This window comes from Rhodocaloribacter litoris (assembly GCF_011682235.2).
Lineage (GTDB): Bacteria > Bacteroidota > Rhodothermia > Rhodothermales > ISCAR-4553 > Rhodocaloribacter > Rhodocaloribacter litoris.
The window spans coordinates 2,724,622-2,782,292 of sequence record NZ_CP076718.1; the positions used below are offsets into that span (position 1 = coordinate 2,724,622).

The window sequence follows — 57,671 nt, forward strand, 5'->3', positions numbered from 1 at the left end:
CGCTCGACCGGCGGCTGCGGGCGCTGGTGGCGGCCGCCGGCGGGCTGGCGCTGGCCGCCGCCCCGGATGCATTCCTCGTCCTCTGGGCCAGCGCGCGCGGGGTGGAGCTGGCCTGGATGCCGCTGCTGTGGGCGGTGGCGCACGGGGTGCGGAGCATCCTGGCCGGGGTGGGCGGCGAGCTGTCCGACCGCCTGGGGCGGATGCCGGTGGTGTTCACCGGCTGGGGCGCCCGGGTGGCGATGCTGGTGGCGCTGGCGCTGGCGCCGGTGTCGCCGGCCGGGGCCTGGACGCTGTTCCTGGCCTATGCCGCCACGACGGCCTTCACCGAAGGCGCCGAACGGGCCCTCATCGGCGACGCCGCCGCCGAAGGGGAGAAGGCGACGGCCTTCGGCCTCTACCACATGCTGGCGGGCCTGCTGGCCCTGCCCGGCGCCCTCCTCTTCGGGGTGCTCTGGGAACGCCTGGGGATGGCCGTGGCGTTCCTCGTCTCCGCCGCCCTCACCACCCTCGCCGCCGGCACACTCCTGGCCCTCAGCCGCCGGTGATGCGGCAACCGTTCAACCGTTCCACGTTTCAACGTTCCACGTTCCAACGTTCAACCGTTCAATAACACCCACACACCCACACACCCACACACCCACACACCCATACACCCACACACGGAAATGATCACCTACGTCTCCGGCAAGCTCGTCGAGAAGAAACCCACCGGGGCCGTCGTGGACGTGCACGGGCTGGGGTACCACGTGATGATCCCGACCTCGACGTACGAGGTGCTGCCCGCCCCGGGGGAGGCGGTGAAGCTGCACACGCACCACTACGTCCGCGAGGACGCGGTGCAGCTCTACGGGTTTGCCACGAAGGCCGAGCGGGCCGTCTTCGAGGTGATGCTCGGCGTCTCGGGTGTGGGGCCGAAGCTGGCGCTGGCGGCGCTCTCGGCCATGTCGCCGGTGGAGCTACGGGACCGGGTCGTCGAGGGCGACGCGAGCATGCTCACGCGCATCCCCGGCGTGGGCCGCAAGACGGCCGAGCGCCTGGTGGTGGAGCTGCGCGACCGCCTGGCCCGGCTCGACCTCGAAGGCGTGGGCGTCTCGCCGCTGGGGGGCGACTCGGAGGTGCTGGCCGCCGCCCGCGCCGACGCGCTGGCCGCCCTGGAGACGCTCGGCCTGAGTCGCGCCGCCGCCGAGAAGGCGCTGCGCAAGGTTCTCCGCCAGCACCCCGGCCTGCAATCGCCCGACGAGCTGGTACGCCTGGCCCTGCGCGAAAGCTGAGGGGTTCGGGGTTGCAGATTGCGGATTGCAAATTGAAAATTGGGGTGGGCCGACGCCCTCCTCGACGTAATCTGCCATCCGAAACCTGCCATCGGCACGACACAGAATCTGCAACCTGCAATTTGCAATTTTCCAACCCCATCCACATCGCCCCAACCTTCAACCTTCAACCTTTCTCCCTACCCTGACCGCGCCCACATCCACATATCGCTTACGGGAGGGGTGCGTGGCGGCGTGCCCGGGGTGTGCCCACCGGTCGATGACGGCGGCGGAGAGCGCGGCGCAGAAGACCGGCTGGCTCCGCGAGCGCCTGGCGCCGTGGGCGGATCGGCTCGCCCCGCTGGAGGCCGTGCCGGAGCCACAGCGGTGGGGCTACCGCGAGAACGTGTGCCTGTCCACCGCCTGGGTGGATGGCGTGTGGCACTTCGGCCTCCGGCGCCGGGATGAGCTGATCCCCATCCCGGACTGCCCCGTGCACGCGCCGCGCGTCCGGGCGGTGGTGCGGAGCCTGGCGCGCGTCCTGCCGCCGGGGCCGTCCTTCCCCATGGTGTACCTGGTGCAGTCGCGAGCGCAGGTGGTGCTGGTGGTCAAGGCGCGTGCGGTGGAGGCGGCGGACGCGCTGGGGTCGGTGCTGGGGGAGGCGCTGGCGGGCGCGGGCGTCGAGGGGGTGTGGCTGCACCTGAACCCCTCGGCGGGGCGGCGCGTCTTCGCCAGGCGGGCATGGCGGCTGCTCTGGGGCGTCCCCCGCTCGCGCGACGCCGACGGGCTCCTCTACGGCCCGGCGGCCTTCAGCCAGCTCCTGCCCGTGCTGCACCGCCGCGCCCTCGACGCCGCCGAGGCGTTCCTCGCGCCGGCCCCCGGCACGGCGGTCGTAGACCTCTACTGCGGCACGGGCGCCAGCCTGGTGCGGTGGCTGCGGGCCGGGGCCGCCGCGGCCGGCGTCGAGCTGGGTGGTGAGGCGGTGGCCTGTGCCCGCGAGAACGCCCCGGACGCCCTGATCCTGCGCGGGGCCTGCGCCCAGCGCCTGCCGCAGCTCACCGCCTGGGCCGAGGGCCACACCGGCCCCCGGCGGCTCTACGCCAACCCGCCCCGCACGGGCCTCGAGCCCGAGGTGCTCCGGTGGATCGCCGGCGTCTACCGGCCCGGCCGCCTGGCCTACCTCTCGTGCAGCGCCGGCACCCTCCGCCGCGACCTCGACGCCCTCACCGGCGCCGGCTACCGCGTCGCCCGCCTCGTCCCCTACGACTTCTTCCCGCAGACCTACCACGTAGAGGTGCTGGCGCTGCTCGAAGATGTGTCTCCTTCTCGCTCACCCACTTACTCCGCGTAACCATGCGACGCATCGTCTACAGCGTGGCGGCCAGCCTGGATGGCTACATCGCCGGCCCCGGCGGCGAATTCGACTGGATCCCCGACGAGCCGGCCATCGACTGGCAGGCGTTCATGGGCCGTTTCGATGCGGTCTTGATGGGGCGCCGGACCTACGAGGTGGTGCGGGCGCAGGGGCCGCCGGGAGGGCTGCCGGCGGTAGTTTTCAGCCGTACGCTGGACCCGGAGGAGAACCCGGGCGTCACGGTGGTGGAGGCGGACGCGGCCGGCTATGTCCGTACCCTGCGCACGGAGCCGGGCAAGGACCTCTGGCTGATGGGCGGCGGCCTGTTGTTTCGCAGCCTGCTGGAGGCCGGGCTGGTCGACGCCGTGGAGGTGGGCCTGGTGCCCGTCTTGCTGGGCCGGGGGCTGCCGCTCCTGCCGGAGACCGCCACGCGCACGCGCCTGCGTCTGGCCGGCGTGCAACGGTATCCGAGCGGGCTCCTGCTGCTGGGCTACGACGTTCGGCACGAGGGCGGCTGAAAAAGCGGCCTGTGCCCGGCACGGGGCACAGGCCGCGAGAGGAAAGGGGTGCTCCCGAAGGCCTTCAGGCGTGGACGGCCTCGCCGCGCTCGATGGGGGCGCCGACCAGGTTGCCCCACTCCGTCCACGAGCCGTCGTAGTTTTTCACGTCGTCGTAGCCGAGCAGGTACTTGAGCACGAACCACGAGTGGCTGCTGCGCTCGCCGATGCGGCAGTAAGTGATGATCGGCCGGTGGCCGGTGATGCCCGCGTCGGCGTAGATGCGCCGGAGGGTGTCGGCGTCCTTGAACGTGCCGTCCTCCTCGTTGACGGCCATCGACCACGGGATGTTCGAAGCGCCGGGGATGTGGCCGCCGCGCTGGCAGGTTTCGGGCAGGCCCGGCGGTGCCAGGATCTCGCCCGTGAACTCGGCCGGGCTGCGCACGTCCACCAGCTCGGCCGCGTGTGCGGCCACCTGTTGCTGCACCTCCGGCAGGAAGGCGCGGAGCGAGAGGTCCGGCTCGCGGGCCGTGTAGTTCGTCGGCTCGATGTCGGGTACCTCGGTCGTCATCGGCCGGCCTTCCTTGAGCCACTTCTTACGGCCGCCGTCCATGAGGCGCACGTCCCGGTGGCCGTAGATCTTCAACTGCCAGAAGGCCCAGGCGGCGAACCAGTTGTTGGCGTCGCCGTAGAGGACGATCGTCGAATCCGGGGTGGCGCCGGAGGCGCTGAGGAGCTTCTCCATCTCCTCCTTCGAAACGATGTCCCGCCGCACGGTGTCGCAGAGCTGCGTCTTCCAGCTCCAGCCGACCGCGCCGGGGATGTGTCCCTGTTCGTAGAGGGACGTGTCGACGTTGACCTCGGCCAGCACCACGCCGGGGTCGTCCTTGTGCTCGGCGACCCAGTCGGTGGAGACGAGGACTTCGGGGTGTGCATACTGTGCCATCGCGTTGCCTCCTTGGATATGTGGGGTGATGAGCAAAACACGCCGGAAACTGCGGGGATCTCCGCGTAAGACGGGCTCCGGCGGGAAAACGTCGGGGCGACCCGGAGGAACGGCAGGCCGCACAAGCTTTCCTCTTTTTCACGAGAGAGGGGTTTTGAAGATCCGGCGTGCTCACGCTTTTTCCGGAACGACGTCGGACGGGACGTGGCGGAGCTTCTCGGGGTTGCGGACGACGTAGATCTGCCGGATGCGCCCGTCTTCCACATGGAAGGTGAGGACGTTCTCCACGGCGCCCCTGCGCGTCACGAGGAACCCCGGCTGTCCGTTGACCCGGATCGGGTGGACCCGGACGTCGGGGCCGGCTTTGCGGGCGAGGTTCAGGAAGAAGCGGGCGATGCGGAGTGCGGAGCGGACGGGTTTCAGGGCGGCCGTCACCTTCCCGCCGCCGTCGGTGTAGAGCACGGCATCCTCGGCCAGCAGATCGAGCAGGCCGTCGAGGTCGCCGTCCTGCACGGCCCGGGCGAAGCGGTCGGCCAGGCGGGCCTGGTCCGGGGGTGCGGTGTCGAAGCGGGGACGCCCGGCGCGCACGCGGCGCCGCGCCCGGTGGGCGATCTGCCGGCAGTTCACGGCCGTCTTGCCGACCAGCTCCGCCACCTCGGCGAAATCGTAGCCGAAGACGTCGTGCAGCAGAAAGACGGCCCGCTCGACGGGCGTGAGGCGCTCGAGCAGCAGCAGGAAGGCCATCGAGAGGGTGTCGGCCCGTTCGACCCCGGCGTCGGGCGGGGGGTGGTCCGAGGCAAGCAGCGGTTCGGGCAGCCAGGGGCCCACGTAGGTCTCGCGCTGCACCCGCGCCGAGCGCAGCTGGTCGATGCACAGGCGGGTGACGACGGTGGTGAGGAAGGCCCGGGGGATCGTCACCTCACCCGCCCGTTGCCATCGGAGAAAAGCCTCCTGCACGACGTCTTCGGCGTCGGCCACGCTGCCGAGCATCCGGTAGGCGAGGCCGAAGAGGTAGGGGCGGTGTTGTTCGAACGTTTCGTGGGTCATGGAGCGTTCCGGGAAGCGGGTCAGGCGGTCGGTACGGCCGGCCGGACCTGCCCGTTCCGGGCCGGCGCCGTTCCTTCCAGGTTGAGGTCGGGGAGGCGGCAGGCGGTGTCGTAGCCCAGGGCGCGTTTGATCACGGGATAGACGCCCCCGGCCGCCAGCGCGTAGCCGAGCTCGATGAGCCCCTCATTGCCGTAGCGGCTCCTGAGGCGCTCCCGGTGCGGGTCGGGGGCGTCGTCCCGGTGGATGACGGCGCGGGCGAAGGCGAAGGGTTCGGCGAGCACGGTGGGCAGCGCCTCGGGGCGGTTTTCGAGGATCGACCGAACGTGCTCCGGTGCGATGCCGGCCTGCCGGGCCTGGTTCACGGCGATCTGCACGCAGTCGCCGCAGTCCGCCGCATGGGCGGAGACCAGGTGCGCCACGGCGTACACGTTCGGCGGCAGCACGCGCCGGCGCCGGGCCATGGGCATGAAGGCCGCGAAAGCCAGGAAGGCCGGCAGCGACGTGTCCGCAATGAACTTCAGATAATCCATCGAGGCGCCGAGCCTTTCGGCTTCGGCCTCGAGACGGCGATGAATCCAGCGACGAAGCATGTTCTCCTCGGACGTCTGGTTGTCTGAAAACGCAAGGCCCGGGTGAGCCTGCCCCGAAAAGACGGGCGAACCCCCGCCGGTGTGACAGGCGTCTCCCGGTTTCGACCGATCACGCTCGCGCTGCGCGCACGCCCGTCCCATGATGCCGGGGTCGCCGGGCCTCCGGCCGGAAAAAACGCACCCGGGGTTGCGCCCGACCGGCCTGTGTCGTTGATTGCCGTGGATGGGATGAGCCTGGCCGGATGCGGGCATCTTTCTTGTGGCAAAAGAAGGCAGGCCGGCCGGACCGCGAAACATCGCGTTTTGACCGACGAAGACACCAGGGAATGTGGGGAGCGGGCGGGCGGGTGCCCCGACCTGTACACGGTGCTGTACACTGGCCTGAGCAGCGATGGCAGAAACGATACGGACACCGGTCTTCCAGCGGTACGACGTTCTGGAGAAGATCGGCAGCGGGAGTATGGGGGCCGTCTACAAGGCCCGCGACGTCCGGCTGGACCGGTACGTGGCGCTGAAGGTGCTGCCGCCGGGGCTGCGGGATCATCCCGAGTCGCTGGAGCGCTTCAAGCGGGAGGCACGGGTGCTGGCCCGGATGAAGCACCCGGGCGTGGCCTCGGTCTACGACGCCGACGTGGAGAGCGATTTCCCCTTCATGGTGATGGAGCTGGTCGAAGGGGAGAACCTGGAGCAGGTGTTGCGTGCCCGGGGACCGTTGCCGGTCGATGAGGTGATCCGGCTGGGCGGGGAGATCGCGGAGGCGCTCGAGCACATCCATTGCCATCGCATCGTGCACCGGGACATCAAGACGGCCAACATCGTCATCGGGCCGGAGGGGCGGGCCGTCATCACCGACTTCGGCATTGCCTTCGTGGCGTCGTTGCCCCGGCTTTCGCACGGCACGCTCGGCACGCCCGAGTACATGAGCCCCGAGCAGGCCGACGGCCGGCCGATGGACGGGCGGTCGGACCTCTACAGTGTGGGGGTGGTGCTCTATGAGTGTCTCACGGGGAAGGTCCCGTTCGAGCGGGGCGGGGAGAGCCTCACGGCGCTGACCGATCTGTTGCGCCGGATTCTGGAGGAGCCGCCGCCGTCGCTCCGTAGCCGCCGGCCCGAGGTGCCGGCCTGGCTGGCCGAGGTCGTCGAGCGGTGCCTGGCCAAGAACCCGAACGACCGCTTTGCCCGGGCGGCCGAGCTGGCGGCGGCCCTCCAGCCGCCCCCGGTGATCGAGGTGCCGGCCACGGCGCCCGCTTCGCCGGTGCCGGCCACGTGGCAGCCCGAGAGCACCGCCTCGGTCCGATCCTCGACGATTCTCATCAGCCACGCCGAGGCCGTGGAGGCCGTGCGGTTCAGCCCGGACGGGCGCCGCCTGGCCACGGCGTGCAAGGACCGGGCGATCCGTGTCTGGGAGGTGCGGTCGGGCCGGCTGCTGCGCCTGTTGAAGGGTCCTTCGGCGCTGTCGGTCTCGTTTCGTCCCGGCGGGGTCTACCTGGCCGCCGGCTGCGTCGACGGCGTCGTCCGCATCTGGGACGTGGAAGGGGAGCGGCTGGTGCAGGCGATCCATGCCCACACGGGGTACGTTCTCTCGGTGGCCTACAGCCCGGCCGGCGACCACCTGGCCTCGGGGGCCATGGACGGAGCCGTTCACATCTGGCAGGCCCGCACGGGCCGGCTCGTGCGCACGCTCGGCCAGCACACGGGCTACGTGCTTTCGGTTTCCTTCAGCCCGGACGGCGCCAAGCTGGCCTCGGGCAGCGCCGACGGGGCTGTCCGCCTCTGGGACGTCAAGACGGGCCGGCTGCTGCGCCGCCTCAAGGGACACGCCGGCTACATTCCCTCGGTTGCCTTCAGCCCGGACGGGGTGCGGCTGGCCTCCGGGGGTGTCGACGGGGCCGTCCGCCTCTGGGACGTCCGGAGCGGCCAGCTGTTGCACAAGCTCCAGGGACACAGCGACTGGGTGATGTCGGTTGCCTTCAGCCCGGACGGGGCGCAGCTGGCCAGCGCCGGGCGGGATCAGAGCATTCGCCTCTGGGATGCCCGGCGAGGTCGCCCGCTGGAGCGGCTCAAAGGGCACACGGGCGCCGTCATGTCGGTTGCCTTCAGCCCGGACGGCACCCGGCTGGTCTCCGGCAGCACCGACCACACGGCCCGGCTCTGGCATCTGGGGCGGCGCACGTTCCGGCCGGGACGCTGGCTCCGGTGGCTTGCCGTGGTGCTCCTCCTGGCGGCCCTGGTCGGCCTGGCCCTCTTTTTCGACCGTCTCCCGCTCGACCGGCTGTCCTTCAACCGGGCGGATCTGACCGGCCTCTTCGGCACCCCGACGGAAAACAACTCGGCTGTTTCTCGGCGGGGTGCCGGCTCCGGGTCGGTGAGGCCGGTCTCCCCCGCGCCGGTTCAGCCGCTGGCGCCCCCCGGCACGCACACGCCGGGGGGGCAACGGCCGGCATCTTCGTCCGGCCCGGAAACTTCATCCGAGGGGCGGGCTGGTTCCTCCGTGCTTCGCCCGGCCGCGCCACGGGATGAGCTGTACGGGCCCGGTGGTCTCGTGCTGGGGCACGGGGGCTACACCCTCGTCGTGGCCGTCGAGACGAACCGGCACCGCGCGCAGGCGCTGGCTGCCCGCTACCGGGACGACGGCTTCCGCGTGGCCGTCCTGGGGGTGCTTTTCCAGGGCCGTCTTACGTACCGCGTCGTCGTCGGCCAGTTTGCAGGCTGGGACGAAGCCGGCGCGGCCCGCCGCCGCCTCGTCCGGGGCGGGACCGTACCCTTCGACACCTGGATCATGCGCCTTCAACCTGCGGAACGCTGGCGCGTAGAGCGTTGAACGGGGTGCCGGCCGGTACACCCGCCGCATAGCGTAGAAGGCCATCTCCGAAACTGGACTATGCCCGACGGTATCTCTCCCCCGCTCGACACGGCCGGTGGCGGTCACGACCGCGGTGTGCTTCTTTCCTGGGTGGACCTGCGCACCGACCCCTATTCGACCGGGCGTGACGGCGAACGCGAGGTCGGTCCCACGCTGACCCTGCTCTTTGATCCCGAGTCGCCGTACCGGGATCGCATCGGCCATGTCGTCCTGTTCTATCGCAAGCCGACCCACGATCCGAAGCGCCACGAGGACTTTGCGGCCGCCGACGCCACGCGGAAGGAGATCGAGCGCCTGGGCGCCCGCCGCCGCATCAAGGTGGAACTCGTTCCCTGGCACGGCGAGGACCCGACCGACCATCGCAGCCTGTTCGAGTTCCTGAACCCGCAGGTGACCGAGCTCGGCGAGCGGTTTGCCCGGCAACTGCTGGTGGTCCACATCAGCCCCGGAACCCCGGCCATGCAGACGGTGTGGGTCCTCATGGCCGAGATGGGGCTGATCCGCCGGCCGTTCGTGGCGGTGAAGAGCCTGCGCCGGGCCCACCGGGCGGGCCGTCCCGCCGTCGTACCCGTCAGCCTGGACATCCCCACCTTCTACAAAGCGTTCCACCGGGCCCGCCCCATGCACACCGCCCCGACCGAGGTCGGGGAGCGCGTCCTGTTCGATCCGCACCACTTCGTCTCCGACAAGCTCAAGCGCCTCTACGCCGATGCCCGCCGCTTCGCCCGGTTGAACGTGCCCATCCTCATCCTGGGCGAGCGCGGCACCGGCAAGACGACCCTGGCCTCGTGGATCCGGAGCAACAGCCCGTTCCGCCAGCCCCAGAAAGACGCTTCGTGGCCGTCGGTGCCGTGCAGCCAGTACAGCCCCGAGACGATGCGGGCCGAGCTCTTCGGCTACGTCAAGGGTGCCTTCACCGACGCCCGGCAGGATACCGAGGGCCTCCTCCATGCCGCCGACGGCGACACCCTCTTCCTCGATGAGATCGGCGACATCTCGCGCGACCTCCAGCGCCTGCTCATCCGCGCCCTCGAAGAGAAACGCTTTACCCGCGTCGGCGCCACCGTGCCCGAAGAGAGTCACTTCCGCCTCATCACGGCCACCAACCTGCCGTGGGACGAACTCCGAAAACGCCTCGACCCCGACTTCCTCGATCGCATCAGCGTGCTCGTGCTGGAGGTGCCGCCCCTGCGCCAGGTGCGTGAAGACCTGCCCTGGCTCTGGCGCCGGCTCTTCCAGGAGGCGCTCGCACGCGCACAGGTGCCCGCCGGGCGGGTCCACCTCGACGCCGCCGGCCACGAGCGCGTCGTCCGCCACCTGTGCCGCCACCCGCTGCCGGGCAACCTGCGTGACCTCTTCCGCGTGGCCTATCACCTCATTGCCACCTGTACCGACGAGCCTGATCCTGACCTTGCCGGAGACGACTGCATCGGCTACGCGCTCGAACAGGCCCTGGGCGGGCACGCCCGTCCCGTCGAACGGGAACGGCTGCCCCGTGCCGTCGCCGCCGCCTTCGCCCAGGACGAACCGCTCGACCCGCTCCTGCCCGACGGGCAGATCATCCCCACCCGCACCGTCGAGCGTGCCTTCCGCCGCTACCTGGCTGCCGAACTGCGCCGCATCGCCCGCCAGCGCGGCCTCCAGCCGCAGGACCTGTGCGACATGACCGACCGCACCCTGCAGAAGTGGGTCAAGGAAGAGGGAGGTTGAGCCGGCATCGGCGGGAAGGGTCATGGGTGGCCCGCCCGGGGGAACCTGGGCCGGTCCGTCGCAGGCATCCGGGTGCCCTGTGCCCGCTCCCGCCGGGGGGGCCCGCGGGTCCGAACGATCCTTCTTGCCGGGGCGACGAGGGATTCGCCCCTCCGGCCCTGAAGAGCGGAAAGAACCAGCACGACACGTCTTTTGAGTCCCCCGGGCGGATCCGGTACGCCCTTTGGTGCCTGCCGGGATGAGCGACACAGGGCTGCCCTGGCCGCGTCATGCGGCCTGCGCGGCCCGGAAACCGGACCTGCCGACGACATGACGATTGCGACCACGTTACCTCGCCCCTTGCTTTGTCCCTTTGCCCTGCTGGGCAGCCTGCTTTTCCTCGCCGCCTGCGCCAGCACGGGGCCGGGAGGAACCCCCTCGTGGACCGGTGTCACCGAGCGCCCGGCCACGAAGCACGAGCCGCGTGGCGAGCCACGCGCCGGCGAGCCCGCGGCGCAGAGCCGGGACGACGCGCCGTTGCCGCCTCCGGACGCCACGATGCTCCGCGCCCGCATCTACGAAGCCATGGCGCGGGTGAGCTATGCCCGGGCCGGCGGCGACCTCGAGGCCGTCGAGGCCGCGCTCGACGAGGCGATGGAGGGCATCCGGCAGCTGGCCGCCACCCCCGGCACCCTCGACGATCCCGAGATGCGCGAACTCTACCGCTCCGTCGTCACCGCCTATGAACAGTACTACGGCGTGCCGGACACGCTCCAGACCGAATACGGCGAGATCTTCGCCTTTCGCGATGCCATGTTCGAGGCCATGAACGCGCTCGACGAGCCGCTCCTCGAAGACGTGATGCTGCCTCCTGTGACGCCCGCCGCGACGACCATCCCGCTGCACCGCAACCGCCTCGTCGAACAGAGCATCCGTTTCCTGCTCAAGGAACCGGACAGGCACCTGCACAAGTGGCTCAGCCGGGCCGCCACCTATTTTCCCATGATCGAGCAGATCCTTCGGGAAGAAGGCGTGCCGGACGAGTTGAAGTACCTGGCGATGATCGAGAGCGGGCTCAACCCGCGGGCCCGCAGTCGTGCGAGTGCCGTCGGAATGTGGCAGTTCATGTCGGCCACGGGCCGGGCCTACGGATTGCAGGTGACGCACTGGGTCGATGAGCGGCGCGACCCCGAGAAGTCCACGCGGGCGGCGGCCCGGCACCTGCGTGATCTGTACGAGACGTTCGGCAACTGGCACTATGTGCTGGCCGCCTACAACAGCGGGGCCGGGCGGGTGCGGCAGGCCATGCGACGGGCCGGCGTCACCTCGGCCCGAGAGACGCCCGTGTGGGAGATCTACCCGTACCTGCCGCGCGAGACGCGCAACTACATTCCCATGTTCATGGCCACCGTGATGGTTGCCTCGAACCCCGGGGCGTTCGGTGTGCAGCCGGTCGCGCCCGGCCCACGCTATGCCTACGACGTAGCCGAGGTCGAGGGGATGCTCGACCTCGGCCTGGTGGCCGAGATGGCCGGCACCGACGTAGAGACGATCCGTGCCCTCAACCCCGAGCTGCGGCAGTGGGCCACGCCGCCTTCGAGCACGCCGTACCGCCTTCGCCTGCCTGCCGGCACGCGCGACCGCTTCACCGCGGCCTATGCGGCCTTGCCCGAGGAACGCCGGCAGAGCGTGGCAATCCACACCGTCCGTCGTGGCGATACCCTGGGCAAGATCGCCCGGCGCTACGACACCACCGTGGCAGCCATCCAGGAGGTGAACGGCCTCCGGGGAACGACGATCCAGGTGGGACAGACGCTCCACGTGCCCGTTCGGTACGAAGCCTATGCCGGGGTCACGGCCTCCACCGGCGGGCACGTGCAGTACGGGAGCCGCCCGCCGGGCGAGGACGCCACGCCGGTCGTGACGGCTTCCCTCACGGCCGGGGATCGTGCCGCCGGTCCGGCACCCGGTGAGGCGGCATCCGAACACCGCACCCGCGTCCGCTACCACGTCCGGCGCGGCGACAACCTGACCGAGATCGCCCGGCGCTACGGCGTCACGGTGGACGATCTGCAGCGATGGAACGACCTCACCGGCAGCCGCATCTATCCGGGTCAGACGCTCACGGTCTATCCGGGCGAAGCCGGCACGGCGGCCTCCACCGGCCGGAAGGTCACCTACCAGGTACGGCCGGGCGACAACCTCACCCGGATCGCCGCACGGTATGGCGTCACGGTGGATGACCTGCGGCGGTGGAACGACCTCCGGAGCGATCACATCCGTGCGGGCCAGCGGCTAACCATCTATGCCGGCGAGCATACCGGCACCGGCGGCCGGTGGATCTCGTACACCGTCCGGCGCGGAGACACGCTGACCGAGATCGGCCGCCGCTACGGCGCCACACCGGCCGAGCTGCGCAAGTGGAACGCGCTCCGCACCGACCGCCTCCTGGTGGGACAGCGCCTGGCGATTTTCGTACGCTGACACACAGGGCGTATTGCGTAGTACGTCTTTCGTACAGGCACTTCTGCCCGCCACGACGCACTACGACGTACGCACAACGAAACACCCCTACGAGCCATGGCCGAGAAGCAGCGTCCCACCGCCCGCCAGATCGTCGACGCCGTCGTGCAGGCCATGCACGAGGCCCGGGAACCGCTCGACGAAGACCTCATCCTGGTTCCTCCCGTCTTCGACGTGCTCCTGCACCCGTCGGCGTATCAGGACCTCCAGACACTTTTCCCGCGCATCAAGGAGCAGGCCAAGAAGCGGCTCGACGCCGAGCTCGAGCGGCTCAACCGGCAGCAAGGGGAGCGGCGTCTCTTCCGGCGTCTGCTTCATCAGGTCCTTCGGCTCTTTTCCGCCGAGCATTACCTCCGGCGTGCCTCCCGGGGCCGGGCACGCTATGAGCGTGCCGGCGAGGCATGGTCCATCGACATCGGCGTGACCGCCGAGCCCGACGCCGGCATCGACTATCTGGCCGTCGAGACCGATTTCGCCGCGCAGGCCCCGCCGCAGCTGAAGGGGCGCCCGACGGTGAACATCCGCCGCCGTACCCTGGTCCTCCCCGATGGCCGCCTCGAAACCGTTCTGACAACCGAGCGGCCCGAACGGGGTGCCGGGGGGGACGCTCGGCCGTCGTCCCGTCGTACGACCCGGCACCTGCCGGTGCCGTTGCCAGTGACCCCTGTCAATGCGCTGGCCCGCCTCACCTACGAAGACGACACCGGGTCGCATGTGGTCTACATGACCACCCCGCGTTTCCGCATCGGCCGGTACGATGCGACGGGCGACGTCGACCTGCCGCTCCACACCCTGCCCGACGTTTCCCGGGAGCATGCCTGCATCCGGCACGAGGGCCAGCAGGGGTTTGCCATCAAGGATCTGAGCCGGTTTGGCGTCACGGTCAACGGGAAAAAGATCCCTCCCGGCGAGAAGGGGGATCCGGAGGCCGGCTGGCACCCCCTGCCTCCGAAGGCCGAGATCGGGCTGGCCAATGCCGTTTTCATCACCTTCGAAGCCCTCTGAGCCATGCTGACGACCCTCTTGCATTACCTCTTTCTGATGCTGTTGCTCACGTTTGCCGCCCGCCTGTTGCACGTCCACCGCCCGGACCGGCATCCCTGACCTCCGGCCATGTATACCCCGTCCCATATCCTTTCTGCGGCCTCTCCGGTGAGCGGGTTTCGGGCCTTCGGGGCCACCGACCCGGGGCGGGAGCGCGAGCACAATGAGGACTGTTTCATCTGCGAGCCGGCATGCGGCCACTTTGCGGTGATCGACGGGGTGGGGGGCTATGCGGCCGGGGAGGTGGCCGCTGCGCTCGCCCGGGACCTCATAGCGGCGCAGCTCCGCCGGGGGACGGGTACGCCCGGGGAGCGGATCCGCCAGGCCATCGTCGCCGCCAACCGGGTCATCTACCAGCAGGGCCGCAGCCACCCGGGCCGCCGGGGCATGGCCTGCGTGCTCACCGTCGCCGTCGTCGAGGATGGCTTCGTCACCGTCGGGCACGTGGGCGACACGCGCCTGTACGTGATCCGTCGGGACGGTATCACCAAGGTAACCCGCGACCACTCCGTCGTAGGCCTCCGCGAAGACCGGGGCGAGCTCAGCGAGTGGGAGGCTATGCTCCATCCCCGGCGCAACGAGATTCTCCGGGACGTCGGGTCGGTCTGGTGGGCGCCGGAGGATGAAGCGTGGGTCGATCTGTATCGTTTCCCCTTTTTGCCGGACACGGCTCTGCTCCTGTGCTCGGACGGCCTGACGGACCTGGTGCCCAGTGACGTGCTCCGGCAGACGGTGCTGGCTCATGCCGGGCATCCCGGGCGAAGTGTAGCGGCCCTCATCGACCTGGCGAACCGGGCCGGCGGGTATGACAACATCACGGTGATCGTGGTGGAGGGGGAAGCGTTTGCGCCGGGCTCCCTGCCGGACGCTCCTTCGGATGGGCCGGAAGGACATGACGCGCCGCCGGTGGAGGCCGGCATCCGGAAGGTGCACACCGGTTCGTTGCGGCTGCCACCCCCTGTGTGGCCGGCCGGGGCCACGTTGCTCCTGGTGGTCTTGTTCTGGTTGTTCTGGCGGGTATGGGATGCCGTGCAGCACGCGGGTCCGTGATGTACGAAGCCGGAGCACCCGCCCGTAGCGGTGTCCGGCGGATGTGGCCCGGCCCGTCTCACCCTGAATCCTGCGGTTTTTCATGGGAACGCATCGGCGCATCGATACCGCTGCGGTCCGGGTTCTGCGAATGCGCATGCAGGAACGGCGCCTGTTGCTGGCGGCCTCGCTCCTGGTGGCCTTCGGGCTGTTGCTCACGTACCGGGCGAAGACCCGTGCCTTCGAGCAGGTCGAGGCGCTGCTGGCCGCCGGAGAGGTTGTGAACCTGAACGCGCTCGAGAGCAGCCGTGCGCTGATGCCGGCCCTGGCGGTCGTCTTTCCGGATCCGGATGACCGCCGCGTCGTTGCCGGGCATATCTATACCTACGTGCTCCGGAACCGGAAGCCCTGGTTCCTTGGCGATCCGGTGCCGAACGTAGGATTCCTGAACACGGCCGCGCTCGATCTTCCGGCTCGCCTGGCCGAACAGGGCGGGCCGGTGTTGCGCGAGCGACTGGCGCGCAGCCGGGCCCGTCTCGGCCTGGCGCCCGACGGCCGGGTGAGCGGGGATTCGGTCCGTACGGTGCACGCCGCCGCCGGCCCGCTGCGTCTCGAAGGACGGGTCGTCGATGAGACGGGAGCACCCATGGCCGGGGTGGCGGTCACGCTACGAGGCACGCGCGCGGCCGACACCCGTACCGGTCCGGACGGCCGTTTCCGCTTCGAGGGGTTGCAGCCGGGGGACAGTCTCGTGATGCGCCCCGTGGCGCGCTATCTAGCCTTCACACCCGTGCGGTACGCTCCGCTCTCCGGAAACGGGGAGCACACGTTCCGGGCCCGCCCGCATCGCCTGCCCCTCTTCGAAGAGGCCGCGGCGTTTCAGCGGCTCAAGCCGCGCCTCGTCGTGCGTGCGCCGGCCGGGTATGCCCGCCGGTTTGCCGGGCTCACGCTGCTCTATTTCGCCGTTTTCTATGGACTTCATCTTTTCTGGTTCAGACGTCGTTTTGCCGGCGACCCCGTGCTCCTGCCGGTGCTCCATCTGCTCACCGGGCTGGGCTTCATGCTCATGCTGAGCCTTCCGGATCCGCTGCGTGACCTCATGCGGGCACAGGGGTTCGTCACGGGTGTGGTGGCCGGCGGGTTGTTGCTCGGAGTGGTCAGCCAGATGGATTTCCAGGACAAACGGTGGCGCAGTCATACGTTCGCATGGCTCGGGACGGGCGGGATCCTGGCTGCCCTGCTCTATTGCTTCGGTACCGGGCCGGCCGGTAGCGGGGCTCGGATCAACCTTGTGCTCCCGGTGGTGGGAAGCGTGCAACCGGTCGAGCTCATCAAACTCTGCCTGGTCCTTTTTCTGGCCGGCTATTTCGCCCGGAACTGGGAATTTCTGCGCAGTCTCCGGCAGCGTGAAGGCCTGCCGCGCCTCCTGCACCGGTTCGATATGCCCCGCCTTCGCGATGTGCTCCCGGTTGTGGCCGGCGTGCTGTCGGCGCTGCTGATCTTCTTCGCCCTGCAGGACATGGGGCCGGCGCTCGTGCTCACCTGTACCTTTCTGGTGCTCTACGGCATCGTGCGCAGCCGCTGGGCGGCCGTTCTCACGGGTTTTGCCGTGCTTGCCGGCGTCTTCTGGTACACCTACAGACTGGAGGTCGTGCCGGTGGTGGCCGGCCGCATCGAGATGATGCTCTCGCCCTGGGAAAACTTCGTCCGTGGGGGGGAGCACCTGGCCCATGCATACTGGGCGATGGCCACCGGCGGCGTGACGGGGCAGGGGATCGGGCAGGGGTATCCAGGCTACATCCCGGCGGCACATACCGACATGGTGCTCCCTGCTCTGGGAGAGGAGCTCGGCCTGGCCGGGCTGCTCGCGGTGTTCGCTCTGTACCTGGTGTTCCTGTGGCGGGCTTTTCGGATCGCGCTCGGCGCACGCGGCGTCTACAGCCTCTTTCTTGGCCTCGGCGTGGCACTGCTGATCCTCTTTCAGGTGCTTTTCATCGCCGGGGGAGCCTTCGGTCTGATCCCGCTCTCGGGCGTGGTGACCCCGTTCCTCAGCTACGGGAAGTCGTCGATAGTGGTGCACTGTGCGCTGGCCGGCATCCTGATGAGCCTCTCGGCCCATCCCGGCACGGAGATCCAGCGCTCGGCACAGCAGGCAAGCTTCGGGCGCCCCGTCCACTACGTGACCGCCGCGGCGTTTGTGCTCTTCGCCGTGCTCGGTGCCCGGGCCGCGTACATCCAGGGCGGGCAGGCCGACGCCTGGGTGCTTCGCCCGGCACTCGTCCCCCGCGAGGACGGCGAGCGGGCCTACGTCTACAACCCCCGCCTGCTCGAAGCCCGGCAGCTTCTCACGCGCGGCACCATCTACGACCGCAACGGCCTGCCGCTGGCCAGCAGCCGGTGGGACGAGATCGAGCGATTCCGCACCGTGTACGAGCAGCTCGGCGTGCAGGTCGACCGGCTCAACCGGACGGATCCCCGCTACTATCCCTTCGGGGCGCTCACCTTCTACCTGCTCGGCGACATCCGGACCCGCGTGAAATGGGGTGCCACGAACAGCCTCTACGCCGAGCATGCCTTCCTTTCTTACCTGCGGGGATACGACAACCGCCCGGAGGCCGTCGAAAAGCCGCGGAGCCGGGCGGGCGGGACGGCCACCATCGTTCGGTATGATTATTCGGAACTGACCGCGCTCGTCCGGCACGGGACGCGCAGCCCGGAGGCCCGGGCCCTCCTTCGCCGCAACCGCGATCTTTACCTGACCGTCGATGTGCGGCTGCAACAACGGGTGGCCGAGATTCTGGCCGAACGGGCGCCGGCAGGCAAGGTGGCCTCGGCGGTCGTGCTCGATGCCGCCACGGGGGATGTGCTGGCGTCGGTGACCTACCCGCTGCCCGACCTCAGCCGCCCGGCCGCCGTGCACCGGGATCCCGCTTTCTTCGACCGCGGGTTCGGGCAGGGCGCCAAGCCCCCCGGCTCTACGTTCAAGCTGGTGACGGCGATGGCCGCCCTGCACCGGGACCGCGACGCCCTGTACCGGACGTACGAGATCCATGCCTTCGACCGCTACGCCCGGCGCAACGAACCCACCGGGCGCGTGGATCTGGCGCGGGCCCTCATCGCCTCCTCGAACGTCTATTTCGCCCGCCTGGCCCGTGAGGTCGTCGGGGTCGATTCGCTGCTGGCGATGATGGAACCGTTCGGCTTCCGGGTGGGCGGGTACGGCCGGTCGTACGCGGCCCGGCGGGCCCTGCTGCTGGAGCCGGATAACCTGCGGCAGGCCGGCTTCGGACAGGGGCCGGTGACGGCCAGCCCGCTGGAGGTGGCCCGGGTGGCGGCGGCCATCGCCAACGACGGGGCCCTGCCTCCGGTGCGGTGGGTCCGCCATCCCGACACGGCGCGGCGGCCCGTGCGCTACGTCCTCCTGCCCCCGGATGCCCGCATCCTCGCCCGGATCATGCGCCGCGTCGTCACCGACCGGGAAGGGACCGCCCGCGCCCTGCGCGATCTCTCGGTGCCGATCGCTGGAAAGACGGGCACGGCCGAGGAGAAGAAGACCGTCGTGCGGGACGGCAGGCCGGTGCGGATCACGCTGAACCATGCGTGGTTTACCGGCTTCGCGCCCTATCATGAACCCGGCACCGGGCGTGGCCCGCGGATCGCCGTGGCCGTGCTCGTGGAGGAGGGAGGCGCCGGCGGCCGGGTGGCCGCCCCCATCGCCGGTGCCATCGTGGAGGCCGCCGCCGACCTCGGCCTCATCCGCCGTGACGAACAATAACCGGCCGGCGGCTTATGTTTATGCCGGATTTCGGAGTGCCGGTGGTGCCCGGCGGCGTTCGGATGACGGGGCCGCCCGGCATCGGGGCGGGATCCTGCACCGCGAAGCCCCGGCACGACGGACCTCATTCCGTTGAAACGGTTTAAAGTACGGGAGTTGACGGGATCTTCGACATCTGCACACGTTCATCCATCCACGCCTGACCATGGAACCCGCGAACGCACAGCTCACGCACCGGGCCCGCGTGGGCGATGCCCTCGATCTGTTGCACCGGGTGCTCCATCCCTATATCGAACGCGAGATGCGGGCGGTCTACGGGGACCGGTGGGAACGCGAGGCGCGGGGTGTGTTGCACGGCAAGCCGATTGAGACGTGGGATACGAGTGACCTGCTCACCCTCCTTTACACGAAGTTCCATCCGGTCTTTCGCGACATCGGTCACGAGGGGCGGAGCTGGGTGAGCCTGCTCCGGGAGATTCGCAAGAAGTGGGCGCACCAGGGGACGCTCTCGCTCGATGAGACGCGCCGCACGCTGGAGACGGCGATCCTGCTCTTGCGGGCCATCGGTGCCGAGCCCGAGGCAGAGCGGCTGGAACCGCATGTGCTGGACCTGATGCGGTCCGAGCTGGAGGAGCGCCTGGCGCCGGGCGAGGACGCGGCCTGGATGGAGAAGGCGCGGGAGGCTATCGAGGCCCGGAAGGAGGCGGTCGGCCGGAGCCGGGACCGCACCCCCGGGGAAGGGGTCCGTGCGCTCTGGGAGGCCGGCGTCCGCCGGATCCGGACTCTGTTCCATCGCCCGCCCTCGGAGCCGCTAGAAGTGCGCCGCACCCTCCTCGACGCCATCGAGCACGCCGCCGAGCCGTACCGGCGCGACTTCCCCTTCAACCGGCTCGTCGTGCACGTCTGTGTGCCGGACGAGCGCACCCGGCAGCGCTACGAGGCGGCGCTGGAGCGGCAGCGTGAACCTTTTGCCGTGGCCGTCCTGCGTCGCCTGGCCGATGCCCGCATCCCCGTGCCGGCTAGCCTGCACGTGAGCTGGCGCTTTCATCGTACCCCGCCGAAGAAACTCGAAGCCGCGTTCGAGGCCGTGCCCTACCACATCGAGTGGCAGCGGCGCCGTCCGGCCGGCACCGCCACGTTGAAGGTGCTCCGGGGGCGGGCGCACAAGGAGCAGTACGTGATCCGGGGCGGTGCGCCCGTCACACTCGGGCGGCAGGCCGAGGTCACCGACGCGCGCGGGCGGGTCGTCTGGCGCAACGCCGTCGCGTTCCTCGACTACGAGGACGACCGGCTGACCGAGGAGGAACGCGAGGTGCATGCCACCATCTCCCGCGTCCATGCCCGCATCGAGTACGACGAGACGGAAGATGCCTTCCGGCTCTACGACGCGCAGAGCACCTGCGGGACGTCCGTCGTGCGCGAGGGCTTTCTGGTGCCGTTCCAGGTGCGGCAGCAGCCCGTGCCCCTGCAGGACGGCGATCTCATCTATCTGGGCAAGGCCTGTCTCCGGTTCAACCTGGGCCGTCCTTCGGGACGGGCGCCGCGCCGGGGCCGCCCGCCGCGTTCCGCTACCTGACGAGCACCACCGGCCGGGCGGCGACGAACGCCCCCGCCTCGATCCGGTACCGGGAGCGATCCGGCCGTTCGGCAGGAGCAGAGTGCCCGCCACGACACACGCGAGGGCGGAGAGGATCGGACGGCTCCACCCACCCGGCTTACTCCGGCGTCAGCTCAACGACGTACGTTGGGGTTGCCGCCCGCAGCCCGACCCAGTTCTCCGCGACGGCCCCCAGCGCCAGGCTGCGATAATCGCCGGGTGGGGCGGCCGACCAGGTGCCGGAAAGCTCGGCCCGGGGACAGGACGCCGAGACGGGTTCGAGCACGGGACTCCGGCGTACCGCACCGGCTGCGGCAACCGTCTGGTACGTCACGCCCAGTTGCACCCGCCGCAATCCCTCGGGATCCGAAGCCACATACGTCACCTCCACGGGCGTCGAGGCCACCGCCCGGAACGTTCGTGCCGGGTCCGACCCGGCCAGCGTATGGGTGACCCGCCTGCCCGTCGCCGCGTCGGTGAAGGAGACCTCCAGCCGGAGAACCGGCGGTGTCTCGTCCTCCGACGGCCGGGGCAGGCAATGCTCCGGGGTGCATCCCGGCCCCATCGCCACGAAGAGCAACAGGCTGATCGAAAGAACACGCATCACATCGGCACGTCAACCTGCGAGATACGTTTCCCCCTCTCGCTACCTGCCGTTGCCACGTGTGCGGGGCGGCCGGGCCATCCCGCGGTTTCATGGGGTCCATCTCCCCCGGTCCGGTCATGAAGGGGAGCGGCATTCTCTGGCCGCCGGTGGCCCGTCACGTGCATCCTGTCCCCGTCGGCGTGACAGGTAGCCGTTCCGTCTCTTCTTCGGGAAACATCGTTCCCCTTTCGGAGATCCTTCACAGGCGGGAAATGCACGCCTGCCCTGCGTGCGGGACCTCCGCGATGTGCTTTAACCAAAGCTTCTTCCGATAAGTCCCTTCGGAGCAATAACTTTACGTCTTTCGAAAAGACGGTCTTCGGACCACGTTTGATAGAGGATCCGGATTATGGAAAAGAAATCCAGCTTTGCCCTGCAGAGCCTGCTGGCGGTTCTGATCCTGAATGCGCTGCTGCTCGTGACGATTTACGTGATCGGGGGAGAGGCGCTGGCCGGGAAGGCGCCCCTGGTCTTTGGCCTGGGCGGTATACTGACGCTGGTGCTGTGGTTCGTGGTGACGCGGCTGGCCCGTCGCCTGGAAGGAGCTTCCCCGAAGGAGGGGGCAGCGCGGGCGCCGGCCGAACGCCCCGCGCCCGCGCTGCCGGAGCAACCTGCCGAGGCGGCGGCCCTCCAGCTCCTTGCCATCCTCCAGCGCAAAGGCCGCCTGCTCGACTTTCTCCAGGAGGATCTGAGTGCCTACGGTGACGCCCAGATCGGCGCGGCCGTGCGGGCCGTCCACGAGGGCTGTAAGAAGGCGCTCGAGGAGCACGTCTCGCTGGTGCCCGTGCTCGACCGGCCCGAGGGCAGCCCGGTCACCGTCGAGCCGGGCTTCGACGCCCGGGCCATCCGGCTCACGGGCAACATCACCGGTGCGCCGCCGTTCAAAGGCACGCTCCGTCACCGGGGCTGGCGCGTCGAGCGGATCGAGCTGCCGACGCTGATGCACGCGCAGGACCGTGTGGTGGCGCCCGCCGAGGTGGAAGTCGGCACCTGAGATCTGCCGGCACCTGGTTCGGGGGGGATGCGGGCCCCGGGAAGTAAAGCCCGGGGGTGCCTCTCATCCCCCTGTGTCTTCGGGGCGAGGACGATCCGTTTGCTTCCTTTCCCGCGCCCCCGCCAGGCCCGTAAACCCTTTCCGAACGTACCATGAGCGATCCCAGATACATCGTCGGCATCGACCTGGGCACCACGCACTGTGTGGTGGCCTACACCCGTGCCGCGCCGGAGGCGCTGGAACGGCCCGAGATCCGGCTGTTCGAGATCCCGCAGGTGGTGAGTCCGGGCGAGGTGCAGGCCCGTCCGCTTCTGCCCTCGTTTCTGTTCCTGCCCGGCCCGCACGACGTGCCCGAGGGCGGTCTGGCGCTGCCCTGGAAGCCGGACGCCGGCGAGGCGGTGGGGGAATATGCCCGCGAGCGCGGGGCCGAGATTCCGAACCGGCTGGTGGCCTCGGCCAAGTCGTGGCTCTCGCATACGGGGGTCGACCGTACCGCGCCCATCCTGCCGTGGGATGCCCCCGGGGATGCCCGCCGCGTCTCGCCCGTCGAGGCCGCCACGCGCTACCTGGCCCACATCCGGGAGGCCTGGAACCACGTCATGGCGGCCGGCGACCCGCAGGCCCGCCTCGAAGAGCAGGAAGTTTATCTGACCGTTCCCGCCTCCTTCGACGCCGTCGCCCGGGAGCTGACGGTGCAGGCCGCCCGGGCCGCCGGGCTGGAAAAGCTGACGCTCCTCGAGGAGCCCCAGGCTGCCTTCTACGCCTGGCTCGAAGCCCGGGGCGATGCCTGGCGCGAGGAGGTCCACGTCGGCGAGTCCATCCTCGTCTGCGATGTCGGCGGTGGCACCACCGACTTCAGCCTCATCGAGGTCGTCGAGGAAGACGGTAACCTGGACCTGCGCCGCGCCGCCGTCGGGGATCACATCCTCCTCGGCGGGGACAACATGGACCTGACGCTGGCCTACGCCGTCCGGGCCCGGCTGGCGCAAGAGGGCACCCGCCTCGACAACTGGCAGTTCCGGACGCTGGTGCACGGCTGCCGGAAGGCCAAGGAGCACCTGCTGGGCCATCCGGACCTGGAGGCCGTGCCGGTCGTCATCCCCGGGCGAGGCTCCGCCCTCATCGGCGGCACCATCCGCACCGAGCTGACGCGGCAGGAGATCGAGGCGATCCTGGTGCAGGGCTTCTTCCCCGAGACGCCGCCGGACGCTTTCCCCGAGCGCAGGCCGAAGGTCGGGATGCGCGAGATGGGCCTGCCCTACGAATCCGACCCGGCCATCACCCGGCACCTGGCCTACTTCCTCCACCGGCAGGTGGCCGGGAACGGCGAGGCGGGCGTCGCCTTCCCCTCCGCCGTGCTTTTCAACGGCGGGGTGATGAAGGCCGGGTCGCTGCGCGAGCAGGTGCTCCGCGTGCTCCGGCAGTGGAGCAGCAACGACGCCCTGCGGGCCCTTCCGTCGGTGGACCTGGACCAGGCCGTGGCCATCGGTGCGGCCTACTACGGGCTGGCGCGGAAGGGGCGCGGCATTCGCATCCGTGCGGGTACGGCCCGCTCCTATTACATCGGCATCGAGAGCGCCATGCCCGCCGTGCCCGGTATCCCCGCGCCGATGAAGGCCCTGTGCGTGGTTCCCTTCGGTATGGAGGAGGGCACCGAGGCCGACATCCGGGGCCGGGAGTTCGGCCTCGTCGTCGGCGAGCAGGCCGTCTTCCACCTGCTGGCCTCGAACACGCGCAAGACGGACCCGCCCGGCGAGATCATCGAGGACTGGGACGGCGAGCTGGCCGAGGTCATCACCATGGAAACGACCCTTCCGGCCACCGACGCCGAGGGCGGCGGCACCGTCCTGCCCGTGTGGCTCCACAGCAAGGTCACCGAGATCGGCACGCTCGAGCTCTGGTGCGTGGCCCGCGACGGCGACCGGCGGTGGAAGCTGGAGTTCAACCTCCGCGACGTACCGCAGGAAGCCGGTGGCCCGGCCGAGCAGCACGGATGAATCCCATGCCCTCCGACGCCCCTTCCTACCGCTACGTCATCGGCATCGATCTGGGCACCACCAACTCGGCGGTGGCCTACGTGGACCTGGCCGATGAGGACCGGGCGATCCGGTTCTTCGAGGTGCCCCAGCTCGTAGCACCGGGCGAGATCGCCCCGCAGCCCGTGCTTCCGTCGTTCCTTTACCTGCCCGGCCCATACGACCTGCCGGCGGGCAGCACGGCCCTTCCGTGGGACGTGCGCCGTACGTACGTCGTCGGCACGTTTGCCCGGGAGCAGGGTGCCCTGGTGCCCGGCCGGCTGGTGGCCTCGGCCAAGTCGTGGCTGTCGCACGCCGGGGTGGACCGTACCGCGCCCATCCTGCCGTGGGGTGCGGCCCGGCGCGTACACGGCGAGAACGGAGTGAAACCGGTGTCGCCGGTGGAGGCGAGCGCGCGCTACCTGCGCCACCTGCGCGAGGCGTGGAACCATGTCGTGGCCGGCGGGCAGGAGGGATCCCTTTTCGAAGAGCAACTCATCATCCTCACCGTGCCGGCCTCGTTCGACGAGGTGGCCCGGGAACTGACACTCGCTGCGGCCCGGCAGGCGGGCCTGCCCCGCGTCATCCTCCTCGAAGAGCCCCTGGCCGCCTTCTACGCCTGGCTCGCCCGGCACGAGGACGCCGGCCTCGAGGGCCTGACCGGCGGGCAACTCATCCTCGTCTGCGACGTCGGCGGCGGCACCACCGACTTCTCCATCATCGGCGTGCGCGCCGGCGAACAGGGGCTGCGCTTCGACCGGCTGGCCGTGGGCGACCATCTCCTTCTCGGCGGGGACAACATGGATCACACGCTGGCCCGCCACGCCGAGGCACTCATGACCGGCCGCCCCGGCCGCCTCGACGCCCGCCGCTGGCACCAGCTCGTCCACGTCTGCCGGCAGGCCAAAGAGAAGCTCCTCGGCGACCCGGCCGCCCCTCCGTCCGTCGACGTGACGCTCGTGGGCGAGGCCGGCAAGCTCATCGGCGGCACGCTCCAGGCCACGATCACCCGGGAAGACGCCGACCGGCTGCTGCTCGAAGGGTTTTTTCCCGAGGTGGAGCCCGATGCAAGGCCCGAGGCGGACCGGCGTGCGGGGCTGGCCGAGCTGGGCCTCCCCTACGAACACGACCCTGCCATCACACGCCACCTGGCCGCCTTCTGGCAACGGTTCGCCGCCTACCTGCGCGACGAGACGGGCCGCGAGGCCGTCTTCCCGGACTATGTGCTGTTCAACGGCGGTGCCCTCACGCCCGCCCCCCTCCGGGACCGCCTCCGTCGCATCCTCGGCAGCTGGTTCGAGGCCGAGGCCGGTGCCGGGTGGCAGCCCGCCGAACTCGAGAACCCGTACCCGCACCTCGCGGTGGCCGCCGGTGCGGCCTACTACGGCAAGGTGCGGCTGGGCGCGGGCGTCCGCGTCGGCAGCGGCAGCCCCCGCGCCTTCTACGTGGAGGTGACCGGTCATGACGGCGACGGGCTCCCGGCCGTCTGCCTGGCCCCGCGCGGCATGGAAGAAGACGCCACCATCCGCCTGGACGCCCCCGGCTTCGTCGCCCGTACGAACCAGCCCGTCACCTTCCAGCTCTACAGCTCCAGCACCCGCCTGGGCGACCGCCCCGGCGACGTGGTCATGCTCGAGCCCGGCGAGGTCACTGTGCTCCCGCCCATCCGCACCGTGCTCCGGTACGGGAAGAAAGGCACCGTCACCGAGATCCCCGTGCGGCTGAGCGTCCACCTGACGGCCGTGGGCACGCTGGAGCTGTGGTGCCACGCCGAGGACACCGAGCATCGCTGGCGCCTGCTCTTCGATGTGCGGCAGGAGGTGGACCCCGCCGGCACGGCCGCCGGGGTGGCTGAGACGCTCGACGAGGCCCTGGTGGAACGGGCCGTCCGCCACCTGCGCGACGCTTTCGAGGGCGACGCCGACCCCGCCCCGCTGCGCCGGCGGCTGGAGGAGGCCCTCGACCTGCCCCGCGAAGAATGGCCGCTGCCGCTGCTCCGCAAGCTCGCCGACGTCGTGCTCGACCTGCCCCGCGACCGCAGCCCGCAGCACGAGGCCCGCTGGCTCAACCTGCTCGGCTATCTCCTCCGCCCCGGCTTCGGCGACCCGGTGGACGAGTGGCGCATGCGCGCGGTGTGGAAGCTGTGGCTCGAAGGACCGGCCTTCCCGGATCGTCCCCAGAGCCGCTTCGAATGGTGGGTCTTCTGGCGACGCGTGGCCGGCGGGTTGACGGCCAGCCGGCAGGAACAGATCTACCACGAGGTGCGCCCGTTCATCCAGCCGAAGGTGCGCACGAGCAAGGAACACCGCTTCATCCCGCGCCGCATGGAGGCCCGCGAGCGCATGGAACTCTGGATGGCGCTGGCCGGCCTCGAACGCCTGGGCGCCGACCTGCGGGCCAACCTGGGGCAGTGGCTGCTGGCCGCCCACTTCAAAAAGGGCGTGGCCCCGCACAAGCTCGAATGGTGGGCGCTCAGTCGCCTCGGTGCCCGGCAGCCCGTCCACGGCCCGCTCGACAGCGTCGTCCCGCCCGACACCGTGGCCACCTGGTTCAAGACCATCTTCAACGTGCGGCTCGAACGCAAGGACTACGTAGCCCACGCGCTCGTGCAGCTGGCCCGCGTCACCGGCGACCGGGCCCGCGACCTGCCCGAGCCCGTCGTCAACCGCATCGCCCGCTGGCTGACGCAGGTGCCCGGCGGCCAGGTCTTCCGCGAACGTCTCCTGAACCCCACCAGCATTGCCGGCGAGGAGGAAACCGCCTGGGTCTTCGGCGAAGCCCTCCCCGCCGGCCTGGTGCTCTCGGAAACGACGGATTGACCGGCCGGCGGGAGAAAGATCCCGGGTGCCGGGTTGACACCCGCTTTCGTACACCGCATCTTCGGCGTCAGCATCGGCCGGCGCCGGAAATCAACAACCGGGTTTATGTCCTGGATCAAACACGTCCTTCTCGACCTGGCCGTCACCGTCGTCATCATCATCGCCGTCCTCACGGGACAGGCTTGGGCGCGGTGGCTCGTCTGGATCTACACGCCGTTCATGCTCCTGCTGAAAGTCGTGGCCGTCTTCGGGGCGGGGTTGACCGCGCAGGTGAAACGGGCCGGTGCCGGGGTGCCGGAGTGGTTCTACCACCTCCTCTATGCGATCAACGTGGGGGTGTTGCTGGCCTTCGGCTGGTGGCTCGTCGGGGCCGGATGGGCGCTCATCTGGGGTCTTTCGGTGCTCGCCGAGCGGCGTGCCCGCCGGTGATGCGCCCGCGCGAAGCATGCTCACCAGCTATTTCACCCTGAAAGCCCTTGTGCGGGAATGGGCGCCGGACCTCGTCGGGTGCGTCGTCGGAGATGCGTTTTCGCAGGTACGGGACGAGCTGACGCTGGCGCTGGCCCGGCCCGGTCGGGAATGGATGCTCCGGATCTCGGTGCAGGGGCCGCGACACTACCTGTTCCGCACCGAAGGTTACAGCAAGGCCCGCCGGAACGTCGCCACGCTCTTTGAGGAGGCTTTCGGCCGGCGGGTGACGGCGCTGCGCCTGGCCGAACGCGACCGGATGCTCTACCTTGACCTCGAAGAGGGACTGCACGTTCAGGTGATGCTCTTCGGTCCCCACGCCAACGTCTTCCTCGTCGAGGCCGGGGGAAGCGTGCGTGAAGCGTTTCGAGCCGACGCCGAATGGTCGGGGCAGCCCGCGCCGGCACCGCGCCCGGCGCCCGTGGTAGACACGTTCGGCGCCTTCGAGGCCCGCTGGCGTGCGGACCGGAAGACGACCGTGCAGGCCGTGGCCGCCGCCTTTCCCCTGCTCGACCGCACGCTGGCCGCGGAGGTGGTCTTCCGGGCCGGCGTGACGGCGCCCGCTCCCGCCGCCTGCACCGGCGCCGACCGCCGTGCTCTCTTTGCCGCCGGTGTGGACCTGCTTGCCGCCCTGGAGACGCCCGCCCCCCGGGTCTACCGGCGCGGTCGTTCGCCCGAGGCGTTTGCCCTCGTCCCCCTCCACCACCTCGACGCCCGTGACGACCTCACCGCCGAGCCGTTCGACACGGTCGACGCGGCCGTGCGGGCCTTCGTTCGCCGGAGCCTGGCCGAGGCCCGCTTCCGGGCGGCGTACGAGCCGCTCGAGAAGGCCCTGGCGGCGGCCCGCGACCACTACCGGACGAGTGCCGAAAAGATGCTCGAAGAGCTTGGCCGCGAGAGCCGCGCCGACCGGTACGAGCGCTGGGGCCATCTGCTCATGGCCCATCCCGGTGCCGTTCCTCCCGGTGCCGGGCGCGTCACCCTTCCCGATCTCTTTGCCGGCGGTACGCCCGTGACGATCCCCCTCGATCCGGCCCGCAATGCCGTCGAGAATGCACAGCGGTACTACGAAAAAGCCCGGCGGACGCGGCAGGCTCGCCTGCATGCCGAGGAGCGCATGGCCGAGGCCGAGCGCCGCGCTGCCGAGGCCGGGGCCCTGCTCGGGCGTCTCCGCCGCCTCCAGACGTATGCCGACGTCGAGCGCTTCAAGAAGGAAGAGGCCGCCCGGCTGGCGCGTTTTCTCTCGCCCGGACAGCAAGAGGCGGATTCCTTTCCCTTCCGCCGTTTCCCGCTCGGGGGCGGCTACGAGGTGTGGGTCGGCAAGAACGCCCGGCAGAACGACGAACTCACGTTCCGCCACGCCCGGAAGAACGATCTGTGGCTGCACGCGCGGGGGGTCCCCGGCTCGCACGCCATCCTTCGCCTGCCCGGCCGCCAGGCCCGCCCCGGCCGCGACCTGCTCGAACGTGCCGCCGGCATTGCCGCCTACTTCAGCAAGGCCCGGAGCAGCGGGCTCGTCCCCGTCATCGTCACCGAGCGCAAGTACGTGCGCAAGCCGAAAGGTGCCCCGCCCGGCGCCGTCGTCGTCGAACGCGAAGAGGTACTGCTCGTCGAGCCGAAACTGCCGGGCACGCCATGAACGGGGCGCACCGCTTCGTCCGCCGACGTGTGGTGGGCGACGCCACCGGTTTTTCGGGGGACGACGGCCCCACTCAGGGCACGAGGACGAAAGGGCGGCTCACGGTAGCTGTGGGGGTGCGGACGTGAACCCAGTAAACGCCCGCCGGAAGGCCGCGAACCTGCCAGCGGAGAGTACGTGACCCGGCAGGGAGCAGGGCGTCGAGCAGGACGGCACGGGTGCGACCGAGCACGTCGAAGACGAGCACGTGGACCGGCGTGGGCCGGGGCACATCGAGGGTGAGTGTGACGACCTCGTGCACGGGATTCGGGTAAAGCTGCACCGCTAGCGGTGGCGGCGGCGGTACGGGATCTACCGGGAGGGATGTGTCCGGACCGGGCCGGACCACGGAGAGGCCGGCCTGTGTGGTCGTCCACACTCGGTTTCCTCCTGGTTCCACCCAGAGATCCGTCACGAACGGGTGGAGGAGACCTTGGGCCAGTCCCAGCCGGTAGCGTTGTTCTCCGTTCTCCAGGTTGAAGACGGCGATGCCTGCATCCGGATCATGGACGGCTCCGAAGGCGACCCATACTTCGTTGCCCCGTACGGCCAGCCGGCGACCCGGATGCGGGATGGAATGCTCGATGGAGCGCGAGGACGGGTCGAGGAAAAGCAGGCGGTTGCCGGCGAGTACGAGGCGCGAGCCGGCCCGTGCCAGGTCGTCGAGCCGGGTGAGGTCCGGCACGGTGTCGAGGGGAATGTGCAGATCCGGTGTGAGAGAGGCGGAAGCCACGTGGACGAGCCCGAGGTGCTCTTTCTGGGCACCGCTACCCACGCTATACCCCACCCAGACGCCGGAGGCATCGTCGGCGAGCGCTTCGACGAACGGTTCGACGTCGGTGCCGGCGATCTGGCGCAGAGAGATCGGCGTCGTCCGGAGGGCGGTATCGACGTGATGGAGCCGGCCATCGGCCACGCACCAGAGGTGAGCGTCCCGGATGTGGAGCCGGCGGACGTCGTAGCCCTCGAGCAGGTGCAGGTTCGGGGTGAGGGTGGCCCGGTCGAGGCGGTGGAGGCCCTGGCTGGTACCGACCCAGAGCGCTTCTCCCTGGAGTCCGAGGGCCCGCACATCATAGCCCTGCACGGCAAGGGTGTCGGTCCGTGCCACGAGGGACAGGGTGGTCGTATCGAGGGCCACGAGGTGCCCTGCGGCCCCGGCATAGACGCGGTTCCCGTTTCCTGTCACCCCCTGGGTAAAACGTGAAGGCAGCAGCGGGGAGGCAATGGGTTGCAGCGCCATCGTGTTCCGATCCACCTCGAACAGGTCCGCTCCCCGGCCGAGGTACAGGCGGTCTCCGACGAGAGCCAGCCAGGCGGGGAGGGTCGAGGGGGAAAAGGGAGAGGAGAGCGTGACGGTCGCCGTGCCGGTCTCGATCCGGGCCAGGTGTTCGTCGGTTCCTTCCGAGACGATGGCCCACAGTACAGAGCCATCCGGCTCGAGCGTAGAGACGACGCCTTCGATCTCGGGCAACCGGGTAAAGGTGCCCGTGGCGGGCGTGAAGCGGAACAGGCCACGCAAGCCGCCCACCCAGAGCGTGTCGTTCACCCGGGCGAGGGCGTAGAAGTTGCTGCTGTCTGAGGTGGCATCAATGCGGTAGAGCGTGAGGGTGCCGGTGGCCGTGTTCAGATGGTTCAGGCCGCCTCCGCGCAGGTCGGGGTTGGGGCCGCCGACCAGATCTGCTTCCCCGGTGGCAATCCAGAGCCCGTTCGTGTCGGCGACGAGGTCGAGCACGTCGTCTTCGCCCAGCCCGTCGGCTACGTGCCAGGCACGAAGTACGGAGCCGGAGGCCGGATCGAGTTCGAAGAGTCCCTCATCGGTGCCGGCATAGAGCACCTGTGGCCGGGGCAGGACGCTGTGCACGGTGCGTTCGTTCAACGAAGGGGCCCAGGCCGCGGCGCGTCCGGTGGTGAGGTTGATGCGGTTGAGGCCGTGCCCGAAGGTGCCGACCCACAGCAGCGCGGCGTTCCCGGGATCGGGCCATACCCCGCGTACGGCGAAGGTCGTCAGGCCCTGGGCCGGCGTGAAGCTACTCCAGGAATCCGACGCCGGTGCGTACCGGAAGACGCCGCCGGTGCTGGCGATCCAGAGCGAAGCCGGGGAGCCGGTTCCAGGGGCAAGCCCGCGTACCTCCAGAGCCGGTATGTTGTAGACGGCCGGCGTCGCTGTCTGCGCCCGCCCGGGGGGCGGTACCATCAGGGTGACGAGCCAGAGCACGGGCCACCATGCCGGGGGTCGTAATGGGTTGTCCAGCACGATCATCGGAGCGAAACAGGTGATCTCGATCGTTTAAGATCCGAAAAAAATTCGGCTTGCGGGAGGGTCGGGCGACATTTCGTCGCGCAACGGATTTAACGGGGTTATGGTATGTGGGATTGAAATTACATTTTTAAATATTGTGAGAATTGGACGGGAGTACGCTTTTTGTGAGACAAAATTGTTGGAGTAAGTAATTGATAATGAAGTCGTTGTGGGCGTGTTGCTTTAAGGGGGAGGATTCGGCAGGAGCTCGTCCCGGGGGGTTGACTTTCTTTTTGAAGATTTATTTCCTGAATGCAACCGCCGATACCATAAGGTTTTGGACGTCGGATATCGGGCTGCCCCTCCGTGTAGTGAGTTGGTTTCTGCAGGGTGGACCTGGTTTAGGGTAGTCTTTTCGCAGAGACGGAATTCATGTTTAGCCCGGGCAAAGAATGGGTCGTTTGCAAAGGAGTCTGGCCCATTTTGGTTGTTTCCGAGTCCCTTCCACTCGTGTCGGTCCTTCGAGTAACGGCGTTTTGCGCGGAGCAGGGTTTCCGTTGAGTCGTGCTCGTTTTTTCTGGTTAACCCCCTTCACCCAGACATGGTTATTGCTATGGTTTGTCGGTACGATTTCCTGCAGAGGATCGGGCTGGTCTTATTTGCCGGACTGCTGTGGTCCGTAGCTTTTTCCGCCTCGGCCCAGCCCGTCGATGGTGTGGTCACCATCAAGCTCAATGAGACGGCGGCTCAGTCTATGGCGCTCGGCAAGAGCGGTGGTGTGGCCACGACCGGGCTTGCCTCGCTCGACCAGTTGAACGCCCGCTACCAGGCGGTGCAGATGGAACGCATCTTCCGGCTGGCCGGAAAACACGAGGCGAAACACCGCCAGTATGGGCTGCATCGCTGGTACCGGGTCAAGTTCTCGGCAGCGATGGACCCGGAAGCGGTAGCCGCCGCGTATGCCCTCGATCCCAACGTCGAGAAGGCGTCTCCGGTGTACCAGAAGGAGATGCACGGCCGCTTCGTCCGGGGGGCGTTGCCGGGTGAGCCGGCCGCGCTCCTGGATACGTTCGTGCCGAACGATCCGCGGTATGCGGAGCAATGGCATTACAACAACACAGGCCAGGTGGAAGGCAGCACCCCGGATGCGGACATCAACCTGCCCGAGGCCCATGCCCTCACGACCGGTTCTTCCGACGTCATCGTGCAGGTGGTCGACTCCGGCATCGATCTGAGCCATCCGGATATCATCGACAACCTCTGGGTCAACCCGGGCGAGATTCCGGACAACGGCATCGACGACGACAACAATGGCTACGTAGACGACGTCTACGGCTACAACTTCGCCGACGACACGAACGACCCGAGCATCGTCAACCCGGCCGATGTCACCAACTCGCACGGTATGCACACGAGCGGGACGATTGCGGCCCGGTCGAACAACGGAATCGGGGTGGCCGGTGTGGCCGGCGGCGACGGCTCGGCCGGAAGCGGGGTGCGGATCATGACCGCGGTGACGTTCGGGGCCAACGTGGACGGATTCGCTGAGGCCATCGTCTACGGCGCCGATAACGGCGCCGTCATTTCGTCGAACAGCTGGGGCTACACGTTGCCCGGTGTGTTCGAACCGGCCGTGCTGGATGCGATCGACTATTTCGTCGCCGAGGCCGGTCAGTTCCCCGGTGCCCCGATCGTCGGGGGGCTCTTCATCAACTCGGCCGGCAACTCGAACAGTGACCTGGATTACTACCCCGGCTTCTATCCGGCTTCCGTGGCCGTGGCCGCCACCGATTTCGGCGACCGCCGTGCGTCCTACTCCAACTACGGGGACTGGGTAGACATTGCGGCGCCAGGTGGCGACATCCCGCCCGTGGGGTCCATCGAAGAGTACGTCACGCACCCGGCCGGGGTGTTGAGCCTGCTCCATTCCTCGCAGTTCGGTGGCTACGGCTTCTTCGACGGCACCTCGATGGCGGCGCCTCACGTCTCGGGGGTGGCGGCGCTGGTTGCCTCGTACATGCCGGGCATGACGGCGGCCGAAGTGCGCGCGCTGCTCGAACTGTCCGGGCGCGACGTGAGCGCGCTCAACCCGGGCTTCCATATCGGCAAACGCGTCGATGCGTTCAATGCCTTGCAGGGACCGGATGAGATCCCGCCGGCTCCGGTGACCGACCTGGCCATCGTCGCGGAGATGGCCTCGACGATCGGCACGTCGGTCACGCTGACCTGGACCGCCGTCGGCGACGACGGGACGGACGGTACGGCGGCCCGGTACGACCTGCGCTACAGCACGGCCGGGCCCATCGATGCCTCCAACTTTGACGACGCGACGCCCGTGACAGGCCTTCCGGCACCGCAGCCCGCCGGCTCCACCGAAACCTTCACAGCGACCGGCCTGCCTTTCAACACGGAGATGTGGTTCGCCCTCGTCGTCGAGGACGAGTTCGGGAACCGCTCGGATGTCTCGAATTCGCCTTCCACCGTGACGGACGCCGGGCCGCAATACAGCTTCACCCCGGAGGAAGTCGAGGTGGAACTGCTCGTCGGGGAGAGCACGACGGAGACGGTGACGCTGGCCAACAACGGAGATACCGACCTGACGTTTTCCTTCCTCGGCTTTGCTTCGCTCAGCCTGACGCAGGCCCCGGGAGCTACGCTCAACGACACGAGCGCGCCCGTTGCCGACGCCACCCATGCCAAAGGGAACGATGCGTTCGGCGGCGTGGGGCATCCGGTGCTGATGGGCGCCGGCGGGCCGGACGGCTTCGGCTACAACTGGATCGACAGCAACGAGCCGGGCGGTCCGGTCTATGACTGGCTCGACATCTCCGGCGTCGGGGATCCCCTCAGCCTGACCGACGAATCCACCGCATCCGTGTCGTTGCCCTTCGCCTTTTCCTTCTACGGCACCGAATACACGAGCGTCAACGTGGTCTCGAACGGCTATCTGACGTTCAACGCAGGCGGGAGCGACTTCTCCAACGACCCCATCCCCAGCACGGCGACGCCCAACAACCTGATCGCGCCTTTCTGGGATGACCTGAACCCCGGAGCCGGTGGGACGGTCCACACCTACTACGACGCGGCGAACGAGCGCTTCATCGTGCAGTTCACCGATGTGCCGCACTATATCTCCTCCAACGGGACGTATACCTTCCAGGCCATCCTGTACCGTAACGGTACCTTGCTCTTCCAGTATGAGGAACTGGGTAACGTGACCAGTGCAACGGTGGGTGTTGAAAATGCCACCGGTGAGGATGGCCTGCAGGTGGTCTTCAACGCACCGTATCTGACCGAGGAGCTGGCCGTGGCGATCCAGTATGCCCCGCCTTACCTGTCCCTGAGCCCGTCTGCCGGGACGGTGCCGGCCGGTGGCAGTGTGGCGCTCAACGTCGGCTTCGACGCCGGCGACCTGGAGACGGGCATTTACACCTTCCCGCTGGAAGCGCTCATCACACAGAGCGGTTCCACCGCCCTGGCGACTCTCCCCACCACGCTGAACGTCACGGGCGAGCCTTTCCCGTTCGTGGTTTCGCCGGAGACCATCGAGGCGTCGCTGGCGACGGACGAACAGACCACGCGCACCTTGCGTATCGAAAACCCGACAGAGGAGGCGCAGAGCTTCCACCTGGAGGTTCGCGGCGCGGCAGGGACGGCGCCGGCGTTCGTGCCGCTGCTCCAGAACCGGGAGGACTGGATGGCCCGGCAGGCCCGTGCCGCCGCCGGTGAGTACCCGCGCGGATCGGCGGCTCCCTCGGCCGGATTGCCCCCAGCCTCCGCAACCACGGGCACGGCGCCGGTGAACCTGACTTCGGCGCTCGGCGTCATGGCCTACAGTACGTCGGTCTTCGGAGATCAGTCCGGCAGCTTCGTCTCCTTCGATCTCGGCGTGCCCGACGTGCTGACCGAACTGGGCGCTTCGCCCCTGGCCTTCGCCGGCGACTTCGCCTTCGGCCAGCAGGATCGCTTCCTGGTCATCACGACCGACAACCTCTTCCATTCCGTCTCAACGACCGACGGTTCCATCACCACGCTGGGGGTGGCCCAGCCCGCCACCACCTCGGAAACCTGGACGGAGCTGGCCAGCGATCCGACCACGGGCACCCTCTACGGAAGCACCTACAGCTCGGCCACGGCCACGTCCTACCTCTACACCCTCAACCCGACCACCGGCGAGGCCACCCTGGTGGCCCCGATCAGCGGGGCACAGCTGATCATTGCCATCGCCATCAGCGCGAACGGGCAGATGTGGGGGCATGAGATCGTCAATGACGTCCTGGTCAAAATCAATAAGAACACTGGTGTTGCCACGACCGTGGGGCCGACCGGCTTCGATGCCAACTATGCCCAGGGCATGGACTTCGACCTGACGACGGGACGCCTGTACCTGGCAGCCTACAACAACGCACTCAGTCGGGGTGAACTGCGCATCGCCGACACGAGTACCGGGCTGACGACGCTCGTCGGTACCCTTGGCAGCGGGGATGAACTCGGCTACCTGGCCCTTGGTAGTGTGGGCTTCGTCCGTCCCAACCTGATTGCGGGTACCCTGCCAGCCGGGCAGCATGTGGACATCCAGCTGCTGTTGGATGCTACCGGCCTGTTCGAAGGTACCTACGACGCTTCCGTGGCCGTCGTGGCCAGCGTCGCCGGGGATCCGGAGCAGGTCGTGCCGGTCTCCCTGACGGTCGATGCCGATCCGGACGTGGCCGTCAACCCGGAGGCCCTCGATTTCGGCGAGCTCTTCGTCAACGCCAGTGCCACGCAGAACTTCCTGCTCATCAACGAAGGCCGGGCCGCGTTGACGGTGAATCTCTCCGTCGATCATCCAGCCTACACGCTGGGCAGCGAGACGGACCTGGTACTGTTTGCGGGGGAGTCGCGCGTGATCCCGGTGACGTTTACCCCCACCGAGGTGGGAGAGGCCGGAGCCACGATCACCATCACGAGCGACGACCCCGACGAGCCAACCGTCGAGGTGGCGCTCACCGGGACCGGCATCCCGGCCCCGGTGCTGGAGCTGACCCCCTCAGCATTCAACACGCAGGCCTATCCCGGGCTGACCTATACACAGACGCTCACCATCACCAACGCCGGCGGCAACCCGCTCACCTTCGTCGGGGCCGAGACGAACGTCGTCACTCCCGGTGCTACCTTCGGCGGCAGCCCCTTCTTCAGCGAGAACTTCGATGCCGGTATCCCCGGTACCTGGACGGTCGTCGACAACGAGGGGACCGGCATCACATGGGCTACCAGCGCCGACTGGGGTGAGGGCAACTACACCGGCGGGCAAAACCTGGCCGCCATGGTGTGCAGCGACTGTGCCGGACCGGGCGAGTACGATACGGAACTGCGCACGCCGGAACTGACCGCTCCCACCAACAACGTGGTGCTCACCTACCGGGCCAACTACCAGAACTTCGCCAACCTCGACTTCCTCGACGTGGATATCAGCACGGATGGAGGGACGAGCTGGACCACCGTGTTGAGCTGGAACGAGGATCATGGGGGATTCTTCGGCACGCCCGGTGAGAATGTCACGATCGACCTGAGCCCCTATGTGAGTGCGGGAGAAACGTTCATCGTGCGCTGGCACGCCTACAACCCCAATTCGGGAGACTGGGACTGGTACAGCCAGATCGACGACGTGGCCTTCCTGTCCCTGTACGAGTGGTTTACCTTCGACCCGCAGCAAGGCGAGGTGCAGCCGGGCGAAAGCCTGGACCTGACGCTCTCCTTCAATGCGACCGGCCTGGTGCCGGGCGTCTATCGCCTCGACCTGCTCTTCAGCACCAACGACCCGGTGCAGCCCACGGCGGTCGTGCCCGTTACCTACACGGTCGTCGAGGGACTTAGTGTAGCCACTCCGGATGCCGAGGTGCATCCCAATGAGGTGTTTGAACTGCCCCTTTCGGTTAACAGCGTCGACTTCCTGGGAGTCGAGTCGTACGAGTTCCAGATATCGTTTGACCCGGCGCTGCTGGAGGTGCAGGACGTGCTCACCGAAGGCACGCTGAGTGAAGGGGCCAGCCTGGCCGTCAACACCACGGTGCCGGGGCAGCTCATCGTGGCCGCTTTTGCGCCGGTGGGCACCGAAGGCACCACGGATCCGGTGCTGTTCAGCTTCCAGGGCGAAGGTACGCTCGTGCGCCTGCAGTTCCGGGCCAAAGAGGCGCTGGGCGATGCCGGCCTCACGCTCGATCACATCCTCTTCAATGAGGGCGCTCCGGCTGGCAGCGGGACGCTCGGCACGGTGACCGTCGTGCCGCTCTACGGAGATGCCTCGCTGAACCTGGAGATTTCGAGCTTCGATGCGGCCCTGACGCTGCAGCACGTCGCCGGCCTGGTGTCGCTGAACGAGGCCGCACAGGTGGCTGCCGATGTGACCGGCAACGGGGATGTCAGCGCTTTCGATGCTTCCTGGATCGCCCGCTATGTCGTCGGGGTGGTGGACGAGTTCCCCGTGACGGCATCCGGCAAAGGCGCTGCCGCGGTGGCGGCCAACCTGGCCTGGGGCGACCTGACGCAGGATCCCCGCACGGGCCATACTCTGCTGCCGCTCCGGCTGGAAGAGGCCGCCGGCCCGGTGACGGCCCTCGAAGTGGTGGCGCCGTTTGACGCCGACGTGATCGCCCTGGAGCAGGTGGAGGCTCAGCTGCCGGAGGGATGGCAAATGGCCCACCACGTGGACGAGGCCGGGCGGTTGCACCTGGCCATGGCCGGTGCGTCGGCTCTGCCGGTGGGCGAGGTGGCCACGCTGGTGCTGCGCTGGCAGAACCCGGTTGCCACGGCCTCCATCAACCTGTCGGCCAGCAGCCGCATCAACGAGGAGGCCTGGCAGCAACTGGCGGCCGATCTGAGCCTCCCGCCCGAGACGTTCGACCTGGCACAGAACTACCCCAACCCCTTCAGCACGTCCACCACCTTCCGCTATCAGCTACCCGAGACGGCATCCGTACGGCTGACCATCTACAACGTTCTCGGTCAGGTCGTCCGGGTCCTGGTAGAGGAGGAGCAAAAGGCCGGGCGCTATGAAGTGGTGTGGGATGGGCGAGATCGAACCGGTGCCCGCGTTGCAAGCGGTATGTACTTCTACCGCTTCGAGGCCGGATCATATACCCAGACCCGGCGCATGATGCGGGTCAAGTAAGGCCGAGCCCTGTGCCTGCCGGGGTACGTGGAACCCGGTTTCCGCGTACCCCGGCCCGGCCCCGGGCCGGAGGTCGTACGTGCCTGGCATTGAGGAAACGTGCCGGGAACCGCGCTAACGACCCGTCAGCACATCGATTCCGTTCGGCTCCGGGATCGGGGAGGCCGCTCGTGTTACACCGGGGGCCCCACCCGTGAAACGCAGATTCCTCGACGCAACCGGACGAATGACCTGTATCCCTGTTTGCATCCTGAAACGGTGGTGATTATGCGATATGGTTTGTGTGCGGTATGCGGGCTTGCCCTGCTCGCGTTGAATGTTGTCGGGGTTCGGGCACAGGTTCCCGTTTCCATGCCCCATGTCAGCGGCACGGCCGGTGCTTCGATTGACGTTCCCGTTCAGGTGGATGCCGATGTTACAGGGCAGGGCATCATCTCCCTGGATGCCGTCATCGGCTTCAACACACCGGACGTCGTGGTGACCTCGGTTTCCGCCTCGAACAACGGTTTGATGAGTTCATGCCTTTTCACAACCAATCCGGGAGCCAGCAGTATCAATGTCAGCATCGCGTGCACGCATCCCATCTCGGGAGGACCGGGTACACTTTTCACCCTCACCTTCGATCTGGTCAGTGACACCGATGTCCTGTTCAGCTGGCTCAATTTTACCTCCTTTATGTTTAACGAAGGATCTCCGGCAGCAAGCACCTCGAACGGCTCCATAACCCTTAACGATGCTCCTTTGCCTGTAGAGCTGACGCGCCTCGAGGCTCGCGTGGATGCCGGAACGGTAGTGCTCACCTGGGCAACGGCCTCGGAAGTGAACAATGCCGGCTTCGAGGTGCAACAGGCCGGGCCGGATGGATTTGTGACGCTGGGGTTCGTGGAAGGGCGAGGTACGCCGCAACACTATGTCTATCGAGTCGATGGGCTGGCACCGGGTGCCTATCGCTTCCGTCTCAAACAGATTGATTTCGACGGAACCTTCACCTACTCTCCGGAGGTGGAGGTGAGCGTTGAAACTACCGGAGCGTATGAGTTGAGCCCGCCCCATCCCAACCCTTTCGACACCGCCACGGCCCTGACGTTGACGGTGGCGCGTACGCAGCCGGTGCGTGCCCTGGTGTTTGACATGACCGGTCGGCGGGTCGCCGTGCTCTATGAGGGCATACTCGAGCAAAACCGGCCGCATCAACTGCACGTCGAGGGACGGGGGCTGCCCAGTGGGACGTACCTGCTCCAGGTACAGGGAGCCGCTTTTCACACGACCCGGCTGCTGACGCTGATCCGGTGAGGGCCGGACAGGAGAGGCCGCCTTGCCCGGTGCTCCATGTGCAGGACGCAGATCACCTCTCGACGGGCTAGGCATGCTGCCCGGATGCCACGCCGGTGGCGGTGCCGTTGAGGGCCGGCCGGGACGTTCCCGCATCCGCTTCGAAGAGCCGGGCGTGCAGCCGCCGGGCCAGGGGTATGGCCTGGGCCTCGTCGACGACGAAGCTGAGGTTGAGATCGCTGGCGGCCTGGGAGAGCAGGTAGAGGTGGTGCGCGTCGAAGGCCTCGAAGATCGGGCCAAGCCGGTGCAGGATGGACCGGATGTGGCGCCCCACCAGGCTGATGACGGCGCAGGGCAGGATCAGGCGCGGGGTGCAGTAGGCCGCAAGGTCCTCCACCAGCGCGTGGAGGGCCTCCGGGGCGAGCGTGTTGGCCGCCGGATCCAGCGAGACGGTCACGTTGGATTCGGACGTGGCTACCAGGTCGACGGAAACCCCGTGCCGCTTGAAGACGGCAAAGACATCGGCGAGGAAGCCGACCTGTTGCCACATGCCCAGCGTCTCCATCGCGACGAGCACCACGCCCTGCTTGACGGCGATGGCCTTGACGTGCGGCCCGTGATCGCCGGGGTCGGCCGTGACGACGGTGCCGGGCAGTTCCGGCGCCAGGGTGCTGCGCAGGTGCAGCGGGATGCGGTGGCGCCGCACCGGGTCGATGCAGGCCGGGTGCAGGACGCGGGCGCCGGTGGTGGCCAGCTCCTGGGCCTCGTCGTAGCCGATCCGTTCGATCAGGCGGGCCGTGGGGACCTCGTGGGGGTTGGCCGTGAAGAGGCCGGGCACGTCAGTCCAGATCTCCAGGCGCCGGGCCTGCAGGCGGGCCGCGAAATAGGCCGCCGAGGTGTCCGAGCCACCGCGGCCCAGCAGCACCGTCCGGCCCCCGGCATCGCGAGCGATGAAGCCCTGCGTGACGACGACCCGGGCACCTGTACGGGCCAGGCGCTCGCGCAGGGCCGGGTCGGGGCTGGCGTCGCAGGTGGCCGAGAGGAAGCGGCGCGTCGCAGGCCAGTGGGCCGGGGTCTCCCGGGCGCGGAGCAGATCCCGCGCGTCCTGCCAGCCCACGTCGAGTCCCTGGCGGGCCAGGTAGGCTGCGCCCAGCGTGCTGGACATCAGCTCGCCCCGGGCCATCACCCGGGCGCGGATGCGCGGGCTCGCCTCACCCAGCAGGGCGATGCCCGTCAGTAGCTGCTGCAGCCGCTCGAAGTGCGGGGCAAGCAGCGCCGGTCCGTCCACCCCCAGGGCTGCGGCCAGGTCCAGGTGTCGCCGTTGCAGGGCCTGTAGCCGCTCCGCATGCTCTCCCGCAAGGGCGGCTTCCACCAGCGCGTCGAGCGCGTCGGAGACGCCACGCAGCGCAGAACACACCACCAGGACGCACACGCCTTCGTCCAGCCGTTCCCGCACGATCCGGGCAATGGTCTGCCACCGGTCCGCTTCGGCGACGCTGGTGCCGCCAAACTTCAGGATGATCCACGGGAGGTCGTTCCCCGTCATCGCCTTGATGGATTCCGCCCCGGAAGGTCCGTACGTCATGGAAGGATTGCGGATGGAAAATCGAAAGGTTGAAAACGGAACGCTTGAGACATCCTTCGTGCCGTTGTGGCAAAAAAGCCGTCTCCGATCCGTGACCCGGCCGGTTACCCGTGACCGGAAGGCAGTACGGGTTCGGTTAGCCGGGCGACTGAAGAAACGAAGCCGAACCGCCCGTTCCAAAAAAGGCAAAGAATGGATCTGAATGCAACGGATAATGTTGTAAATACAACAACCGTGTGTGTACCGATGGTAGCCGTACGATCCGGAGGCCGGGCTGCCGGATGAACTTTGGGCGGCCGTTTCAGTAAGAGGTTGGCGCAGTCTGAGACGGCGATGAAGCTTCCCGTTTACCTCGATCACAATGCCACCACGCCGGTGGACCCGGTGGTGCTGGAGCGGATGTTGCCGTTCTTCCGGGAGCACTTCGGCAACCCCTCGAGTAAGGGGCATGCCTACGGCTGGGCGGCCGAGGAAGCCGTGACCCAGGCCCGCGAGCAGGTGGCGGAGCTGCTGGGGGCTGCCCCGGAAGAGATCATCTTCACCGGCGGGGCCACCGAGTCGATCAACACGGCCGTCAAGGGGGCGGCGGAGGTCTATGGCCGGCGCGGCCGGCACGTCGTCACGGTGCAGACGGAGCATCCGGCCGTGCTCGGCGCCTGCCGTGCGCTCGAGCGGCGCGGCTTCCGCGTCACCTACCTGCCCGTGGCGCCGGACGGCCGGGTGACGCCGGAGGCCGTCGCCGAGGCCCTGACGGACGAGACGATCCTGGTGGCGGTGATGTGGGCGAACAACGAGACCGGCGTGCTCCATCCCGTCGAGGAGATCGGCTCCGTCGTGCGGGCCCACGGCGCGCTGTTCCTGTGTGACGCCACACAGGCCGTCGGCAAGGTGCCCGTTTCCGTGGAGCATGTGGATCTGCTGGCCTGCTCGGCGCACAAGTTCTACGGGCCGAAGGGGGTGGGTGCGCTCTTCGTGCGGCGCGGCCGGCGGCCTGTGCGCCTGACCCCGCTCCTCGACGGCGGCAGCCAGGAAGGAGGGCGGCGGGCCGGGACGCTCAACGTGCCCGGGATCGTCGGGATGGGTGCCGCCGCCGTGCGGGCCCGGGAGTTGCTGCCGGAGGAGACCCGTCGTCTCCAGGGGCTTCGCGACCGGATGGAGGCGGCTTTCTGCGCGGTCCTGCCGGACGTCGTCGTCAACGGGGCCGAAGCGCCGCGCCTGCCGCAGACGGCCAGCATCACCTTTCGCGGGGTGCGGGCCGCCGATCTCATCGCCCGCCTGCGCACCCTCGCCCTCTCCACCGGCAGTGCCTGCGCCAGCGGGTCCAACCGGCCCAGCCACGTGCTCAAGGCCCTCGGCCTCTCGGATGAGGACGCCGCCGCTACCCTCCGCTTCAGCCTCGGGCGTTTCACTACCGACGAGGAGGTCCGGTATGCCGTCGGGCAGGTCGTTGCGGCGGTGCAGGCCCTGCGCGGCGAGGCCGCCGGGGTGGCACGATGAGGAGCGGACGGGCATGAACTTCACAACCAGAGCAATCACCGATGGAACCGATCGTCAACCGGGTCGCGGAGAGCGACATCGACGTGTATAACCTGGAGGCGTTGTGGGACGGCGGGGAGGTCGTCGAACTGGACCTGGCGCCGTTCCTCGTGCAGGGGCTGGTGCTCCGGGAGAAAGTATTCCGGGCACACGTAGCGGAGCACGACTGGGCACGGTATGCGGACAGGCACGTTGCCGTCCACTGCTCGGCGGACGCCATCGTGCCGGTATGGGCCTACATGCTCATCGCCACGAAGCTGCACGGGGTGGCCCGCTCGGTCGCCTTCGGCCGGGCGGCGGACCTGATCCGCGACCACTTCACGCGGGCACTCGAAGCCGAGGACTGGTCGCGCTATGAGGATCGCATCGTGGTGGTGAAGGGATGCGGGAGCAAGGTGGTGCCGGTCAGTGCCTACCTGGTCGCGGTGCAGAAGCTCCAGGCGGTGGCCCGCAAGCTGATGTACGGCGAGCCGTGCTCGTCGGTCCCGCTATGGCGCCGGCCGGCCGGTGCGGAAACGCCGGCTCGTCCGAGGGCCACGGCCCGTCCCGTCATCCCGCCGCCGGGGGTGCCGGACCGCAGGGAAGAGACGTGACCCCGGCCGGAACGCGATCGCCTGTTTCTCTCCTGTTGCGGAATGCGGCATTCGTTCCCGAAAATCAACGCTCCTTTTCCACATCGCGGGGCACGCATTATGCACAGGATCACCCTGTGGACGGCCGGGCTGTTGCTGGGGCTGTTCACGACCGCCTGCACGAGCGGGGAGCGCCCGGCCGGCGAGGTGGCCGGGGAAGACCCCGAAGCGCGACGGGCCTGGTTCCGGGAGGCACGCTTCGGGATGTTCATCCACTGGGGCGTCTACAGCGTCCTCGGCCGGGGCGAGTGGGTGATGGAGAACGAAAGGATGACGGTCGAGGCATACGAAGAGCTGCCGCCCCGGTTCAACCCGACCGGCTTCGATCCGGCCGCGTGGGTCCGTATCGCAAAAGAAGCCGGCATGCGATACATCACCATCACCGCCAAACACCACGACGGCTTCGGCATGTGGGATTCGGCCGTGAGCGACTACGACATCGTCGACCGGACGCCCTACGGAAAGGACGTGCTCAAGATGCTCGCCGATGAATGTGAAAAACAGGGGCTCAGGCTCTTCTTCTACTACTCACACCTCGACTGGCACCATCCCGACTATTACCCCCGTGGAAAGACCGGACGGCACAGTGCCCGGCCGGATAGCGGCGACTTTGACCGGTACCTCGACTATGTGAATGCGCAGATTGCCGAACTGGCCGGAGGCGCCTATGGCAAGGTCGCCGGCTTCTGGTTCGACGGCTGGTGGGACCAGCGCCGGGAAGAGGGCCACACCGGCAGCACCGAGACGCTCGTGGACTGGCGGCTGCAGGAGACGTATGACCTCATCCACCGCCTGCAACCGCAGGCGCTCATCGCCAACAACCACCACGTCATGCCTTTTCCCGGGGAGGACATCCAGATTTTCGAACGGGACCTGCCGGGCCGGAACACGACGGGCTTCAACGCCGCCGGGATCGGCCGGCTGCCCCTGGAAACCTGCGAAACGATCAATCATTCGTGGGGCTACAACCGGGACGACCGCAACTTCAAGAGCGTGAGAGAACTGATCCACTACCTCGTTCGCGCCGCCGGGCACGACGCCAACCTCCTGCTGAACGTCGGCCCGACGCCGGAGGGCACCTTCCAGCCGGAGGTCGTCGAGCGGCTGCGGGCCATGGGAGCCTGGCTGCGCAAACACGGCGAGACCATCTATGGCACGCGCGGTGGCCCGATGGCCCCGCAGGCGTGGGGCGTCACGACGCGCACGGACCGCCGCGTCTTCGTCCATGTGCTGCAATCCGATGCCCCGGCCCTGCTGACTTTGCCCGGCACCGCCGGGCTTGAGGTCCGCCGGGCCGTTCTCTTCGGCACCGGCACGCCCGTCCCGTTTACGGACGAAAGCGGTGACGTGCAGCTGCAGCTTCCGTCCACCCGCGATTCGCTGGATACGATCGTCGTGCTGGAGGTGTAGTCCATGAATGCGTCCCTGGCACGGCGGCGGGACGGTGCATTGCCTGCTGCGAACCCCGTGGACTTCCCGGGCAGCCCTTCGCGCCTTTGCCCGATGAGTGTTTCCTCCCGGAAAGGTCGTCTTCGGCGGGTGCTCGCGGTGCGCGGGCAGCGCTGGCTCCGACGGGCACGGCGGTTGCCCCCGGCCCGCCGGCTGGAAGCCTTCATCGCCCGGCACCGGCGCTCCATGCCGGTGGTCTTTTTCTTTGGCGGGGTAGCCTGGGACCTGCTCACGCTCTACCGTATCGACGCCGTCTTCGACAACATCCTGCTCTTCACCTACCTCGTGCTGGTCGGGGCGCTCATCCTTACCGGTGCCCTGGTCACGTATGGCGGCTTGCGCGAAACCTGGGCGGTTCGCTACAGCCACTGGTATCCTTCCGCCATCCAGTTTTTCATGGGCGCGCTCTTCAGCGCCTACGTGGTTTTTTACGGCCAGAGCGCTTCGCTCACCGAAACCGCCTTTTTTCTCGTCCTGCTCGTGGCGCTGCTCGTCGGGAACGAGTTCGTGCACCGGCGCACGGCCAACCTCTACCTGCTGCTTTCCCTCTATTTCCTGTGCGTCTTCGCCTTCTTCACCTTCTTCATCCCCGTGGTGGTGAAGCGCATGGGCTACGGCATCTTCCTGGCCAGCGGGCTGCTCAGCGTGGCCGTGACCGGCGGGATGATCGCGTTTTTCGTCTGGCAGCGCGTCTTCCGGAGGCGCGAGGCGCTGTATGCGACGGGCCTGGTGACGGCGCTGTTCGTACTGATGAACGTGTTCTACGTGCAGAACTGGATCCCTCCGGTGCCGCTGGCCCTGCGCGACGGCGGCGTCTATCATTACGCCGGCCGCCAGGGAGACGCCTTCCTCCTGCGCTACGAAAAGCCGCCATGGTACCGTTTCTGGGTCGAATCGGATCAGCCGTTCCGGTACGTCGAGGGGGACACGGTCTATTGCTTCACCGCCATCTTCGCCCCCACGCGGCTCAAGACCGAGGTGTATCACGCCTGGGCCTACTTCGACCCGGCGCGGGGAGGGTGGGTCGAGACGGACCGCATCGGGTACGAGCTCGTCGGCGGGCGGGACAACGGCTACCGCGGCGTGACGCGCAAGCGGCGCGTGTGGCCCGGCCGGTGGCGCGTCGAGGTGGTCACCGGAGAAGGACGGGTCCTCGGGCGGATTCGCTTCGACATCGTGCCCGCCGCCGAGCCCGTACGGGCGTGGGAAGAGGTCCTGTACCGTTGAACCAGGATATTTTCATGTTGAAACATTATTTGTTGTAACGCATTGCACCCCGCTAACGGTAACGTGGAGGGCGGCCGCGATACAGACCGCGTACGATTTGAAACCGCAACCATCAACGGAGACATGATGAAGCACCGCACACACTTCCTGCTCTTGCCGGTCCTTGTAGCCGTGCTGCTGCTGGCCGGCTTTGTGAACGACCGGCCGAAAGCCGTCTACAAGGCCGATCTCGCGCACTCCTACGTGGGGTTCCAGGTGCGTCACCTGGGCGTGAGCAACGTCAAGGGACGCTTCAAGGAATATGACGTCACCCTGGAGATGGAGGGGACGGACCTGCGCACGCTCAAGGCCAGCGGCACGGTCAACGTCAACAGCATCGACACCGGCATCGAGCGCCGGGACAACCACCTCCGCTCGCCGGACTTCTTCGAGGTGGAGACGTTCCCCACGATCACATTCGTGAGCAAGGAGGTCCGCAACATCGACGGCAACGCGTTCGAACTCGTCGGGGACCTGACGATCAAGGACGTGACGAAGGAGGTGATGCTCGAGGCCGAGTTCCTGGGCACGGCCAAGATGGGCGACTCCGAGCGGGCCGGCTTCACGGCCGAGACGACGATCAACCGCAAGGACTTCAACCTGACGTGGGACCGGCTGACGGAGGCCGGCGGCCTGGTCGTCGGGCACGACGTGAAGCTCGTGCTGGAGATCGAGGCGATCAAACAGTGAGGACGAGCGGTTTTCCGATTTCCGGGCCGGTGCGGCGTTTCGCTTGTCGCACCGGCTTTTTTTGTGGCGTGGAAGGTGAGAGGGGGCAGGTCGGGTGGGGGCCGCCCGCAGGGCGCCGAGGGATGCCTCCACGAGGCCGGAATGGCTATTCGCTTTCGGGATGCGGCTCCGGCACGGCAGGCCGGGGCACGGGCGGCGGGTCCGGTTTCCCATTCGTGCGGACCGTTACCACCGGGAGCGAGGTCGACGCCGGTTTCGTACGGATGGAAGGTTTTGCCGTTTGCTCCCGTTGCCGGCGGCGCCGTTTCCGGCGCCATCGGGGGAACCAGACGAGGAAGCCCGTGACCGGCAACGTGGCCGTCAGCAGGCTGGCGAAGAAGGCCAGCAGGCGGCCGGGCAGGCCCAGGATGGCGCCGGTGTGGATGTCGTAGTTCATCCGCAGCAAGCGGTCGCCCGCGTTGCCCTCCTCGAAGCGCTCCTCGGCGATTTCGGCGCCCGTGGCGGGGTCGTACCAGCGCTCGATGCGGCGGTAGAAGGTGCCCTCGTCCGGGTAGACCTGCACCTCGAAGGCGGCGCGCTCGTGCAGCGGCTCGTAGACGACCACGCCGTGGGCCTCCGGGTAGGCGGCGGTCAGCTCCCGGTAGACGGCGTCCAGCGTGCCGACGGCCTCCTCCGGTGCCGTCGGCTGCGCGGCCATCGGCCGCACCTCCTCCGGCAGCGCCTCGCCCCCGGTGGCGAGGCGGTAGACGCCCTCCTTGACCCATTCGAACGAGATCACCAGCCCCGTCAGCGCGATGAAGACGACCACCCAGGAGAGGTAGAACCCGATCACGCTGTGCAGGTCGTAGGTGAGCCGCTTCGGGCTCAGGCCCCAGGTGATCGTGAAGCGCGAGCGCAGGCCCTTCCGCGTGGTCAGCACCTTGCGGTTGGCCGGAAACCACAGCACCAGCCCGCTCAGCAGCAGCACCACGAACACCAGCGTGGCCGTGCCGACGACGATGCGCCCGATCTCGTGCGGCAGCAGCAACGTCGTGTGCAGGTGGACGACGATCGACCAGAACGTGTCGTGGTAGTCGAAGTGCTCCAGCACCTCGCCGGTGTAGGGGTGCACGTAGGCCCCGATCCAGTGCTCGGGATCCTGCCTGTCCCAGGCCCAGACCTGGTGGGTGCGGGCCGGATCGGTGTAGCTGATCAGCATCATGCCGTAGCCGGGGCCGATCGTGGCGCGTACCTGCTCGAAGGCCTCACTCGGCGGCAGCTTGGGGGCCGCCACGGGCTCGACGAACCGCACGTCCCGGTCGAAGACATCCAGCAGCTCCTCCTCGAAGACGTAGAGGCAGCCGGTGATGGCGACGATGAACACGATGAGGCCCGAGCCGAGGCCGAGCCAGAGGTGGAGCTTGCCGATGAACTGTCGCAGGGTCATGGAGCGGGGGGGGTGACGGTGGAGGGGACCGGCGGAACGGACGCGCCCTCCGCCGCCGGAGGCGACGGAGGGCCGTCGGGTGTCAGAAGCGGTAGCCGACGCGCAGGCGGAAGGTGCGCGGGGGCTCGAGCTGCCAGTAGTAGACGTTGCCCCAGCGGGTGCCGGTGTAGAGCGTGGCATCGAGCAGGTTGCCCAGGTTCAGCGCGGCGCTGAAGCGCTCGTTCTGCCAGGAGATCGCACCGTCGAGGCGGAAGTAGTTGGGGAGGCGTTCCTGGCTGCCGGCCGCCGCCCAGTTCGAGGTGCGGTCGAGCTGCCAGCGGTAGCCCAGGCCCAGCCCCAGCCCGCGCAGCGCGCCGTGCCGCAGGCGGTAGGAGAGCCATCCGTTGGTGATGTGCCGCGCCCCGCCGAAGCGATCGCCGATGCGGCTGGCGTCGGTATCCTTCGTGATGGTGGCATCGGTGAGGGCATAGTTCAGCACGAGGTCCAGCCCGGGGGCCAGGCTCCCGCGCAGGTCCACCTCCACCCCCTGCGTCTGCGTCTCGCCCAGCTGGATCGAGAAGTTGGGATTCTCCGGGTCCGCCGTGAGCACGTTCGTCTTGCGGATGCGGTAGACCGCCAGCGTCGAGGTCCATTGCCCGCCCAGCCAGTCGTGCTTGAGGCCGGCTTCCAGGTTGTGGCCGCGGATGGGCCGGAAGGGCGTGCCGTCGGCCCCGGCACCGGCCTGCGGCAGGTACGCCTGATCGTAGAGGCCGTAGAGGCTCGTGCCCGCCACGGGCGAGACGCTCAGCCCCAGGCGCGGGGTGAAGACCTGCTCGTGGACGTCGTTGTCCCGCGAGTCCGTGAAGCGGCCGGCCAGCGTCAGGCGGATCCGATCCTTCAGGAAGCGCGCCTCGTCCTGCACGTACAGCGCCGTGTGGCTCTGGGCGATCGTGTAGTTGGCGCGGTTTCGGAGGCTCTGCGTCTGGTCGAACTGCGGGATGCTCTCGGCCGGCAGGCCGTAGGTGGGATGGTAGATGTTGAAGGGCACGTCCGCGCCGAGGATGCCGTACTGGCCGAACTCGGCCAGGTAGTCCTTGTCGGCCAGATCCAGGCCGGCCAGCAGGCGGTGCGAGACGGCGCCGGTGGCGAACTCGCCGTTGAGGTAGATCTGCCCCAGCCGGTTCTCCAGGTGGCTGTCCCAGAGGCCGTAGCTGCGCTGCATGTCCCCGTCTTCGGTCAGGGAGGCCACCCAGAGGAAGGATCCGTTGACGCGGTAGTCGAAGTAGGCGAGCTGGGCCGTCAGGCGCCAGGCGTCGCTGAAGCGGTGCGTCAGCGTGACGAACGCGTTGTGGTCGTCGATGACGGTGGGGTCGATGGACGGGTCGGCGGCGGTGAAGTCCTCGGGCACCGCCCCCACCTCGAAGCCGTTGGCCGAGAACTGGTAGACCGAGCCGGGGCTGAGCAGCCGGGCCTGCTGGTAGGTGTACTCCGCCGTCAGCGCCGTGCGCTCGTCGAACCGGTAGGTGAGCACCGGGGCGACGGCATAGCGGTGCTGGAAGTCGTGCTTGATGAACGACTCGTTCTGCTGCGCCACCAGGTTGAGGCGGTAGAGCAGGCGGCCGCTGCGGTCCACCCGCCCGTCGAGGTCGAGCGTGGTACGGTAGAGGTTGAAGCTGCCCACGGTGACGTCGACGGCCCGGCGCGTCTGGCCGGTGGGCTTCTTCGTCACCACGTTGTAGAAGCCGGCCGGCTCCCCGTTGGCCATCATGAACCCGGCGGGGCCCTTGACGAATTCGATGCGCTCGATCAGGGCGGCATCCTCGGAGAGCGGACCCCAGTTGGAGGCCACGTTCATGCCGTTACGGAAGGCCGGGATGCGGGCGCCACGCATGTGGACGCGGGTGAACTGCGCCCAGTGCTCGGCTTCGGACGCGCCGCTCACGTTGCGAACCACCCCCTCGCGCATGTTCAGGATCTGCTGATCCGCCAGCAGGTCCGCCGTGACGACCTGGATGTTCTGGGGCAGCTCCAGCAACGGCGTCATCAGCCGCAGCGAGGCCGAAGCGCGGCTGACGCGGTAGGTGTCGGTGCGGTCGGCAACGGTGATCTCGTCGAGCGTGGCGATGGTCTCCCGCAGCGTGATCGTGGGGAGGACCGTCACCTGGCCGGCCTGCACCACGACGGGCACGGTGCGGGTCTCCAGCCCGACGAAAGACACCACGAGCTCATAGGCGCCGGGCGGCACGCCCCGCAGCTCGAACGCCCCCGTGGAGTCGGTCGTGGTACCCAGGCGGGTACCGCGCAGGCCGATGTTGATGAGCTCGACGGGCCGGCCGTCGGCCGAGACGACGTGCCCTCGTATCGAGCCGGTTTCTTCCTGCGCCCAGAGCGAAGAAGGGCTGAGCACCGCGAAAAGCAGTGTGACGAGCAGTAACGTTGATCTATACATGGGTTTGAGGAGGGTGTCTGGTTGGATGAAAGGAGGCAAGCGGGGCCGAACCGCCCGGCCTGATTTACTAATTAGACTAAATCTAAATAGTGTGAGGAGGTCTCGCAATCAGGGGGCGTCAAGGTTTCGTGAAGGTGGGGGGCCGTCGTTCCCGGCGGCAGGCCGGCCCCGCTATAATTTGCCATGAAGGCGGCGGGGAACTCCCGGGCGTACCGTATTTTAGAGGCAGGGCATCCCCTTCACCGACCCGCGTGTTTTCGATGAGCGTTTCTTTTGGTGTGATCGTCTTCCCCGGCTCCAACTGCGACCACGACGCCTACCACGTGGCCCGGCACGTGATGGGGCAGGAGGCGCGGTTCATCTGGCACAAGGAGCCCCGCGTGGGCGACGTGGATGTGGTGATCGTGCCCGGCGGCTTTTCCTACGGCGACTACCTGCGGGCCGGCGCCATCGCCCGTTTTTCGCCGGTGATGAAGGACGTGGTACGGTTCGCGCGGGACGGCGGGCTTGTCATCGGCATCTGCAACGGCTTCCAGATCCTGTGCGAGAGCGGGCTGCTGCCGGGCGCGCTGATGCGCAACGCTTCGCTGCGGTTCGCCTGCAAAGACGTGCACCTGCGGGTGGAGCAGGCCGAGACGCCGTTCACGAACGCCCTCACGCCCGGGCAGGTTGTGCGTATCCCCATCGCGCACGGCGAGGGCAACTACTATGCGAGCGAGGAGGTGCTGGACCGTCTCGAAGCGAACGGGCAGGTCGTCTTCCGCTACTGCGACGCCGGCGGGAACGTCACGCCGGAGGCCAACCCGAACGGTTCGGCGCGCAACATCGCCGGGATCGTGAACGAGCGGCGCAACGTGCTGGGGATGATGCCGCACCCGGAGCGGTGCGCCGAGGCGATCCTGGGCAACGAGGACGGGGCGCTGCTCTTCCGCTCGCTCGTGCGGCACTTCGTCGAGGCGCAGGTATAGCCCGGGCGGTGCGTGGTGCCCGGCCTCAGGCCAGCAGACCCACGCCCAGGGTGACGGCAGCGACGAGAACCAGGCCGGGCAGGATCGCCTTGCCCAGGTTACGGTGGCCCATGCCCAGCACCAGGCCGCCTTTGACCAGGGTGTTCGAGACGGTCGCCAGGACGATGGACCGCGCGGCGGTATCGTGCGCAAGGGTGTTCTGCCGGGAGAGTTCGGCCATGGAGAGGGTGATCGCGTCCACGTCGGCCACGCCCGAGACGATGCTGGAGAGGTACACGCCGGTGCTGCCCAGGTACATCTGCGCGGCGTTGGCGACGAGCAGGATCAGGGCGTAGAGCAACCCGAAGGTGATGGCGGGGCCGAGTTCGAAGGGGTTCTTGAGGTTGTCCTGCTCTTCCTGCGGCCCGCGGGGGGCGGCGGCGTAGAAGAAGAGATAGGCGGCGTATGCGAGCGCGGTGGCCGCTCCGGCCGTCATGGGGAGCCAGAGCGTGCGGAGCAGGGCGGTGTTCACCACGGCCACCTCCACCAGCACCCGGAAAAACATGATGGTCCAGGCCAGCAGGATCGCCACGGCGAAAGAGCGGGCGAGCGCGGGTGCGTCGCCGCTGCGCTGGGCGAAGGTGAGCGTGACGGCGGTGCTGGAAGCCATTCCCCCGAGCAGGCCCGTCAGCCCCACCCCGCGCCGGGGCCCGACGAGCTTGATGAGCACGTAGCCGAGGAAGCTGATGCCGGAGATGAACACCACCATCAGCCAGATCTTGTAGGGCACCAGCACATCGAACGGCGGAGGGCCGTACCCGGTGCGCGGCAGCACCGGCAGCACGATGGCCGAGATGACGGCGAACTTGAGCGTGGCGTAGACGTCCTCCCGCGAGAGGTTGCGGGTGAAGGAGCGGGTCTGGAGCTTGACGGCCAGTATCACGGTCGTGGCTACCCCCAGCGCTGCCGCCAGGACGAGGTGGTTCCAGTAGCAGAGCATGCCGGCCAGCAATACGAGCAGGACGGCGATCTCGGTGGTCATGCCGGCCGCTCCTTCGCGTGCCTGGATGAAATAGGCCACCGTAAGCAGCACCCCTACGACGAGCAGCACCACGCCCAGGACGAGCATCGTCCCGGTGAGCTCGGCCACGAGCGGGGTCGTGCAGCCGAGCAACCCCAGCAGGGCAAACGTCCGCACGCCGGCAAACAGTTCCGGCGTTCCGCGCTTCGGATGCTCCTGGACATAGGCGTATTCGCGCTGAAGCCCCACCAGCAACCCGATCACGAGGGCGGCGCCGAAACGGGTGAGCAGGTCGAGCGGTTCGAGGTTTTCCATCGGGCATTCGGTTGGGTTCCCCGGAAGAAAAGCGTGGCTCCGCCGAGAGTCAACCGGGGATCGCTTCGGAGGGTGACGGTGTGTGCCGGTATCGCGGCGGGATCGGAGGGGGCCGCATCGGCTGGCCGAAGGCGCCTGAACCCCCGCCTGTGCTCGGGCGTAGACAGGCGCACCCTGCAGGCTCCGTCCTTTCTCGTCAACCGGAGGCAAGATGACCGACTTCTCCGCCGCGCCCGTCACCCTGTTCCTGCTGGTGGCCAACGTGCTCGTCAGCGGCTATGCGCTGTTCTCCGATCCGGGGCTGATCGACCGGCTGGCCTTCAAGCCGCGTCGCATCCTCGACGGGAAGGAATATTACCGGCTGATCACGGGCGGTTTCGTTCACGTGGGGCTGGGGCACCTGGCCTTCAACATGATCACGCTGTATTTCTTCGGCCCATACCTGGAGGTGCTGCTCGGGTCGGTGCGGTTTCTGCTGATCTATTTCGGTGCCGAGCTGGCCGCCCACGGGCTTTCGCTCTGGATGCACCGGGGCCACCCGCAGTATGCCGCTGTGGGAGCTTCCGGGGCGATCAGCGGCATTGTCTTCGCCTACTGCCTGTTCAACCCCTTCAGCCAGATCGGGCTGTTTTTTGCGATCTGGATTCCGGCATGGGCGTTCGCCGTCGGGTTCGTGGTGTTGTCCATCGTGGCGATGGGGCGGCGGGCGCCGGGCGAGACGGGCGGGCTGGCGCACGAGGCGCATCTGGGCGGGGCCGTCGGCGGGCTGCTGCTGACGATCCTGCTCGAGCCCCGCGCCCTGCCGATCTTTCTCAGCCAGCTGGGTGTTTGAACGTCCCGTGAAGCTTCCGTTATTGATCCAGGGACATTAACGGTATATTAACGAAGGAAAGGCCGCTGGTCCGTTATTGGTTCTTGCCTGTTTGCAGAAGGAGCCGTATCTTGGGGCACCTCATGCGGCCTGGGCACCTCCTGGCAGGTCGCTCCGTCGCGTCATGACATGGGCAACCAAAAAGCTCGGCTCGGCCGGGCTTTTTGCGCCGGGGCCTCTCCTTTCATCGTACGCCCCGGGCGGGTGTGGATATCTTTGTGCATCGTTTGTGGATTAAAACCCGCCGTTCGTGGCTTGACTTCCCTCGCCCGCCGCGATATACTGCTCTCAGTGCCTGACGGCACGGTTCCTTGACGCGATGGAGTCTCTGGGCTGCATGAGGTCGGCCCGCAGCGGGTCGGAAGACCCGGCGGGGCCGATGCGACGCCCCGGGAAGCGGCGTGGAAGACGGGCCTCCGGGCCGGTCGGAAGCGGTCGCTTTTCGGATGCCGGTGCAGGCCCCGGCCGGACGGGCCTACTGTGTTGCTGCTGTCACGACAGCGGGGCGCAGAGGTACGAACCAGGCGGGGTGCCATCTCACGTACCGGCATGGCACGGCGCGGGCGAACCGGGAGCGCTCCGGCGTTCCGGTGATCGCCGCACCGGGGCCGGCGAGACCCCGGCGGCCGTGCATCGACCCCGGCGAACACCGGGGAGGATGGCGGCACGACCGATGCCCTGTATCGCCTTCGATCCCACAGGCACCGGTTCTTCCGGTGGCCGGGACGAGGCGCACGGCAGGGCATGCTACCGTGGCAGCGATGCCGCGGGAATCGGGTCGGGCGCTTCGGCAGCGGGCAGGTAGCAGCGGGAAAGGCACGCCGCAAGGCCCCTTTCCGGCACGATGCCTGTCCGAAACCGTGGCGGGCCGAAATCCATATAGACCCGTGGTTCCACGTCGTGTGCCCATGCGGCGTGGATAGGCGTCCCGGCGACCACCGGGGGCGCGGAAACCCACCCCGTCGATCAGACGGGAGAGACGGGCCTCCCGGCTGGTTTGGAATGGACACCCCGGTGATCCATCGAACCAGGGGAGGCCGTCGCGTCGAGGAAATAGCTGGCAAGCTGCCCGCGGGGGCGGCTTTTTTTGTTTTGCGCAACGCCCCGGGGTGCGACGTGGACCGCCCGGCTCCCCTCACCGCCGTCGTCATCAACTACCAGACGCCCGACCTGCTGGAGACGGCGGTGCGTTCCTTCCATCGCGCCTATCCGGTCGTCCCCCTCCTGGTCATCGACAACGGCTCGCGGGACGATTCGCGGGCCCGCATCGAGGCCCTCGGGCAGGAACTCGGGCCCGTCCTCACACCGCTCCTGCTCGAGGAGAACATCTACCACGGCCCGGCCATGCACCGGGCGATGATGCACCTCCAGACGCCGTACGTCTATTTCTTCGACAGCGACACCGAGACGAAGCGCCCGGGTTTCCTCGAAGCCATGCAGGCCCGGCTCGAAGCCGACCCGATGCACTACGGCGCCGGGAAGGTGGTGCGGGTGAACCGCCGCGGGTTTGCCGATCCGAAGGGGACGATCCCGGTGCTCGCCAGCGCACACATGCTGCTCCGGCGCGCGGTGTACCTGCAACTCCCGCCGTTCATCCACCACGGCCTGCCCGTGCTGAAGAACTGTGCCGCCGCCGCCGAGCGGGGCTACCGGCTGGTGGATTTCCCCATCGAGGACTACGTGACGCACTTCGGGCGAGGAACGGCCCGGCGGTACGGCTACGGGCTCGGCCTGCGTAGCCGGCTGGACTACCTGCTCAACAAGCTCGGGCTGTGACGTTCACGTTAGCCCCCGAACGTGTCCAGGTGGGCGAGAAGGTCGTGCCAGTCGTGGAAGCGGAAGACATACTCGTCGCGGCGGTCGTCGGTGGTGTACCAGGCGACCTGCCAGCCGGCGCGGCGGGCACCCTCCACGTCGGTATGGTACGAGTCGCCCACGTAGAGGATGGCTTCCGGGGCGGTGCCGGCCCGGCGGGTGGCCTCTTCGAAGAGCTTCGGGTGCGGCTTGAGGTAGCCCACCTCCTCACTGATGACGATCACCTGTGCACGGTCGCGAAGGTCGGGGAACCGGTCCAGCTTGGCGTGCTGGATCTCGGCAAAGCCGTTCGTGAGGAGGCCCACGGGGAAGCGGTCGGCGACGGCGTGGAAGGCCGTCGCGGCCCCGTCGAGGAACGACCAGTGTTCGGCATAGCGGGCCAGGTAGTGCTCGCCCAGCGCGTCCGGGTCGAGGGTGGTGAGGCCGAGTGTGGCCAGCGTGCGGGCGAAGCGCAGGTGCTGGACGTCCTCCCGGGTGAGGCGACCGGCGGCGTAGTCTCGCCAGAGTGCGGCGTTGTGGGTGTGGTAGGTGGCCTGGACGTGCGCGAGCGGGTGCGGCGCGAAGGCCGCCCGGTGGGCCGCGTACACGTCGGCCAGCGCCCGTGCCTCGGCCCGGCGGTGGTCGAGCAGCGTGTCGTCGAGATCGAAGTAGACGAAGCGGACGGGCATGGGGGTGGCGTGGTGTGTAGTGCGTAGTGTGTAGTGCGTGGTGGGTAAAGATCGAGTTCTACGAAATACGGACTACGAAATACGCACTACATCAGAGCGCCTTCTCGTACATCGCGTACTCCTTGTCCACGACGCCGCCGAGGGCTTCGAGGGCGTTGATGAGCACCCGGTTGGTGTCCAGCACCCAGCTCATCTCGCAGGCCACGTAGCCCCGTCGTTGCCCGCGGACGACGGTTTCATGGATCAGCAGGGCATCGAGCCCGCGCCCCTGGTATTTCTTACGCACTCCCATGAGCGGCATACGGATCTCCTTGAAGGCGTGAAGCCAGTCGTAGGCCAGCAGCTTGAGCAGCCCGGTGGGGAAAAGACGGCCGTCCGGCAGGTTGACCAGGGCCTCGTTCAGGTTCGGCAGCGAGACGACGAAGGCGATCGGCTCGCCGTCGTCTTCGAGGAGGTAGACCAGTTCCGGGTCGACGATCTGCTTCAGGTCCCTGGCCAGGCGGGCGAACTCGCGCTCGGTCATCGGCACGTGGCCCCAGTTGTCGGACCAGGCGTCGTTGTAGATGTCGAGCACGGCGTGGGCGTCTTCGTCGAAGCGCGACATGTCCAGCGTGCGCAGCGTGATGGTGGGGTTGCGCCGTCGCACGAGGGCCACGCCGCGCTCCAGCTTGTCCGTCCGGACGAACTTCTGGTGGGCATAGTAGGCCCACATGGTCATGGCCCGGCTGAAGCCGTAACGTTCGAGGTAGTCGACGTAGTAGGGCGGGTTGTAGGGCATCAGGATTGAGGGCCGGCGGTCGAAGCCGCGCACGAGCAGGCCGGCGGTGTCGTTGAGCGACGGGTTGGCGGGGCCGCGCACGCCGGTCATCCCCTGTGCCCGGAGCCAGGCTTCGGCGGCGTCGAAGAGGGCCTCGGCGACCTCGTACCGTTCCACGCACTCAAAGAAGCCGAAGAATCCGTTGCCATCGGCGTATTTCTTCAGGTGCATGCCGTTGACGATGGCGGCGATGCGGCCGAGGACCTGCCCGCCGGCGTCTTCGGCCAGGAAAAGCTGCATCTTCCCGTGCTCAAAAAAAGGGTTTTTTCTGGGATGGAGCGTTTTGGCCACGTCCATCCGGAGCGGGGGGACCCAGTACCGGTCGCCCCGATAAAACGTGTACGGGAAGTCGATGAAGCGCTTGCGGTCGCGCCGGGTGTGGACGGGACGGACGGAGAAGGGGGTCGTCATACGCAACCGGAGCCGGGGGGGAGCGAGCGGACCGGTTCAGAAGGCGCCGTTGGACGGGATGACGCCGTGCTTGCGGCCGACGCGCTGGAAGGCTTCGAGGATGAAGTCGAGCTCTTCGTCCGTGTGGGTGGCCATGTAGGAGGTACGCATGAGCGACTGGCCCTGCGGCACGGCCGGCGGCACCACGGCGTTGACGAAGACGCCCTCTTCGAGCAGGTCTTTCCAGAAGCGGAAGCACGTCTTCAGGTCGCCCACGACGACGGGGATGATCGGCGTCTGGCTCGTCCACACGTTGAAGCCGAGCCGGCG

The 57,671-nt window shown here is 68.2% G+C and carries 38 protein-coding genes (1 of these 38 running past the window's edge); 26 read left to right on the plus strand and 12 right to left on the minus strand.

Annotated features, from left to right (window positions below):
• From GQ464_RS11365 to GQ464_RS11380, 4 genes are all read left to right on the plus strand, one after another.
• Nucleotides 1-545, plus strand: a 545-nt coding sequence (locus GQ464_RS11365) for an MFS transporter (protein ID WP_166981967.1), incomplete at its 5' end; no start/stop codon positions are given.
• 120 nt (nucleotides 546-665) lie between these two features.
• Complete coding sequence (gene ruvA / locus GQ464_RS11370; RefSeq protein ID WP_166981970.1) at nucleotides 666-1,271, plus strand: Holliday junction branch migration protein RuvA; 606 nt, start codon at nucleotides 666-668, stop codon at nucleotides 1,269-1,271.
• A gap of 259 nt (nucleotides 1,272-1,530) precedes the next feature.
• The gene (locus GQ464_RS11375; RefSeq protein WP_228350226.1) at nucleotides 1,531-2,601 is read left to right on the plus strand and encodes a class I SAM-dependent RNA methyltransferase; all 1,071 of its coding nucleotides are present in this window, start codon (nucleotides 1,531-1,533) and stop codon (nucleotides 2,599-2,601) included.
• 2 nt (nucleotides 2,602-2,603) lie between these two features.
• On the plus strand, nucleotides 2,604-3,122 hold the full coding sequence (locus GQ464_RS11380) for a dihydrofolate reductase family protein (protein WP_166976805.1): 519 nt from the start codon (nucleotides 2,604-2,606) through the stop codon (nucleotides 3,120-3,122).
• Nucleotides 3,123-3,186: 64 nt separating this feature from the next.
• Here the strand turns inward: GQ464_RS11380 and GQ464_RS11385 are convergent, their stop codons facing one another.
• The 3 genes from GQ464_RS11385 to GQ464_RS11395 all read right to left on the minus strand — a co-directional run bounded on the left by GQ464_RS11385 (nucleotide 3,187) and on the right by GQ464_RS11395 (nucleotide 5,684).
• Nucleotides 3,187-4,047 carry a sulfurtransferase gene (locus GQ464_RS11385; RefSeq protein ID WP_166976804.1) on the minus strand — a complete coding sequence of 287 codons (861 nt, stop codon included), beginning with the start codon at nucleotides 4,045-4,047 and terminating at the stop codon, nucleotides 3,187-3,189.
• A gap of 171 nt (nucleotides 4,048-4,218) precedes the next feature.
• Nucleotides 4,219-5,094, minus strand: coding sequence for an RNA polymerase sigma-70 factor (locus tag GQ464_RS11390; RefSeq protein WP_166976803.1), 876 nt, complete (start codon nucleotides 5,092-5,094; stop codon nucleotides 4,219-4,221).
• A gap of 20 nt (nucleotides 5,095-5,114) precedes the next feature.
• Nucleotides 5,115-5,684, minus strand: a complete 570-nt coding sequence (locus GQ464_RS11395; protein ID WP_166976802.1) for a carboxymuconolactone decarboxylase family protein — start codon at nucleotides 5,682-5,684, stop codon at nucleotides 5,115-5,117.
• 391 nt (nucleotides 5,685-6,075) lie between these two features.
• Here GQ464_RS11395 and GQ464_RS11400 point away from each other — a divergent pair, with 391 nt between their 5' ends.
• From GQ464_RS11400 to GQ464_RS11430, 7 genes are all read left to right on the plus strand, one after another.
• Complete coding sequence (locus GQ464_RS11400; RefSeq protein WP_166976801.1) at nucleotides 6,076-8,505, plus strand: WD40 repeat domain-containing serine/threonine protein kinase; 2,430 nt, start codon at nucleotides 6,076-6,078, stop codon at nucleotides 8,503-8,505.
• Between the two features lie 60 nt (nucleotides 8,506-8,565).
• Nucleotides 8,566-10,257 (plus strand): sigma-54-dependent transcriptional regulator, encoded by a 1,692-nt coding sequence (locus GQ464_RS11405; protein WP_166976800.1) that lies wholly within the window; start codon nucleotides 8,566-8,568, stop codon nucleotides 10,255-10,257.
• A gap of 309 nt (nucleotides 10,258-10,566) precedes the next feature.
• Nucleotides 10,567-12,720: a lytic transglycosylase gene (locus tag GQ464_RS11410; protein WP_166976799.1), complete on the plus strand. Its 2,154-nt coding sequence runs from the start codon at nucleotides 10,567-10,569 to the stop codon at nucleotides 12,718-12,720.
• Nucleotides 12,721-12,816: 96 nt separating this feature from the next.
• Nucleotides 12,817-13,764 (plus strand): FHA domain-containing protein, encoded by a 948-nt coding sequence (locus GQ464_RS11415; RefSeq protein WP_166976798.1) that lies wholly within the window; start codon nucleotides 12,817-12,819, stop codon nucleotides 13,762-13,764.
• Nucleotides 13,765-13,911: 147 nt separating this feature from the next.
• Nucleotides 13,912-14,853 (plus strand): PP2C family protein-serine/threonine phosphatase, encoded by a 942-nt coding sequence (locus GQ464_RS11420; protein ID WP_228350227.1) that lies wholly within the window; start codon nucleotides 13,912-13,914, stop codon nucleotides 14,851-14,853.
• A 130-nt stretch (nucleotides 14,854-14,983) separates the two neighbouring features.
• Nucleotides 14,984-18,607 (plus strand): FtsW/RodA/SpoVE family cell cycle protein, encoded by a 3,624-nt coding sequence (locus GQ464_RS11425; RefSeq protein WP_166976796.1) that lies wholly within the window; start codon nucleotides 14,984-14,986, stop codon nucleotides 18,605-18,607.
• A gap of 205 nt (nucleotides 18,608-18,812) precedes the next feature.
• Nucleotides 18,813-20,183: a Swt1 family HEPN domain-containing protein gene (locus GQ464_RS11430; RefSeq protein ID WP_166976795.1), complete on the plus strand. Its 1,371-nt coding sequence runs from the start codon at nucleotides 18,813-18,815 to the stop codon at nucleotides 20,181-20,183.
• A gap of 139 nt (nucleotides 20,184-20,322) precedes the next feature.
• On the opposite strand, the gene GQ464_RS11435 is transcribed toward GQ464_RS11430, so the two are convergent.
• Nucleotides 20,323-20,808 (minus strand): hypothetical protein, encoded by a 486-nt coding sequence (locus GQ464_RS11435; RefSeq protein ID WP_166976794.1) that lies wholly within the window; start codon nucleotides 20,806-20,808, stop codon nucleotides 20,323-20,325.
• A gap of 391 nt (nucleotides 20,809-21,199) precedes the next feature.
• Between GQ464_RS11435 and GQ464_RS11440 the strand changes: the two genes are divergently transcribed.
• The 5 genes from GQ464_RS11440 to GQ464_RS11460 all read left to right on the plus strand — a co-directional run bounded on the left by GQ464_RS11440 (nucleotide 21,200) and on the right by GQ464_RS11460 (nucleotide 28,785).
• Nucleotides 21,200-21,844 (plus strand): DUF2760 domain-containing protein, encoded by a 645-nt coding sequence (locus tag GQ464_RS11440; protein ID WP_166976793.1) that lies wholly within the window; start codon nucleotides 21,200-21,202, stop codon nucleotides 21,842-21,844.
• A 152-nt stretch (nucleotides 21,845-21,996) separates the two neighbouring features.
• A complete protein-coding gene (locus GQ464_RS11445) occupies nucleotides 21,997-23,841 on the plus strand; it encodes an Hsp70 family protein (RefSeq protein ID WP_166976792.1) in 1,845 nt (614 codons plus the stop codon).
• A gap of 5 nt (nucleotides 23,842-23,846) precedes the next feature.
• Complete coding sequence (locus GQ464_RS11450; protein ID WP_166976791.1) at nucleotides 23,847-26,678, plus strand: Hsp70 family protein; 2,832 nt, start codon at nucleotides 23,847-23,849, stop codon at nucleotides 26,676-26,678.
• A gap of 105 nt (nucleotides 26,679-26,783) precedes the next feature.
• Nucleotides 26,784-27,107, plus strand: coding sequence for a hypothetical protein (locus tag GQ464_RS11455; protein ID WP_166976790.1), 324 nt, complete (start codon nucleotides 26,784-26,786; stop codon nucleotides 27,105-27,107).
• A 16-nt stretch (nucleotides 27,108-27,123) separates the two neighbouring features.
• Nucleotides 27,124-28,785: an Rqc2 family fibronectin-binding protein gene (locus GQ464_RS11460; RefSeq protein WP_166976789.1), complete on the plus strand. Its 1,662-nt coding sequence runs from the start codon at nucleotides 27,124-27,126 to the stop codon at nucleotides 28,783-28,785.
• Nucleotides 28,786-28,858: 73 nt separating this feature from the next.
• Here GQ464_RS11460 and GQ464_RS11465 read toward each other — a convergent pair whose 3' ends face one another.
• On the minus strand, nucleotides 28,859-31,039 hold the full coding sequence (locus GQ464_RS11465) for a T9SS type A sorting domain-containing protein (RefSeq protein ID WP_166976788.1): 2,181 nt from the start codon (nucleotides 31,037-31,039) through the stop codon (nucleotides 28,859-28,861).
• Nucleotides 31,040-31,778: 739 nt separating this feature from the next.
• On the opposite strand from GQ464_RS11465, the gene GQ464_RS11470 reads away from it, so the two are divergent.
• Both GQ464_RS11470 and GQ464_RS11475 read left to right on the plus strand, forming a co-directional pair.
• The gene (locus GQ464_RS11470) at nucleotides 31,779-38,213 is read left to right on the plus strand and encodes a S8 family serine peptidase (protein ID WP_166976787.1); all 6,435 of its coding nucleotides are present in this window, start codon (nucleotides 31,779-31,781) and stop codon (nucleotides 38,211-38,213) included.
• Nucleotides 38,214-38,456: 243 nt separating this feature from the next.
• Nucleotides 38,457-39,506, plus strand: coding sequence for a T9SS type A sorting domain-containing protein (locus GQ464_RS11475; protein WP_228350228.1), 1,050 nt, complete (start codon nucleotides 38,457-38,459; stop codon nucleotides 39,504-39,506).
• A 67-nt stretch (nucleotides 39,507-39,573) separates the two neighbouring features.
• Here GQ464_RS11475 and GQ464_RS11480 read toward each other — a convergent pair whose 3' ends face one another.
• Nucleotides 39,574-41,070 carry an aspartate kinase gene (locus tag GQ464_RS11480; RefSeq protein WP_228350229.1) on the minus strand — a complete coding sequence of 499 codons (1,497 nt, stop codon included), beginning with the start codon at nucleotides 41,068-41,070 and terminating at the stop codon, nucleotides 39,574-39,576.
• Nucleotides 41,071-41,403: 333 nt separating this feature from the next.
• Here GQ464_RS11480 and GQ464_RS11485 point away from each other — a divergent pair, with 333 nt between their 5' ends.
• The 5 genes from GQ464_RS11485 (at nucleotide 41,404) to GQ464_RS11505 (ending at nucleotide 46,643) form a co-directional block, all read left to right on the plus strand.
• Complete coding sequence (locus GQ464_RS11485; RefSeq protein ID WP_166976785.1) at nucleotides 41,404-42,567, plus strand: cysteine desulfurase family protein; 1,164 nt, start codon at nucleotides 41,404-41,406, stop codon at nucleotides 42,565-42,567.
• Between the two features lie 41 nt (nucleotides 42,568-42,608).
• Complete coding sequence (locus GQ464_RS11490) at nucleotides 42,609-43,199, plus strand: DUF2480 family protein (protein WP_166976784.1); 591 nt, start codon at nucleotides 42,609-42,611, stop codon at nucleotides 43,197-43,199.
• 99 nt (nucleotides 43,200-43,298) lie between these two features.
• Complete coding sequence (locus GQ464_RS11495) at nucleotides 43,299-44,648, plus strand: alpha-L-fucosidase (RefSeq protein ID WP_166976783.1); 1,350 nt, start codon at nucleotides 43,299-43,301, stop codon at nucleotides 44,646-44,648.
• A 93-nt stretch (nucleotides 44,649-44,741) separates the two neighbouring features.
• Complete coding sequence (locus tag GQ464_RS11500) at nucleotides 44,742-45,914, plus strand: DUF2914 domain-containing protein (RefSeq protein WP_166976782.1); 1,173 nt, start codon at nucleotides 44,742-44,744, stop codon at nucleotides 45,912-45,914.
• Nucleotides 45,915-46,040: 126 nt separating this feature from the next.
• Nucleotides 46,041-46,643, plus strand: a complete 603-nt coding sequence (locus GQ464_RS11505; protein ID WP_166976808.1) for a YceI family protein — start codon at nucleotides 46,041-46,043, stop codon at nucleotides 46,641-46,643.
• A gap of 145 nt (nucleotides 46,644-46,788) precedes the next feature.
• On the opposite strand, the gene GQ464_RS11510 is transcribed toward GQ464_RS11505, so the two are convergent.
• Together GQ464_RS11510 and GQ464_RS11515 are read right to left on the minus strand one after the other, a co-directional pair.
• Entirely contained in the window at nucleotides 46,789-48,069 is a 1,281-nt protein-coding gene (locus GQ464_RS11510; RefSeq protein WP_166976781.1) for a PepSY-associated TM helix domain-containing protein, read from the minus strand.
• Nucleotides 48,070-48,151: 82 nt separating this feature from the next.
• The gene (locus GQ464_RS11515) at nucleotides 48,152-50,497 is read right to left on the minus strand and encodes a TonB-dependent receptor (RefSeq protein ID WP_166976780.1); all 2,346 of its coding nucleotides are present in this window, start codon (nucleotides 50,495-50,497) and stop codon (nucleotides 48,152-48,154) included.
• Nucleotides 50,498-50,757: 260 nt separating this feature from the next.
• Here GQ464_RS11515 and purQ point away from each other — a divergent pair, with 260 nt between their 5' ends.
• The gene (gene purQ, locus GQ464_RS11520; RefSeq protein ID WP_166976779.1) at nucleotides 50,758-51,465 is read left to right on the plus strand and encodes a phosphoribosylformylglycinamidine synthase subunit PurQ; all 708 of its coding nucleotides are present in this window, start codon (nucleotides 50,758-50,760) and stop codon (nucleotides 51,463-51,465) included.
• A 25-nt stretch (nucleotides 51,466-51,490) separates the two neighbouring features.
• Here the strand turns inward: purQ and GQ464_RS11525 are convergent, their stop codons facing one another.
• The gene (locus tag GQ464_RS11525) at nucleotides 51,491-52,780 is read right to left on the minus strand and encodes an MgtC/SapB family protein (protein WP_166976778.1); all 1,290 of its coding nucleotides are present in this window, start codon (nucleotides 52,778-52,780) and stop codon (nucleotides 51,491-51,493) included.
• A 211-nt stretch (nucleotides 52,781-52,991) separates the two neighbouring features.
• Here GQ464_RS11525 and GQ464_RS11530 point away from each other — a divergent pair, with 211 nt between their 5' ends.
• Nucleotides 52,992-53,612 carry a rhomboid family intramembrane serine protease gene (locus GQ464_RS11530; RefSeq protein ID WP_166976777.1) on the plus strand — a complete coding sequence of 207 codons (621 nt, stop codon included), beginning with the start codon at nucleotides 52,992-52,994 and terminating at the stop codon, nucleotides 53,610-53,612.
• Between the two features lie 1,155 nt (nucleotides 53,613-54,767).
• Nucleotides 54,768-55,427 carry a glycosyltransferase family 2 protein gene (locus tag GQ464_RS11535; RefSeq protein WP_228350230.1) on the plus strand — a complete coding sequence of 220 codons (660 nt, stop codon included), beginning with the start codon at nucleotides 54,768-54,770 and terminating at the stop codon, nucleotides 55,425-55,427.
• A gap of 8 nt (nucleotides 55,428-55,435) precedes the next feature.
• On the opposite strand, the gene GQ464_RS11540 is transcribed toward GQ464_RS11535, so the two are convergent.
• The 3 genes from GQ464_RS11540 to GQ464_RS11550 form a co-directional block, all read right to left on the minus strand.
• On the minus strand, nucleotides 55,436-56,134 hold the full coding sequence (locus GQ464_RS11540; protein ID WP_166976775.1) for an HAD family hydrolase: 699 nt from the start codon (nucleotides 56,132-56,134) through the stop codon (nucleotides 55,436-55,438).
• A gap of 91 nt (nucleotides 56,135-56,225) precedes the next feature.
• Nucleotides 56,226-57,362, minus strand: coding sequence for a hypothetical protein (locus tag GQ464_RS11545; protein ID WP_166976774.1), 1,137 nt, complete (start codon nucleotides 57,360-57,362; stop codon nucleotides 56,226-56,228).
• A gap of 36 nt (nucleotides 57,363-57,398) precedes the next feature.
• Nucleotides 57,399-57,671, minus strand: the end of a protein-coding gene (locus GQ464_RS11550) for an aminotransferase class I/II-fold pyridoxal phosphate-dependent enzyme (RefSeq protein ID WP_166976773.1). Its footprint extends 1,017 nt past the window's final position; only the last 273 of its 1,290 coding nucleotides appear in the window; the start codon falls outside the window, past its right edge; it ends in the stop codon at nucleotides 57,399-57,401.

What these genes read in the sequence shown, in the direction of transcription:
- GQ464_RS11490 (WP_166976784.1), top strand. Translation starts at nt 42,609, where the DNA reads ATGGAACCGATCGTCAACCGGGTCGCGGAGAGCGACATCGACGTGTAT.
- GQ464_RS11375 (WP_228350226.1), top strand. Translation starts at nt 1,531, where the DNA reads ATGACGGCGGCGGAGAGCGCGGCGCAGAAGACCGGCTGGCTCCGCGAG.
- GQ464_RS11460 (WP_166976789.1), top strand. Translation starts at nt 27,124, where the DNA reads ATGCTCACCAGCTATTTCACCCTGAAAGCCCTTGTGCGGGAATGGGCG.
- GQ464_RS11485 (WP_166976785.1), top strand. Translation starts at nt 41,404, where the DNA reads ATGAAGCTTCCCGTTTACCTCGATCACAATGCCACCACGCCGGTGGAC.
- GQ464_RS11390 (WP_166976803.1), bottom strand. Translation starts at nt 5,094, where the DNA reads ATGACCCACGAAACGTTCGAACAACACCGCCCCTACCTCTTCGGCCTC.
- GQ464_RS11525 (WP_166976778.1), bottom strand. Translation starts at nt 52,780, where the DNA reads ATGGAAAACCTCGAACCGCTCGACCTGCTCACCCGTTTCGGCGCCGCC.
- GQ464_RS11530 (WP_166976777.1), top strand. Translation starts at nt 52,992, where the DNA reads ATGACCGACTTCTCCGCCGCGCCCGTCACCCTGTTCCTGCTGGTGGCC.
- GQ464_RS11405 (WP_166976800.1), top strand. Translation starts at nt 8,566, where the DNA reads ATGCCCGACGGTATCTCTCCCCCGCTCGACACGGCCGGTGGCGGTCAC.
- GQ464_RS11385 (WP_166976804.1), bottom strand. Translation starts at nt 4,047, where the DNA reads ATGGCACAGTATGCACACCCCGAAGTCCTCGTCTCCACCGACTGGGTC.
- GQ464_RS11505 (WP_166976808.1), top strand. Translation starts at nt 46,041, where the DNA reads ATGAAGCACCGCACACACTTCCTGCTCTTGCCGGTCCTTGTAGCCGTG.
- GQ464_RS11380 (WP_166976805.1), top strand. Translation starts at nt 2,604, where the DNA reads ATGCGACGCATCGTCTACAGCGTGGCGGCCAGCCTGGATGGCTACATC.
- GQ464_RS11440 (WP_166976793.1), top strand. Translation starts at nt 21,200, where the DNA reads ATGGAAAAGAAATCCAGCTTTGCCCTGCAGAGCCTGCTGGCGGTTCTG.
- GQ464_RS11515 (WP_166976780.1), bottom strand. Translation starts at nt 50,497, where the DNA reads ATGTATAGATCAACGTTACTGCTCGTCACACTGCTTTTCGCGGTGCTC.
- GQ464_RS11455 (WP_166976790.1), top strand. Translation starts at nt 26,784, where the DNA reads ATGTCCTGGATCAAACACGTCCTTCTCGACCTGGCCGTCACCGTCGTC.
- GQ464_RS11400 (WP_166976801.1), top strand. Translation starts at nt 6,076, where the DNA reads ATGGCAGAAACGATACGGACACCGGTCTTCCAGCGGTACGACGTTCTG.
- purQ (WP_166976779.1), top strand. Translation starts at nt 50,758, where the DNA reads ATGAGCGTTTCTTTTGGTGTGATCGTCTTCCCCGGCTCCAACTGCGAC.
- GQ464_RS11430 (WP_166976795.1), top strand. Translation starts at nt 18,813, where the DNA reads ATGGAACCCGCGAACGCACAGCTCACGCACCGGGCCCGCGTGGGCGAT.
- GQ464_RS11395 (WP_166976802.1), bottom strand. Translation starts at nt 5,684, where the DNA reads ATGCTTCGTCGCTGGATTCATCGCCGTCTCGAGGCCGAAGCCGAAAGG.
- GQ464_RS11545 (WP_166976774.1), bottom strand. Translation starts at nt 57,362, where the DNA reads ATGACGACCCCCTTCTCCGTCCGTCCCGTCCACACCCGGCGCGACCGC.
- GQ464_RS11495 (WP_166976783.1), top strand. Translation starts at nt 43,299, where the DNA reads ATGCACAGGATCACCCTGTGGACGGCCGGGCTGTTGCTGGGGCTGTTC.
- ruvA (WP_166981970.1), top strand. Translation starts at nt 666, where the DNA reads ATGATCACCTACGTCTCCGGCAAGCTCGTCGAGAAGAAACCCACCGGG.
- GQ464_RS11425 (WP_166976796.1), top strand. Translation starts at nt 14,984, where the DNA reads ATGCGCATGCAGGAACGGCGCCTGTTGCTGGCGGCCTCGCTCCTGGTG.
- GQ464_RS11450 (WP_166976791.1), top strand. Translation starts at nt 23,847, where the DNA reads ATGCCCTCCGACGCCCCTTCCTACCGCTACGTCATCGGCATCGATCTG.
- GQ464_RS11500 (WP_166976782.1), top strand. Translation starts at nt 44,742, where the DNA reads ATGAGTGTTTCCTCCCGGAAAGGTCGTCTTCGGCGGGTGCTCGCGGTG.
- GQ464_RS11480 (WP_228350229.1), bottom strand. Translation starts at nt 41,070, where the DNA reads ATGACGTACGGACCTTCCGGGGCGGAATCCATCAAGGCGATGACGGGG.
- GQ464_RS11510 (WP_166976781.1), bottom strand. Translation starts at nt 48,069, where the DNA reads ATGACCCTGCGACAGTTCATCGGCAAGCTCCACCTCTGGCTCGGCCTC.
- GQ464_RS11435 (WP_166976794.1), bottom strand. Translation starts at nt 20,808, where the DNA reads ATGCGTGTTCTTTCGATCAGCCTGTTGCTCTTCGTGGCGATGGGGCCG.
- GQ464_RS11445 (WP_166976792.1), top strand. Translation starts at nt 21,997, where the DNA reads ATGAGCGATCCCAGATACATCGTCGGCATCGACCTGGGCACCACGCAC.
- GQ464_RS11540 (WP_166976775.1), bottom strand. Translation starts at nt 56,134, where the DNA reads ATGCCCGTCCGCTTCGTCTACTTCGATCTCGACGACACGCTGCTCGAC.
- GQ464_RS11410 (WP_166976799.1), top strand. Translation starts at nt 10,567, where the DNA reads ATGACGATTGCGACCACGTTACCTCGCCCCTTGCTTTGTCCCTTTGCC.
- GQ464_RS11415 (WP_166976798.1), top strand. Translation starts at nt 12,817, where the DNA reads ATGGCCGAGAAGCAGCGTCCCACCGCCCGCCAGATCGTCGACGCCGTC.